At 35.2% G+C, this 57,671-nt stretch carries 37 protein-coding genes (2 of these 37 running past the window's edge); 33 read left to right on the forward strand and 4 right to left on the reverse strand.

Annotated elements, in window-relative coordinates; all coding sequences use genetic code 11:
* Together L0669_RS08445 and L0669_RS08450 are read right to left on the reverse strand one after the other, a co-directional pair.
* A protein-coding gene (locus L0669_RS08445) for an aldehyde dehydrogenase family protein (protein WP_263762744.1) crosses the window boundary here: on the reverse strand, nucleotides 1–936 show its 5' portion. Its footprint begins 480 nt before the window's first position; 936 of the gene's 1,416 nt are visible here — the first part of the coding sequence; it begins with the start codon at nucleotides 934–936; its stop codon lies beyond the left edge, outside the window.
* A 188-nt stretch (nucleotides 937–1,124) separates the two neighbouring features.
* A complete protein-coding gene (locus tag L0669_RS08450) occupies nucleotides 1,125–1,949 on the reverse strand; it encodes a universal stress protein (RefSeq protein WP_263762746.1) in 825 nt (274 codons plus the stop codon).
* Nucleotides 1,950–2,123: 174 nt separating this feature from the next.
* On the opposite strand from L0669_RS08450, the gene rimP reads away from it, so the two are divergent.
* The 4 genes from rimP to L0669_RS08470 all read left to right on the forward strand — a co-directional run bounded on the left by rimP (nucleotide 2,124) and on the right by L0669_RS08470 (nucleotide 7,437).
* On the forward strand, nucleotides 2,124–2,588 hold the full coding sequence (gene rimP / locus L0669_RS08455) for a ribosome assembly cofactor RimP (RefSeq protein WP_173969182.1): 465 nt from the start codon (nucleotides 2,124–2,126) through the stop codon (nucleotides 2,586–2,588).
* A 13-nt stretch (nucleotides 2,589–2,601) separates the two neighbouring features.
* Entirely contained in the window at nucleotides 2,602–3,849 is a 1,248-nt protein-coding gene (nusA, locus tag L0669_RS08460) for a transcription termination factor NusA (protein WP_041516381.1), read from the forward strand.
* A gap of 48 nt (nucleotides 3,850–3,897) precedes the next feature.
* The gene (gene infB, locus L0669_RS08465; protein WP_263762747.1) at nucleotides 3,898–6,774 is read left to right on the forward strand and encodes a translation initiation factor IF-2; all 2,877 of its coding nucleotides are present in this window, start codon (nucleotides 3,898–3,900) and stop codon (nucleotides 6,772–6,774) included.
* Nucleotides 6,775–6,927: 153 nt separating this feature from the next.
* The gene (locus L0669_RS08470) at nucleotides 6,928–7,437 is read left to right on the forward strand and encodes a DUF4920 domain-containing protein (protein ID WP_263762749.1); all 510 of its coding nucleotides are present in this window, start codon (nucleotides 6,928–6,930) and stop codon (nucleotides 7,435–7,437) included.
* A gap of 362 nt (nucleotides 7,438–7,799) precedes the next feature.
* Here the strand turns inward: L0669_RS08470 and L0669_RS08475 are convergent, their stop codons facing one another.
* Complete coding sequence (locus L0669_RS08475) at nucleotides 7,800–8,189, reverse strand: SPOR domain-containing protein (protein ID WP_173969179.1); 390 nt, start codon at nucleotides 8,187–8,189, stop codon at nucleotides 7,800–7,802.
* Between the two features lie 219 nt (nucleotides 8,190–8,408).
* Between L0669_RS08475 and L0669_RS08480 the strand changes: the two genes are divergently transcribed.
* From L0669_RS08480 to L0669_RS08545, 14 genes are all read left to right on the forward strand, one after another.
* Nucleotides 8,409–9,740 carry a c-type cytochrome gene (locus L0669_RS08480; protein WP_263762751.1) on the forward strand — a complete coding sequence of 444 codons (1,332 nt, stop codon included), beginning with the start codon at nucleotides 8,409–8,411 and terminating at the stop codon, nucleotides 9,738–9,740.
* 32 nt (nucleotides 9,741–9,772) lie between these two features.
* Nucleotides 9,773–12,838, forward strand: a complete 3,066-nt coding sequence (locus tag L0669_RS08485) for a TAT-variant-translocated molybdopterin oxidoreductase (RefSeq protein ID WP_263762753.1) — start codon at nucleotides 9,773–9,775, stop codon at nucleotides 12,836–12,838.
* 34 nt (nucleotides 12,839–12,872) lie between these two features.
* Nucleotides 12,873–14,273: an NrfD/PsrC family molybdoenzyme membrane anchor subunit gene (nrfD, locus tag L0669_RS08490; protein WP_089048078.1), complete on the forward strand. Its 1,401-nt coding sequence runs from the start codon at nucleotides 12,873–12,875 to the stop codon at nucleotides 14,271–14,273.
* Nucleotides 14,266–14,790, forward strand: coding sequence for a DUF3341 domain-containing protein (locus L0669_RS08495; protein WP_127337706.1), 525 nt, complete (start codon nucleotides 14,266–14,268; stop codon nucleotides 14,788–14,790). The genes nrfD and L0669_RS08495 overlap by 8 nt, the downstream gene beginning before the upstream one ends.
* An 8-nt stretch (nucleotides 14,791–14,798) precedes the next feature.
* A complete protein-coding gene (locus tag L0669_RS08500; RefSeq protein ID WP_065448004.1) occupies nucleotides 14,799–15,344 on the forward strand; it encodes a c-type cytochrome in 546 nt (181 codons plus the stop codon).
* Between the two features lie 27 nt (nucleotides 15,345–15,371).
* A complete protein-coding gene (locus L0669_RS08505; RefSeq protein ID WP_263762755.1) occupies nucleotides 15,372–16,766 on the forward strand; it encodes a quinol:cytochrome C oxidoreductase in 1,395 nt (464 codons plus the stop codon).
* 19 nt (nucleotides 16,767–16,785) lie between these two features.
* Nucleotides 16,786–17,970: a cytochrome c oxidase subunit II gene (locus tag L0669_RS08510; protein ID WP_173969175.1), complete on the forward strand. Its 1,185-nt coding sequence runs from the start codon at nucleotides 16,786–16,788 to the stop codon at nucleotides 17,968–17,970.
* Nucleotides 17,971–18,001: 31 nt separating this feature from the next.
* Nucleotides 18,002–19,804, forward strand: coding sequence for a cytochrome c oxidase subunit I (locus tag L0669_RS08515; RefSeq protein WP_065448000.1), 1,803 nt, complete (start codon nucleotides 18,002–18,004; stop codon nucleotides 19,802–19,804).
* A gap of 261 nt (nucleotides 19,805–20,065) precedes the next feature.
* Nucleotides 20,066–21,088 carry a Holliday junction branch migration DNA helicase RuvB gene (ruvB, locus tag L0669_RS08520; protein WP_041516368.1) on the forward strand — a complete coding sequence of 341 codons (1,023 nt, stop codon included), beginning with the start codon at nucleotides 20,066–20,068 and terminating at the stop codon, nucleotides 21,086–21,088.
* Nucleotides 21,089–21,099: 11 nt separating this feature from the next.
* Nucleotides 21,100–22,446: a cytochrome P450 gene (locus L0669_RS08525; RefSeq protein WP_263762757.1), complete on the forward strand. Its 1,347-nt coding sequence runs from the start codon at nucleotides 21,100–21,102 to the stop codon at nucleotides 22,444–22,446.
* Nucleotides 22,443–23,369 carry a tRNA epoxyqueuosine(34) reductase QueG gene (gene queG / locus L0669_RS08530; RefSeq protein WP_263762760.1) on the forward strand — a complete coding sequence of 309 codons (927 nt, stop codon included), beginning with the start codon at nucleotides 22,443–22,445 and terminating at the stop codon, nucleotides 23,367–23,369. The genes L0669_RS08525 and queG overlap by 4 nt, the downstream gene beginning before the upstream one ends.
* 495 nt (nucleotides 23,370–23,864) lie before the next feature.
* Nucleotides 23,865–34,946 carry a T9SS type B sorting domain-containing protein gene (locus L0669_RS08535; protein WP_263762763.1) on the forward strand — a complete coding sequence of 3,694 codons (11,082 nt, stop codon included), beginning with the start codon at nucleotides 23,865–23,867 and terminating at the stop codon, nucleotides 34,944–34,946.
* Nucleotides 34,947–34,999: 53 nt separating this feature from the next.
* Nucleotides 35,000–35,911 (forward strand): PorP/SprF family type IX secretion system membrane protein, encoded by a 912-nt coding sequence (locus L0669_RS08540; RefSeq protein ID WP_263762765.1) that lies wholly within the window; start codon nucleotides 35,000–35,002, stop codon nucleotides 35,909–35,911.
* Nucleotides 35,912–35,924: 13 nt separating this feature from the next.
* On the forward strand, nucleotides 35,925–37,925 hold the full coding sequence (locus L0669_RS08545) for an OmpA family protein (RefSeq protein WP_263762768.1): 2,001 nt from the start codon (nucleotides 35,925–35,927) through the stop codon (nucleotides 37,923–37,925).
* 149 nt (nucleotides 37,926–38,074) lie between these two features.
* Here the strand turns inward: L0669_RS08545 and L0669_RS08550 are convergent, their stop codons facing one another.
* Complete coding sequence (locus tag L0669_RS08550; RefSeq protein ID WP_263762771.1) at nucleotides 38,075–38,398, reverse strand: hypothetical protein; 324 nt, start codon at nucleotides 38,396–38,398, stop codon at nucleotides 38,075–38,077.
* 115 nt (nucleotides 38,399–38,513) lie between these two features.
* Here L0669_RS08550 and L0669_RS08555 point away from each other — a divergent pair, with 115 nt between their 5' ends.
* From L0669_RS08555 to L0669_RS08625, 15 genes are all read left to right on the forward strand, one after another.
* Complete coding sequence (locus L0669_RS08555) at nucleotides 38,514–38,732, forward strand: helix-turn-helix transcriptional regulator (RefSeq protein WP_173971043.1); 219 nt, start codon at nucleotides 38,514–38,516, stop codon at nucleotides 38,730–38,732.
* Nucleotides 38,733–39,232: 500 nt separating this feature from the next.
* Nucleotides 39,233–39,658 (forward strand): CBS domain-containing protein, encoded by a 426-nt coding sequence (locus tag L0669_RS08560; RefSeq protein ID WP_173971042.1) that lies wholly within the window; start codon nucleotides 39,233–39,235, stop codon nucleotides 39,656–39,658.
* 157 nt (nucleotides 39,659–39,815) lie between these two features.
* Nucleotides 39,816–42,107: an NADP-dependent malic enzyme gene (locus L0669_RS08565; RefSeq protein ID WP_173971041.1), complete on the forward strand. Its 2,292-nt coding sequence runs from the start codon at nucleotides 39,816–39,818 to the stop codon at nucleotides 42,105–42,107.
* 77 nt (nucleotides 42,108–42,184) lie between these two features.
* Nucleotides 42,185–42,766, forward strand: a complete 582-nt coding sequence (gene ruvA, locus L0669_RS08570; protein ID WP_173971040.1) for a Holliday junction branch migration protein RuvA — start codon at nucleotides 42,185–42,187, stop codon at nucleotides 42,764–42,766.
* A 24-nt stretch (nucleotides 42,767–42,790) separates the two neighbouring features.
* The gene (gene sov / locus L0669_RS08575) at nucleotides 42,791–50,020 is read left to right on the forward strand and encodes a T9SS outer membrane translocon Sov/SprA (protein WP_263762773.1); all 7,230 of its coding nucleotides are present in this window, start codon (nucleotides 42,791–42,793) and stop codon (nucleotides 50,018–50,020) included.
* An 87-nt stretch (nucleotides 50,021–50,107) separates the two neighbouring features.
* Nucleotides 50,108–50,488, forward strand: a complete 381-nt coding sequence (gcvH, locus tag L0669_RS08580) for a glycine cleavage system protein GcvH (protein WP_263762775.1) — start codon at nucleotides 50,108–50,110, stop codon at nucleotides 50,486–50,488.
* 10 nt (nucleotides 50,489–50,498) lie between these two features.
* Nucleotides 50,499–50,864, forward strand: a complete 366-nt coding sequence (locus tag L0669_RS08585; RefSeq protein ID WP_263762776.1) for a VanZ family protein — start codon at nucleotides 50,499–50,501, stop codon at nucleotides 50,862–50,864.
* A 109-nt stretch (nucleotides 50,865–50,973) separates the two neighbouring features.
* The gene (gene deoC, locus L0669_RS08590) at nucleotides 50,974–51,717 is read left to right on the forward strand and encodes a deoxyribose-phosphate aldolase (protein ID WP_263762779.1); all 744 of its coding nucleotides are present in this window, start codon (nucleotides 50,974–50,976) and stop codon (nucleotides 51,715–51,717) included.
* Complete coding sequence (locus L0669_RS08595; RefSeq protein WP_263762781.1) at nucleotides 51,718–53,856, forward strand: energy transducer TonB; 2,139 nt, start codon at nucleotides 51,718–51,720, stop codon at nucleotides 53,854–53,856.
* A gap of 157 nt (nucleotides 53,857–54,013) precedes the next feature.
* Nucleotides 54,014–54,916 (forward strand): heme o synthase, encoded by a 903-nt coding sequence (gene cyoE, locus L0669_RS08600; RefSeq protein WP_173971037.1) that lies wholly within the window; start codon nucleotides 54,014–54,016, stop codon nucleotides 54,914–54,916.
* Between the two features lie 8 nt (nucleotides 54,917–54,924).
* On the forward strand, nucleotides 54,925–55,512 hold the full coding sequence (locus tag L0669_RS08605) for a cytochrome c oxidase subunit 3 (RefSeq protein ID WP_173971047.1): 588 nt from the start codon (nucleotides 54,925–54,927) through the stop codon (nucleotides 55,510–55,512).
* A 42-nt stretch (nucleotides 55,513–55,554) separates the two neighbouring features.
* Nucleotides 55,555–56,538, forward strand: coding sequence for a cytochrome c oxidase subunit 3 (locus tag L0669_RS08610; protein WP_173971036.1), 984 nt, complete (start codon nucleotides 55,555–55,557; stop codon nucleotides 56,536–56,538).
* A gap of 18 nt (nucleotides 56,539–56,556) precedes the next feature.
* Complete coding sequence (locus L0669_RS08615) at nucleotides 56,557–56,907, forward strand: cytochrome C oxidase subunit IV family protein (protein WP_173971035.1); 351 nt, start codon at nucleotides 56,557–56,559, stop codon at nucleotides 56,905–56,907.
* 78 nt (nucleotides 56,908–56,985) lie between these two features.
* On the forward strand, nucleotides 56,986–57,627 hold the full coding sequence (locus tag L0669_RS08620; RefSeq protein ID WP_263762783.1) for a hypothetical protein: 642 nt from the start codon (nucleotides 56,986–56,988) through the stop codon (nucleotides 57,625–57,627).
* 10 nt (nucleotides 57,628–57,637) lie between these two features.
* Nucleotides 57,638–57,671, forward strand: partial view of an SCO family protein gene (locus tag L0669_RS08625; RefSeq protein ID WP_263762786.1) — the 5' end (the start) only. The gene runs 656 nt beyond the window's last position; the window shows 34 of its 690 coding nt (coding positions 1–34); its start codon is at nucleotides 57,638–57,640; its stop codon lies off the right edge, out of view.

Consider the following 57,671-nt stretch of genomic DNA (forward strand, 5'->3'; position numbering starts at 1 on the left):
GTTTTTTGGGTCGCCAACAATAGTGTTCGAAATAACTTCTTTGATTAGTTCTTTGACTTCTTCAAGTCGGTTTTCAGGAACTAATAATCGTGTTCCGGCAATGCAGGCCTGTCCGCTATTCATATAGGCGGCGATTATGGCGAGCGGAATTGCTTCTGAAAAATTAGCATCGTCAAGAATAATGTTAGGAGATTTTCCGCCCAGTTCAAGAGTAACTCTTTTCATGGTTTCAACCGCTTCTTTTGCAATAATTTTCCCCACATTCGTAGATCCTGTAAAAGATATTTTTGCAATATCCGGATTTCGGCTTATTTCAGCTCCAACTATTTCTCCTAATCCGTTTACGATATTAAAAACACCTTTTGGTAATCCTGCTTCGTGAAGACATTCTGCGATTAATTGTGTTTGTTGTGCGCTCATTTCGCTTGGTTTTATTACGGTCGTGCATCCTGCTACAATTGCAGTCGATAATTTACTGCATATAAAACCATTGCTTGAGTTCCATGGAATGATAATCCCAACAACGCCAAGTGGTGTCATCTGAACTTCAGATTCTCCCATTGTTTTGGTGAAGTTGTAAGTGTTTAATAGGTTAATTGCAGACTCAAAACCTTTTAGCATGTAGTCGTAACTAATGGTTACAAATTGGCGTGTTCCTCCGTACTCTTCAATCATTACATCGATAAATTCTTCTTTTCTTTTTTCGATAGAAGCCTGAATGTTTTTTAAATATTGAATTCTTTCGGCTGTTGTGGTTTTAGAAAAAGTTTTAAAAGCTGCTTTGGCGGCTGCGATAGCATTTTGTGTGTCTTTTTGATTTCCTAAAAGCACTTTTCCAAGTTTTTCATTTGTAGTTGGGCTTATTAAATCAAAATATTCTGTTCCTTGTGGAGTGATAAATTCTCCGTTAACGTAAATCTTGTCTATTGTTTTCATGTTGTATTATTTATGATTTTTATTTGACAAAGATCTTGATTAACTACGCTGTTGACTTTGTTGGAAAGCTCAAAGTAACTTTGTTAAAAAGCTCATGAAAAAATATTTTTCTTTACAGGTAAGTTGGTGATGATTATAAAGAAAAAGCCTCTCGATTGAGAGGCTTTAGGATATATTATACTAAAACTTTAAATTTTAAATGTTATAACTGGTTTTACGGCATGATTTACTAATCCTTCGCTGATGCTTCCGTTAAAGAAGTGGGCGAATCCGGTTCTTCCGTGTGTGCACATTCCTATAATATCTGCATTTATACTGTTAGAAAAGTTGATAATTCCTTTTTCTATATTGGTATCGTTGTAAATATGTGTTTGATAATTGCTAAGGTTAAATTCAGTTATAAAATCATTCATGGCTTTTTCTGCTACATGAGTTGGTTTAAAACTGTTAGGAGTGCAAATTGTAACAAGGTGTATTTTTGCTTCAAAAAGTTTGCTCAGGTTTACAAATTTTTCAAACGGTTTTTTCGTTTCGTCAGAAAAATCCGAAGCAAAAACAATATTTGAGGCATTGAAATTTGTAATGCCTTTTTTGATGACTAAAACCGGGATTTCTGAGTTGCGAACTACTTTTTCAGTGTTAGAACCAATTAGTAATTCTTCGATTCCTGATGAGCCATGAGATCCCATTACAATCAAATCTACTTCATAATCTTTGCTAACTTGTGTGATGCCATGAATAGGCTTGTCCATCTTTACAATTTCGGTTATCGAAATTCCGTCCAGATACGGTCTTGATGAGACTTCGTCAAGCATTTCATTTGCTTTTTTCATAAAAAGCATCGTTTCAGGAATGCTTGCTCCTCCTAAAACAGCATCGTTCATTTGGCTTGGTAATTCAAGCATGTGTAAGATGATAATCTCAGAATTGTTTTTTTTGGCAATTTGTGCAGCAACTTTTAAGGCGTTTTCGGCATGTTCAGAAAAGTCGGTAGGTACTAGAATTCGTTTCATAGTTTTTGGGTTAAATAATGTGAAATTCTATTGTTTTAATGCTATTATAAAGATAAGAAATATTTTTAGAGCAATCTATTTATTTTGATTTATAAAAAAAACACTATATTTGCACCGTTATTTATTAAAATCTAAATAATGAGGGGACTAAGTGTCCCCTCTTTTTATAAAATTATGACATTTAAAGAAAAAGTAAACGGATTAATAGCAGAGGCTCTTTTAGAAAAGCCCTCAATCTTTTTGATTGATCTGGCTATCTCAGACTCTTTCAAGATTAGTGTAGGTTTAGACGGGGATAATGGAGTGGCGTTGCAGGATTGTATTGACATAAGTCGTGCAATCGAGAATAATCTGGATCGTGAAGAGCAGGATTTTTCGCTTGAAGTAGCATCGGTTGGAGTAGGATCACCATTGAAAATGACAAGGCAATACAAGAAAAATATTGGTAGAACATTGATTGTTACTACAAATAATGAAAAAATTGAAGCAGAATTAGTAGAAGCTAACGATGTTTTTATAATTTTGTCTTGGAAGGCAAGAGAACCGAAAAAAGTAGGAAAAGGAAAAGAAACAGTTCAAAAAGAGCAACAAATACCTTATACAGAAATTAAAGAGGCAATTGTTACAGTAACATTTTAATTAAAGAATTCGCATGGAAAATTTAGCATTAATCGATTCATTCTCAGAGTTTAAAGATAATAAACTTATTGATCGTGTAACGCTTATGGCAATTTTAGAGGACGTGTTTAGAAATGCATTAAAGAAAAAATACGGTTCTGATGATAACTTCGATATTATCATAAATCCTGATAAAGGAGATATGGAGATATGGAGAAGAAGAGTAATTGTTGCTGACGAAGATCTTGATTTTGAGAACGAAGAAATTACCTTGACTGAAGCAAGAATGATCGAAGCGGATTTTGAAATTGGTGAAGAAGTTTCTGAAGAAGTTAAATTGATCGATTTAGGAAGAAGAGCTATTTTAGCTTTACGCCAAAATCTTATATCTAAAATTCACGAACACGATAATACAAATCTTTATAAACAATTTAAAGATATTATTGGTGATATTTATACTGCAGAAGTGCACCATGTTCGCCCAAGAGTTGTAATTTTGGTCGATGATGAAGGAAATGAAATTGTGCTTCCAAAAGAAAAACAAATTCCGTCTGACTTTTTCCGTAAAGGAGATAACGTTCGTGGAATCATTGAAAGCGTTGAATTGAAAGGAAATAAACCTCAAATTATTATGTCTAGAACTTCTGAGAAGTTTTTAGAGAAATTGTTTGAACAAGAAATCCCTGAAGTATTCGACGGTTTGATTACTGTTAAAAATGTAGTGCGTATTCCAGGAGAAAAAGCAAAAGTAGCGGTAGATTCTTATGATGATAGAATTGATCCTGTTGGAGCTTGTGTGGGTATGAAAGGATCTCGTATTCACGGAATTGTTCGTGAGTTAGGAAACGAAAATATCGACGTAATCAACTATACAAGTAATATTCAATTGTTTATTACAAGAGCATTAAGCCCTGCAAAAGTTTCTTCAATCAAAATTGATGAAGAAAATAAAAGAGCTGAAGTTTTCTTGAAATTAGAAGAAGTTTCTAAGGCAATTGGTAGAGGTGGTCATAATATAAAATTAGCGGGTCAGCTAACAGGCTACGAGCTAGATGTTATCAGAGAAGGTGATGTTGCTAGTGGCGAAGATGATGACGTTGAATTAACTGAGTTTTCAGATGAAATTGAAGGCTGGGTTATCGAAGAATTTGCAAAAATTGGTTTGGATACAGCTAGAAGTATCTTGAAGCAAGAAGTAGAAGATTTAGTAAGAAGAACAGATTTAGAAGAGGAAACAATTCTTGATGTTATGAAAATACTAAAAGAAGAGTTTGATAGCTAGTTATCTGCTCTAACAACACAACGAAAAAGGTAATAATAAAAAGGTTATATGTCTGAAGAGAGAGTAATAAGAATAAACAAGGTTTTAAGGGAATTAAATATTTCGTTAGAAAGAGCTGTTGATTATCTAAAAGATAAGGGAATTGCTATTGATGCAAATCCAAATGCGAAAATTTCTGATAGCGAATTTAATATCCTACAAAGCCAATTTGCGGGCGATAAGGGGAACAAAGAAGCTTCTAAAGAAGTTGGTGAAGAGAAAAGAAAAGAAAAAGAAGCTTTGCGTGTAGAACGTGAAAAAGAAATTGAAGACAAACGCAGACAAGACGAAGAGCGCCAAAAGCAACAAGAGATTATAAAAGCGAGAGCTGTTGTAACCGGACCTGTTCAAGTTGGTAAAATTGATTTAAATCCAAAGAAACCTACTGTTGTTTCTCCTCCGGCTGAAGAACCAGCTAAGGTAGAAGAACCAAAAGTTGTTGTTGCTCCAGCTCAACCAGAAAAACCTGTTCAAAAAGAAGTTGTACAGCCTGAGCCAGTGGCTCCTGTAGTTTCTGAAGAGAAAAAGGTAGAAAAACCTATTATTACAGAGAAAAAAGAAGTTAAAGTAGAAACTCCAAAAGTTGCTCAGGAACCGGTTATTTCAACTGATCCTACAACTGCAGAAGAAACGATTACTACACAATATCAAAAATTATCTGGAACTACTCTTACAGGGCAAACAATTGACTTGTCTCAATTTAATAAGCCTAAGAAAAAGAAAGAAGATCCAAAGATAACTCCTAATAAACCAGGAGCTCCGGGAGCCGGAAATAACGCGAATAAAAATAAGCGTAAAAGAATTGCTCCTAAACCGGGAACTCCGGGTGCGCCAAAACCTGCTACAGGTAATGCACCGGGAACTCCAAACCCTAATAAAATTACACCAAATACTGGTGGTGGAGGTTTTAATGCTAACAGAAGCGCTAGGCCAGGTTTCGTAAAAGGAAACCGTCCTGCAATTGTTGCTAAAGTTGAGCCTACTGAAGAGGAAGTAAAAAACCAAATTAGAGAGACTCTTGAAAAACTTCAGGGTAAAGGTGGAAAATCAAAAGCTGCTAAATACAGAAGAGATAAAAGAGATACGCACCGTCAGAAATCTGATGAAGAGCAAAGAGCACTTGACGAAGGAAGTAAAACTATTAAAGTTACTGAGTTTGTTACTGTAGGTGAAATTGCAATCATGATGGATGTGCCGATTACTAAAGTAATTGGAACTTGTATGTCTCTTGGTATCATGGTAACCATGAACCAACGTTTAGATGCTGAAACATTAACTATTGTAGCTGACGAGTTTGGTTACGAAGTTGAGTTTATCACAGTTGATATCGAAGATGCTATTGAAGTAGTCGAAGATAAAGAAGAAGATTTAGTAGTTAGAGCACCGATTGTTACTGTAATGGGTCACGTCGATCACGGTAAAACATCTTTACTGGATTATATCCGTAAAGAAAATGTTATCGCTGGTGAGTCTGGAGGTATTACGCAACACATTGGAGCTTACGGAGTAACTTTAGATAATGGTCAGAAAATTGCATTCTTAGATACACCAGGTCACGAGGCGTTTACCGCGATGCGTGCACGTGGAGCTCAGGTTACCGATATCGCTATTATCGTTGTTGCGGCGGATGATGACATCATGCCACAAACAAAAGAAGCAATTTCTCACGCACAAGCTGCGGGGGTACCAATTATATTTGCAATCAATAAAATTGATAAACCAAATGCTAATGTTGAAAAAATTAAAGAGCGTTTGGCTAGTATGAATTTACTTGTTGAAGATTGGGGTGGAAAAATTCAGTCACATGATATTTCTGCAAAAGTTGGAACAGGAGTAAAAGAGTTATTAGAAAAAGTTTTATTAGAAGCTGAAATCTTAGACTTAAAAGCTAATCCAAATAAAGCGGCTCAGGGAACTGTAGTTGAGGCTTTCTTAGATAAAGGAAAAGGATATGTTTCTACAATTTTAGTTCAACAAGGAACATTGAAAATTGGAGATTATATGTTAGCGGGTAAACATCATGGTAAGATTAAAGCTATGCATGATGAAAGAGGGCATACTGTTCTTGAAGCAGGGCCGTCAACTCCGGTATCTGTATTAGGTTTAGATGGTGCTGCAACTGCAGGTGATAAATTCAATGTATTTGAAGATGAAAAAGAAGCAAAACAAATTGCCTCTAAACGTTCTCAATTAATGCGTGAGCAATCTGTACGTACACAACGTCATATTACACTTGATGAAATTGGTCGTCGTATTGCGCTTGGTCAGTTTAAAGAATTGAACGTGATCCTTAAAGGAGACGTGGATGGATCTGTTGAAGCATTATCAGATTCGTTCTCTAAACTTTCTACTGAAGAAGTTCAGATTAATATCATACATAAAGGTGTTGGAGCAATTACTGAAACTGACGTTATGTTGGCTTCTGCTTCTGATGCAATCATTATCGGATTTAATGTTCGTCCTGCTGGAAATGCAAGACAGTTGGCTGATAAAGAAGAAATCGATATCCGTTATTACTCTATTATCTACGCTGCTATCGATGACTTGAAAGATGCGATGGAAGGAATGTTAGCTCCTGAGATGAAAGAAGAAGTTTTGGGAACTGCTGAAATCCGTGAGATCTTCAAAATTTCTAAAGTTGGTTCGATTGCAGGTTGTATGGTGATGGATGGTAAAATCATGAGATCTTCTAAAATTAGAGTTATCAGAGAAGGAGTAGTAGTGCATACAGGGGAACTTGTTGCATTGAAACGTTTCAAAGATGATGTTAAAGAAGTTTCTAAAGGTTATGATTGTGGTATTCAAATTAAAGGTTACAACGACATCGAAGAAAGAGATGTTATTGAAGCATACCATGAAGTTGCAATTAAAAAGAAATTGAAATAATATTCAATAATTATATTTTAAAGTCCCAATGAAAATTGGGACTTTTTTTGTGGTTAATTTTTGATGAAAGGGATTTTTAAGATTGATTTTATAATTAAATAAGAATATAAATAGTTTTAATTTTAATGTTATTTTTGATAAAAATTATTTGATATGAAACGATTATTATACGCTGTTGTTATTTTTATAAGTTTTTCTGCTTCGTCTTTTTCTCAGGAAACTGTAGCAAAAAAAGGTCCGCCGGCAGGTAATGCTGCCGTTGGTGATTATTATGGAGCTGATGTGTCTAAAACATCTGAAGCTAAAGCAATTTCGGTTGAAGCATTAGAAGGGAAGCTAAAACAGAACAAAAAAGCGGAGAATGTTATTGTAAAAGGAGAGGTAACGGATGTGTGTCCTAAAAAAGGATGCTGGGTAACTCTTAAAACAGATGATGGTTCTTCATTTTTTGTAAAAATGAAAGATTACGGATTTTTTGTGCCTACTGCACTAAAGGGAAAAAATGTTGTTTTAGAAGGTGTTGCCGAAAAAGAAATAACATCTGTAGAGGAGCTTAAACATTATGCTAAAGATGCTAAAAAACCACAATCAGAGATTGATGCTATTACTTTGCCAAAAGAAGAAATAAGGTTTCTGGCGAAAGGTATAAAGGTAGTAAACTAGCTTTTTTAGGTTAGTATAGCAATTTTATAATTGTATTGTAAAGCTTCAATGTTCAATTGGAGCTTTTTTTTGTTTGTAAGGTTTTGTTTTAAGTGTATAATGAATTCCTTTTGCTGTTAGTGAATTGGCTTGGCAATTACATAAAGTAATATGATTTAATTTAATGTTATTGTTAGGGTTTTGGTATAAGGCGAGTGTTTGTTGAAGTAAATAAAGATGTATGCGCCTTGTTTGAAAATCGGGTTATTATCGAATAGGTGGGTTGTTTGTCTCTGTTAAAACGAGGGTTTTTTATATGTTTTAGATTTTGTCCATAAAAAAAGCGAGATATAATCTCGCTTTTGTGTGTTTAATGGATGTTTTTATTTGCTTGGCTTTATTAAAAAGACGCTTTTGTATCTCTTTTTTATCTCGGCAAGATTGCGTTCGGCTTCTATTCGGGTTTTAAAATTACCTACCATGACCTTGTAGTTTGGTGTATTGAAAATTATTGTTCCGTCTATGGTGTTAAATTCTCTTTTAAAATCCGATAACGTTTTCTTTGCTTCTTCGCTTTTGCCGCTAAATATTTGAATTTTGTAAGTATCGTTTGTATTTATTGACGTGTTAATTTTTCGTTTTTCACTCAATAATTGGTCAAATTTGGGATCTTGATTTACTATTAAATTTTGGTCTTGAGCATTAATATTATATGCTAATGTGAACATTGTTAGTGTTAAGAAAACTCTTTTTGAAGGGGTTAAAATTCTCATAATGTGATGGTTTTTACGCGAAATTACTATTTAAAGTTTGTATATAAAATTTTAATATTATTTAGAATTGATATAAATTGATATTTAAGAGTATTTTAAGGTTTTGAGAATAGTTCATAAGTCGTATTTTTGTGCAAGTTTTAAAAGAAGGTATTAGTTTTTCGTTGATTTATTACAGAAAAAATCATACCAAAAATTAGTAGATAATTATTATACTATATGAAAAAGGTGGGTAACCATAATTCGATCTCAAGAAAATTACTACTTAGCTTATCGCTAACGTTAATTTTCTCCCTAACTTCATTTGCTCAAGAAGCTGCTGCTCCGGCGGCGCCTGAAGCTGCTGCTCCGGCTGCTGCTGCAGGTGGTGATCCAGTAAAAGGGAAAGAACTTTTTAATGCAAATTGCGCTGCATGTCACAAATTAGATGCTAAGTCAACAGGTCCGGCCCTAAGAGGGGTTGCTGCCAAACATGAGATGGCATGGATTTACAAGTGGGTGCATAACAGCTCCGAAATGATTAAATCAGGAGATCCTGTTGCAGTTAAATTATTTGAAGAGCACAACAAGTCAGTAATGACTTCTTTTCCTCAATTATCAACAGGTGATATTGATAACATTATTGCTTATACTTCTGAAGTAAAAGCTGAGCCTGCTGCCGGTGCTCCTGGCGCAGCTACTCCTCCTGGAACTAACGTTGAAGGTGGGGGAATTTCAAATAACATTATTTTAGGAGCTCTTGCTCTTGTAATGGCTATCTTGGTAGTTATGTTGTTCATGGTGAACAAAGTATTAACGAAAGTAGCAAGTAATAATGGTATTGAAGTTGCTCCTAAAGAAGCTAGAACTCCAATCTGGAAAGCTTTTGCTAAAAACCAATTCCTGGTTTTAGTTACTTCTATATTCTTGCTTTTGGCAAGTGGTTATTTTGTGTATGCATACTTAATGCAGGTAGGTGTTGATCAAAATTATGAGCCAATTCAGCCAATTCACTATTCTCATAAAATTCACGCTGGTGATAACGAAATCAATTGTAAATATTGTCACTCTGCTGCTCGTGTGAGTAAAACAGCTGGTATTCCATCTTTGAATGTTTGTATGAACTGTCATAAAAATATTTCTGAAGTTGCTGAAACTACTGCTACTCCTGAGTACAGCAAAGCATTTTACGATGCTCAAATCCAAAAATTATACGATGCTGTTGGCTGGGATAAAGCTAAACAGGAGTATACTGGAAAAACGCAGCCTGTAAAATGGGTTCGTATTCATAATCTTCCTGATTTTGTTTACTTCAACCACTCTCAACACGTTAATGTTGCAGGAGTTGAATGTCAAACTTGTCACGGTCCAGTGCAGGAATTTGAGATCATGAAGCAATATTCTAAATTAACAATGGGATGGTGTATTGATTGCCATAGAAAAACTGATGTTAAGATGGAAGGTAATGCTTACTATGATAAAATTCATGCTGAACTTTCTAAAAAATACGGTGTAGAAAAATTGACTGCAGCGCAAATGGGAGGTTTAGAATGCGGTAAATGCCACTATTAATCGAATTATTAAGATTTTAATATTTATATACAATGTCATCAAACAAAAAATACTGGAAAAGTGTTGAAGAACTAGAGAATAGTTCTATTGTTGAGGCGCTTAGAAATAACGAATTTGTTGAAGAAATTCCTACTGAAGAATTCTTAGGAAATGCAGATGCTTTAGCTTCATCTGGAACTTCACGTCGTGACTTTTTAAAGTACGTAGGATTTAGTACTGCAGCGGTTACGCTTGCTGCCTGCGAAGGTCCTGTTCACAAGTCTATACCATATGTTTTACAACCAGAACAAATCATTCCTGGTGTTGCAGATTATTATGCAACTACTGTTTTTGATGGTTTTGATTTTGCTAACTTATTAGTAAAAACTCGTGAGGGTCGTCCAATTAAAATTGATAACAATACTATTTCTGGATCTAAGTTTTCAGCTAATGCTAGAATTCATGCATCTATCTTATCATTATATGATAGCATGCGTTTGAAAGAGCCTAAGCTGGACGGAAAAAATGGTAGCTGGTCTGCTGTTGATTTGAGAATAAAATCAAGTCTTGCTGAAGCAAAAGCAAAAGGCGGACAAGTGGTATTGTTGACAAATACTTTGGCGAGTCCATCTACTGAAAAATTAATAGCTGAATTCATTGCTAAAAATCCTAATGCAAAACATGTTGTTTATGATGCAGTTTCTTCATCAGAAGCATTAGATGCATTCGAAACAGTTTACGGAGAAAGAGCGCTTGTTGATTATGATTTTTCAAAAGCTTCTTTAATTGTTTCTGTTGGTGCTGATTTCTTAGGAGACTGGCAAGGTGGTGGATATGATTCAGGATATGCTCAGGGTAGAATTCCTTCCGGGCCTACCGGATCTAAGAAAATGTCTCGTCACTTTCAGTTAGAATCAAACATGACATTGTCTGGAGCTGCTGCTGATAAGCGTATTCCTATGAGTAGTGCTGATCAAAAACAAGCTTTAGTTCAAATTTATAATATAATTACAGGATCTTCTGTAGCTAATTCTTTAGATGCTAAGTTTAAACCAGAAGTAGTTAAAGCTGCTCAACAGTTAAAACTTGCTGGTGCTAAAGGAGTATTAGTTTCAGGTCTTGAAGATAAAAATGCTCAATTATTAGTTTTAGCGATCAATCAGGTATTGGCGAGTGAAGCTTTTAATACTGCAGGTACAAGACAAATTAGAAAAGGATCTAATGCGGTTGTGTCTCAATTGGTAAAAGATATGAATGCTGGAAGTGTTCATACTTTAATCATGAGCGGAATTAATCCGGTTTATACTTTAGCTGATTCAGATTCTTTTGTATCTGGATTGAAAAAAGTAAAAACGTCAGTTGCGTTTTCTTTAAAAGAAGATGAAACTGCATCGATAACTACAATTGCTGCTCCGGCTCCTCATTATTTAGAGGCTTGGGGAGATGTTGTAATTACAAAAGGAACTTATAGTCTGACTCAGCCAACTATTCGTCCTATCTTTAATACAAAACAATTTCAAGACGTTTTATTGTCATTAAACGGAACTCCTGGAAACTTCTATGATTATATTAAAGCTAATTCAGCTTCAATTATCGCAGGTTCTTCTTGGAACAAAGTTTTACATGATGGTGTTTTTGTTATTGGTTCATCTGCGTTATCTGCAGGATCTGTTGATTATAGTGCTGCTGCAAATGCTGTTGCTAAATCTAAATCTAGTGGAGAGTTTGAATTAGTATTATATACTAAAACAGGTATGGGTGACGGTCAACAAGCAAACAATCCTTGGTTGCAAGAGTTTCCTGATCCAATCACAAGAGTTTCTTGGGATAACTATGTTACAGTTTCGAATGCTGATGCTAAAAAATATAACTTATCAAATGAAATTGTTGCAAACGGAGGTTTAAACGGAAGTTATGCTACAATTACTACTGCTGATGGTTTAAAATTAGAAAACGTGCCAGTAATTGTTCAGCCAGGACAAGCTGTTGGTACAGTTGGTTTAGCATTAGGTTACGGTCGTAAGGCTGCTTTAAAAGAAGAAATGGTAGTAGGTTTAAACGCTTACTCATTATATAAAAACTTCAATAGTGTTCAATCTGTTACTATTGCGAAAGCAAATGGTGTTCACGAGTTTGCTTGTGTTCAGGGACAGAAAACATTAATGGGTAGAGGAGATATCATTAAAGAAACTACTCTTAAAATTTTTAATACTGAAGATGCTGAACATTGGAACGAACAACCAATGGTATCTTTAGATCACGAAGAAGTAAAAGCTACAACTGTCGATTTATGGGAATCATTTGATCGTACTACGGGACATCACTTTAACCTTTCTATTGACTTAAACGCTTGTACAGGTTGTGGGGCATGTGTTATTGCTTGTCACGCTGAAAACAACGTTCCTGTTGTAGGTAAAGCAGAGGTAAGAAGAAGTCGTGATATGCACTGGTTGCGTATTGACAGATACTACTCTTCTGAAAGTACTTTTGAAGGAGATAACGAAAGAAAAGATAATATAGCTGGTTTATCTAGTTCATTGTCTACATTTAACGAAATGGAAAAACCTGGAGATAATCCACAAGTTTCTTTCCAACCAGTAATGTGTCAACACTGTAATCACGCACCATGTGAGACAGTTTGTCCTGTTGCTGCTACATCTCACGGTCGTGAAGGTCAAAACCACATGGCATACAACAGATGTGTTGGTACTCGTTATTGTGCAAACAACTGTCCGTATAAAGTACGTCGTTTTAACTGGTTCTTGTACAACAAAAACAGTGAATTCGATTACCACATGAATGATGATTTAGGTCGTATGGTATTAAACCCAGACGTAAACGTTCGTTCTCGTGGAGTTATGGAAAAATGTTCTATGTGTATTCAAATGACACAGGCGACTAAATTGAAAGCAAAAAATGAAGGTCGTCCGGTTGCTGATGGAGAATTCCAAACAGCTTGTTCAAATGCTTGTTCTTCTGGAGCAATGATATTTGGTGATGTTAATGATGCTGAAAGTAAAGTTGCTAAATTAGCGGCTGATGATAGATCATACCACTTATTAGAGCATGTTGGAACAAAACCTAACGTGGTTTACCATGTTAAAGTTAGAAATACTTAGAATAAATTATTAATTAAGAAACATATAAAGGATTATGTCGTCTCACTACGAAGCACCCATTAGAAAACCTTTAGTTATAGGTGATAAATCTTATCACGATGTAACTGTAGATGTAGCTGCCCCTGTTGAAGGGCCAGCAAACAAACATTGGTGGATTGTATTTTCAATCGCATTAATAGCCTTCCTTTGGGGGTTAGGTTGTATTATTTACACCGTATCTACCGGTATTGGAACATGGGGATTAAATAAAACAGTTGGTTGGGCCTGGGATATCACGAACTTCGTTTGGTGGGTTGGTATTGGTCACGCCGGAACATTAATTTCTGCGGTATTATTACTTTTCCGTCAACGTTGGAGAATGGCGATTAACCGTTCTGCAGAAGCTATGACTATCTTCTCGGTAGTTCAGGCAGGTTTATTCCCAATTATTCACATGGGTCGTCCATGGTTAGCATACTGGGTTTTACCTATTCCAAATCAATTTGGATCATTATGGGTAAACTTTAACTCACCGCTACTTTGGGACGTATTCGCAATTTCTACGTATCTTTCAGTATCATTAGTTTTCTGGTGGACTGGTTTATTACCTGACTTTGCAATGCTACGTGATAGAGCAATAACACCTTTTAATAAAAGAGTATATTCTATCCTAAGTTTTGGATGGAGTGGTAGAGCAAAAGACTGGCAACGTTTTGAAGAAGTATCTTTAGTATTAGCTGGTTTAGCTACTCCTCTTGTACTTTCTGTACACACGATTGTATCTATGGACTTTGCTACTTCTGTAATTCCAGGATGGCATACAACAATCTTCCCTCCGTACTTCGTTGCCGGAGCGGTATTCTCAGGATTTGCAATGGTAAACACCTTGTTGATCGTTATGAGAAAAGTTTCTAACCTTGAAGCGTATATTACATTACAACATATCGAGTTAATGAACATTGTAATCATGATTACAGGTTCTATCGTAGGGGTAGCGTATATCACTGAGTTATTCGTAGCTTGGTATTCAGGTGTAGAATATGAGCAATATGCGTTCTTGAACAGAGCTACCGGACCTTACTGGTGGGCATATTGGTCGATGATGACTTGTAACGTTTTCTCTCCACAATTTATGTGGTTCAAGAAATTAAGAACAAGTATCATGTTTTCATTTATTATTTCGATCGTTGTAAACATCGGAATGTGGTTTGAAAGATTCGTAATTATTGTTACTTCTTTACATAGAGATTACCTTCCATCTTCTTGGACAATGTTTTCACCAACATTTGTTGATATTGGAATTTTCATCGGAACGATAGGTTTCTTCTTCGTATTGTTTTTATTATACTCTAGAACATTCCCTGTAATTGCTCAGGCAGAGGTAAAAACAATTTTGAAAGGAACAGGAGATAATTACATTAGAGAAAGAGCAAATAAAGATTCACATCATGAGTAATAAAGTAATATACGCCATTTATAATGACGATGATATTTTGATGGATGCAGTAAAGAAAACCAGAGCTGCTCATCATCATATTGAAGAGGTTTTTACTCCATTCCCAGTTCACGGATTGGATAAAGCTATGGGTTTAGCACCAACAAGATTAGCAATTTGTGCATTTTTATATGGATGTGTTGGTATTTCTGTTGCTACAACCATGATGAGTTATATCATGATTCATGATTGGCCACAAGATATTGGTGGAAAACCAAGTTTTAGTTTCATTCAGAATATGCCATCATTTGTGCCAATTATGTTTGAGATGACAGTATTTTTTGCTGCCCACTTAATGGTTATTACTTTTTATATGAGAAGTAGATTATGGCCATTCAAAGAAGCTGAAAATCCTGATGTAAGAACAACAGATGACCATTTTTTAATGGAAGTTGCCGTAAATGATAACGAAGCAGAACTAGTTTCTTTCTTTGAAGGTACAGGTGCTGTTGAAGTTAAAGTAATTGAAAAGAATTAATTGTAGCTATGAAAAGGATATATAAAATAACACTTTTAGTTGGTATAACTATTTTAGTTTCATCATGCCACAATACTTCGGCACCAAACTATCAGTATTTCCCTAATATGTATGAGTCTTTGGCATATGAGCCATATTCAGAGGCAAAAATATTTAAAGGAGGAAAAGAAGGACAACTTCCTGCAGAAGGAAGTATCAATAGAGGTTTTGAGCCTTATGAATATGAAAATTCAACTGCTGGTTATGAATTGGCTAAAGCTAATTTAAAATCGCCTTTGGATTCTATCGAAAGAAATTCCGGTAAAGGAAAAGAACTTTTCGAAATTTACTGTATCAGTTGTCATGGTGCAACTGGAAACGGTAAAGGTAAATTGGTTGAAAGAGAAAAATTTCTTGGAGTACCTAGCTATAAAGACAGAGAAATCACTGAAGGAAGTATCTTTCACGTTGAAACTTATGGTTTAAATGCAATGGGTTCACATGCAAATCAATTAAGTGCCCACGAACGTTGGTTAGTTGCTGACTATGTTCTAAAACTAAAAAGCCAATTATAATTGTTGAACAAACTGATCGTAATAGATATGTATACATTTTCAAGTAAATTAAAAACTTTTTCTATCATCCTAATGGCACTTGGTGTATTAGGAATTGGATATGGTTTTTTAACTGCTCCTAAAGATATTCAAGAAGTTGAAAAAATTCTAGCTGCAGATGCACATGGTTCTCATGGTGCTGCGCATGAAGCAACAGCAGAAACTTCTCATCAAGAAGCTGGACACCACGAAGCTGCTGAAGCTTCGCATGAATCGCACAAAGGTGGCGAGCATGAAACAGTAAATGCTGCTGATGAACACAAAGAACATTTAACGCATGTATTGCACCAATTGCAAAATAAGCCTTGGTCAGCTTTATACGTTGCTTGTATTTTTTTCTTACTACTTTCTATGGGAACTTTAGCATTTTATGCTATTCAACAAGTTGCTCAGGCAGGTTGGTCTCCGGTTTTGTTTAGAGTTATGCAAGGGATCACAGCTTATTTACCTGTAGGTTCAATAATTTTCTTCATTATCTTAATTCTTTGCGGATTACACTTTAATCACTTATTTGTATGGTTAGGTGAAGGGGTTACTGATCCTAATAGTCCAAACTATGATAAAATTATCGCTGGAAAAGCAGGTTACTTAAACTTTCCTTTCTGGATTATCAGAGCAGCTATATTTTTAATTGGATGGAATTTATATAATTTTTATGCAAGAAAAAATTGTTTAGCTCAGGATGAAGCAAATGATGATCTGTACTACAAAAAGAATTTCAAATTAACTGCTGGTTTCTTAGTATTCTTTATCGTATCTGAGTCTATTATGTCTTGGGATTGGATTATGTCAATCGATCCACACTGGTTCAGTACTTTATTTGGATGGTATGTTTTCGCATCTTTCTTCGTATGTGGTATTACTGCAATTGCATTAGTAACTGTTTACTTAAAATCTAAAGGATATTTAGAGTATGTAAATACAAGTCACATTCACGATTTAGCTAAATTTATGTTTGGTATTAGTGTTTTCTGGACTTATTTATGGTTCTCTCAATTCATGTTAATCTGGTATGCTAATATTCCTGAAGAGGTAACATACTTCGTAACAAGAATTCAATTATACAACTTACCATTCTTTGGTGCTGTAGTTATGAACTTCGTGTTCCCATTATTAATATTAATCAACACAGACTTTAAACGTCTTAGCTGGGTAATTGTAATGGCTGGTGTTGTTATCTTACTAGGTCACTACGTAGATTTCTTTAATATGATTATGCCTGGTACAGTTGGAGATAAATGGTTTATTGGAGTTTCTGAAATTGCATCTATACTTTTCTTCTTAGGTTTGTTTATTTTTGTAGTGTTCACTGCATTAACTAAAGCTCCTTTGTTAGCAAAAAGAAATCCTTTCATTGAAGAAAGTAAACATTTTCATTATTAATATTTAAAGAAGTAAACAGATGACAAGTTTGTTGGTAATTATAGTTTTAGTTTTATTAGCAGTTGCATTATGGCAATTGACCAAGATATTTGATCTTACTCAAGTGGGATCTTCTTCGGACGATTCTCAAGTTGCATCAGATAATGATAATAATGTTCAGGGATATGTTATGTTTGGCTTTTTAGCTTTCATATATATATTTACGATCTACGGTTTACTTAAATGGGGTAATTTAGCACTTCATACTCCTGCTTCAGAGCACGGACTTTTGGTAGACAACTTAATGAATATTACTTGGGTTTTAATTTTTGTAGTTCAATTTATTACACAAGGTTTATTGTACTGGTTTTCTTTTAAAAACAGAGGACACAAAGATAAAAAAGCATTATTCTTTGCTGATAGTAATAAATTAGAGGCAATTTGGAGTATTATCCCGTCTGTAGTTTTAGCTTGTTTAATTCTTTACGGATTGTATGCTTGGAACAACATTATGTTTGTTGATAAAGATGAAGACGTAATTGAAATCGAATTATACGCACAACAGTTCAAATGGACTGCGAGATATGCTGGTAATGATAATGTTTTAGGAAAAGCTAACGTTCGTTTGATTGAAGGTATTAATACTTTAGGTGTTGATATGTCTGATAAAAACTCAGCTGATGATATTGTAGTTTCTGAATTGCATATTCCAAAAGGTAAAAAAGTACATTTCAAAATGCGTTCTCAAGACGTATTACACTCAGCTTACATGCCTCACTTTAGAGCGCAAATGAACTGTGTTCCCGGAATGGTTACTGAATTTGCTTTTATTCCTACTTATACAACTGCAGAATACAGAGAGTTACCATTTATGGTAGAGAAAGTAGCAAATATCAACAAACTTAGAGCTGAAAAAAGCGTTGAGTTAGTTGCAAAAGGAGGTACAGCTTTAGATCCTTATACATTTGATTATTTATTATTATGTAATAAAATTTGTGGAGCTTCTCACTACAACATGCAAATGAAAGTGGTTGTTGATACTCCGGAAGATTATAAAAAATGGTTAAGCGAAAAAACTACTTTAGCTCAGGATATTAAAGCGGCAGCAGCTGCTAAAGCACCAGCTGAAGGAGCAAAAGCGACTACAGATAGTACAGCTAAAGATACTGTAAAAGCGGTAATTGATACTGTTAAAGCAGCTATAGCTAAAGTTGCTATGAAATAATATTTATTAAGAAAATTTAAAGTACACATATATGTCAGCAGAAGCGCACGGTCACGATCACGGACACGATCACGAGCACGAACATCATCATAAAGAAACGTTCATTACTAAATATATCTTTAGTATTGATCATAAAATGATTGCTAAGCAATACTTAATTACCGGTATTATTATGGGTATAATTGGTATTGCAATGTCCTTGCTTTTTAGAATGCAATTAGCATGGCCAGAAGAGTCTTTTAAAATCTTTAATGTTTTATTAGGAGATAAATTTGCACCTGATGGTGTAATGGCAAATGATATTTATTTGGCTTTAGTAACAATTCACGGTACCATCATGGTATTCTTTGTACTAACGGCTGGTTTAAGTGGTACTTTTAGTAACTTACTTATTCCACTTCAAATTGGAGCAAGAGATATGGCTTCTGGATTCATGAATATGATTTCATACTGGTTGTTCTTCTTATCTGCTGTAATCATGTTATCTTCTTTATTTGTTGAAGCTGGACCAGCTTCTGCAGGTTGGACAATTTACCCTCCATTAAGTGCTTTACCACAAGCGATCCCTGGATCTGGAACTGGTATGACTTTATGGTTAGTTTCGATGGCTATCTTTATTGCATCTTCATTAATGGGATCATTAAACTACATTGTAACTGTTATCAACTTAAGAACAAAAGGAATGTCTATGACTAGGCTTCCGCTTACAATCTGGACATTTTTCGTAACAGCTATCATTGGTGTTATTTCGTTCCCGGTATTATTATCAGCTGCTTTATTATTGATTTTTGATAGAAGTTTTGGTACTTCATTCTTCTTATCTGATATCTATATTGCAGGAGAGGTTTTACATTACCAAGGAGGTTCTCCGGTATTGTTTGAACACTTATTCTGGTTCTTAGGACACCCTGAGGTATATATCGTAATCTTACCAGCAATGGGTCTTGTTTCTGAAATTATGGCTACGAACTCTCGTAAACCAATTTTTGGATACAGAGCAATGATCATGTCAGTTCTTGCAATTGCATTTTTATCTACAATTGTTTGGGGTCACCACATGTTTATTTCAGGTATGAATCCTTTCTTAGGATCTGTATTTACCTTTACTACTTTATTGATTGCAATTCCTTCTGCTGTAAAAGCGTTCAACTGGATTACAACTTTATGGAAAGGTAACCTACAATTTAACCCTGCAATGTTATTCTCTATCGGAATGGTTTCTACTTTCATCACTGGAGGTTTAACAGGAATCATTTTAGGAGATAGTACTTTAGATATTAACGTTCACGATACATACTTCGTAATTGCTCACTTTCACTTAGTAATGGGTATCTCTGCACTTTACGGAATGTTTGCTGGTATTTACCACTGGTTCCCTAAAATGTACGGAAGAATGTTAAACAAAAACTTAGGTTATATTCACTTTTGGGTAACAGCAGTTTGTGCTTATGGAGTTTTCTTCCCAATGCACTTTATTGGATTAGCTGGTTTACCAAGACGTTATTATACAAATACAAACTTCCCATTATTTGATGATTTACAAAATGTGAATGTTTTAATTACAACATTTGCTCTTGTAGGGGGGGCGTTCCAATTAGTATTCTTGTATAACTTCTTTAGTAGTATTTTCTACGGTAAGAAAGCAGTACAAAATCCATGGAAATCGACAACATTAGAGTGGACAACTCCAGTAGAACATATCCACGGTAACTGGCCAGGAGAAATTCCTCATGTATACCGTTGGCCATATGACTACAGTAACCCAAATCACGATGTAGATTTTGTTCCTCAAAATGTACCGATGAAAGAAGGTGAAGAAGTTTTACACCACTAAAAATATTTAAAAAAGACCATCTGAAAAGATGGTCTTTTTTGTTTATGGTATATTGAGAGTAAATCCCAATTTTTAAATCTCAAATTCTAGCTTATTAAAGTTTGAAATTAGATTGTGATTAAAAGTTTCTTATTTGATTATTAAAAAAAAAGGGACATTATTTTTATTGGAATTTGGAATTTTTAAAATTGGAATTTTGGTTTCCTTGTTATTTAAAATTTATCTATTTTACAAACTGATTACTTTGTCTATCTTTGTAAAATGAATGAAAACCTAGATCCCACAACAAATGGGTACAATCCAGAAGAATTAGATCTTGAAAAAAGATTGCGTCCGCTGTCATTTGATGATTTTGCCGGACAAGATCAAGTTTTAGAGAATTTAAAAGTTTTTGTTGCTGCAGCCAATCAACGTGGCGAAGCACTTGATCATACACTTTTTCACGGACCTCCCGGATTAGGTAAAACTACTTTGGCTAATATTTTGGCCAATGAACTTGAAGTGGGTATCAAAATTACTTCAGGACCTGTTTTAGACAAACCTGGAGATTTAGCGGGTCTTTTGACTAATCTCGATGAAAGAGATGTTTTATTCATTGACGAAATTCATCGTTTAAGCCCAATTGTTGAAGAGTATCTATACTCGGCAATGGAGGATTTTAAAATTGATATTATGATCGAATCTGGACCAAATGCCAGAACGGTTCAAATTAACTTAAATCCTTTTACTTTAATAGGGGCTACAACGCGTTCAGGATTATTGACGGCGCCAATGCGTGCTCGTTTCGGAATTTCATCGCGATTGCAATATTATACTACGGAACTTTTAACGACTATTGTAGAAAGAAGTTCGTCAATTCTTAAAATGCCAATTTCATTAGATGCTGCTATCGAAATAGCCGGTAGAAGCCGTGGAACTCCTCGTATAGCAAATGCATTATTACGTAGAGTGCGAGATTTTGCACAAATAAAAGGAAACGGAACCATCGATCTTGAAATTGCACGTTATGCATTAAGAGCACTTAATGTAGATGCGCATGGACTGGATGAGATGGATAATAAAATCTTGTTGACTATCATCAATAAATTTAAAGGCGGACCTGTTGGACTTTCAACTTTGGCAACTGCAGTTTCTGAAAGCAGTGAAACGATCGAAGAAGTTTATGAACCATTTTTAATTCAGGAAGGTTTTATTATGCGTACGCCACGCGGACGTGAGGTAACGGATAAAGCATACAAGCACTTAGGAAAACTAAATACGAATATTCAGGGCGGATTGTTTTAATTGTAATCAAAATGTCTGAAAATAGAAAATATAATTACCCGAACAGGCTTTCAATAGTGAGATTCTTTCTGGATGCAGAAGAAGTGCGTAGAAACCCGATTCCTTTTCATAAAAGATATTTTGAGCAATTTGGAGACTCTTTTTCTCTCAAAATTGGAGTTTCTAAACATATAATCTTATCAAGAGATAATGAAATAGCCCAGTATATTTTACAAAAGAATCAAAAGAATTATCATAAATCTAAATTTCAATCCGTATACCTTTCTAAGTATTTAGGAAAGGGTCTTTTGACTGTTGATGGTGACTTTTGGTTAAAACAAAGAAGATTAATTCAACCTGCATTTCATAAACAAAAAATGAATCAGTTGGTCGAAAATATGAATTTGACTATTACTTCAGAATTAGATAATTTAGTAGAGGGAGAATCTATTGATGTTTTTCCTGTAATGAGCCAGCTAGCGTTTAATGTCGTGGCGAAGTCATTGTTTCAACTTTCAATCTCTGACGAAAAACTAAACCGAATTAAATTTATTATTGAAGAAGTTCAGAATTTTTTAATCAAAGAAATTAGACTTCCACATAAAGCATGGTGGTTTTCTTTAAGCGGACAAGTAAAAAAACATTTGGAACTTGCTGAAGAAAACAATAGCATTATTCAGGAAATTATTGAACAAAGAATGACTTCGAAAGAAGAAATTAATGACTTGCTCAATATGCTTTTGGAAACCCGATATGAAGATACGGGAGAAGGTATGTCGGTTAAGCAATTAGTAGATGAAATCAAAGTGCTCTTTATCGCAGGACATGAAACTACGGCAAATGCTTTGACTTTTACTTTACATCTTTTAGGAAGAAATCCCGATGTACAACAAAAAGTTTTGGATGAGATTTTAGAGATAGAATCTCAAACTGAGAATATTGTGGAGCAGCTTCAAAAAATGACTTATACTAATGCAGTATTAAATGAATCTATGCGTTTGTATCCGCCAGCGTGGATTACAGACAGACAAAATGTTACAGATGATACTCTTGCTGGTTTTCATATAAAAAAGGAAACTCTTATTGGGGTTTCTTTCTACGAATTACATCGAAATCCTAAATATTGGGAAAATCCGGATGAATTTGTTCCGGAACGATTTCTTGGCGAGCAGAAAAAAATGTCTATGCAATATTTTTACCCGTTTGGTGCGGGACCAAGAATGTGCATAGGAGCAGGATTTGCTATTTATGAAATGTGTTTGACCATTGCTCAAATTGTAAAAAAATATGAGATTAAATCCAATACTGATACAGTTCAGTTTAATCCTTTAATTACATTAAAACCGGTTGATGTAGAAGTTTCATTTTCGAAAAGATGAGCATTAACGCAAAAGAAACATATTCAGAATTTATAAAATCAGAAGCAAAACGCCTCGGTTTTCTTTCTTGCGGTATATCTAAAGCTGGATTTCTGGAAGAGGAAGCGCCACGTCTTGAAAAATGGCTTAATAACAACCATCATGGCCAAATGGCGTATATGGAGAATTATTTTGACAAACGTTTAGATCCTACCTTGTTAGTAGATGATGCCAAAAGTGTGGTGTCACTTTTATTAAATTATTATCCCGAAGAAACCCAAAGTCAGGACAGTTTTAAAATTTCTAAATATGCTTATGGTCAGGATTATCATTTTGTAATTAAAGAGAAACTAAAAGAATTTCTACACTCGATTCAGGAAAATATAGGAGATGTTTCCGGTCGTGCTTTTGTTGATTCGGCACCTGTTTTAGATCGTGCATGGGCAGCAAAAAGCGGTTTGGGATGGATTGGTAAAAGCGGAAATCTGCTGACTCAAAAAGTAGGTTCTTTTTATTTTATTGCAGAGCTTATTCTCGATTTAGACCTGGAATATGATCATGCGACTACAGACCATTGTGGTTCTTGTACAGCCTGTATTGATGCTTGTCCTACTCAGGCAATTGTTGCGCCTCATGTTGTTGACGGAAGCAAATGTATTTCTTATTATACAATTGAACTCAAAGAAAATATTCCTTATGAAATGAAAGGAAAATTTGATGAATGGATGTTTGGTTGTGATACTTGCCAGGATGTTTGCCCCTGGAATCGGTTCTCGAAACCTCATTCAGAGCCCTTATTTAATCCAAATCCGGAACTACTTTCTTTTTCTAAAAAAGACTGGATTGAGATCACGGAAGAGACTTTTCGTGTGGTTTTTAAAAATTCCCCAATTAAAAGAACCAAGTTTGAAGGTTTAAAAAGAAATGTAAGATTTTTAGAGTAATTTAAAAGTGTAAGAATGCTTTTTTCTTTCTTTTAAACACTATTTTTTCATTTCTTTTTCTTTTTAATTTGTAAGATTTTTATGTTTTTATCTTGAATTTCTTTAAAAACCGATAATACGTCAAAAAATTAAGAAATTTCTCCTCTTTTATTATCGAATAGTTAAGTTTTCTGCGATTCAAGGTTAATTTTTGTCGACTAAAAGTGTAATTCAACGTTTATCTGTGTAGTTTATCGACTAAAGTAGTTAGTAATTAGGTGTTTGCATATTTTCGCGGCTCCAAAACTACTAATTTAACCTAAAGACATTTTTTGTGTCTTGAACTACATACATTTATGGTGCAAAAACTACTTTATTTTTGTGAAAATCCTGAAACTCCTTTTTTAAGATTTTCAAAATCCATTTCCTTTATTTTATCGTATCTGCTTCAAATGCTGAAAGCCAAATTTGGTTCTTCTGCTTTCAATATTTCTATTCTTAAATTCACAGTTGTCTATGCGTAACTTTACTCTTAGTCAGTCTAAACTTCTTAGGCTAATTTCTCTTGTTTTATTATTATTTGTTACCAGTCAAACAAGGGCTCAATTTCCATATTCACAATCATTTAAAAATTCAACGGCTCCAGGTGTTTCGTTTGGCGGATCGCCATCAGCCTTTTTAACCGGAGGTTTTGGTTCAAAAGATGGTTATACTGATCCAGACGGTTCCGGATATTTAAGGCTGACAAACAGAGATGGTAGCCAAAAAGGAATTGTTTATTCAGATATATACTCGTTTCCATCTGCTTATGGTATGACTATTTCATTTGAATATTATACACATAGCGGAAATGGTGCCGATGGTATTGCCTTTATTTTATTTGATGCAACAGCTACGGCAACCGCTGGAGCTTTTGGAGGTTCATTGGGTTATGCCCAAAGAAATCAGGAAACTGGTTTTTCTAAAGGTTATTTAGGTATTGGAATTGACGAATATGGAAATTTTTCAGCTAATAATGAAGGAAAAAGTGGTGGCGCACCAGGTGGTGTTTTGCCTAGTAATATTACTTTAAGAGGAGCAGGATCTGACTTGAAGGGTTATGATCATCTGATTTCGGTACAAACGACTGCTTTAGCGAGTTCTTTTAATGTTGCAGGTAGTAACAGGAATGCAACAAATAGTTCGATAGCAGGTTTTAGAAAGATGGAGGTTGTTCTAAAACCTCGTACAGGTGGTGGTTTTTTTATTGATGTTTATTTAACCCATGGAAGTGCAAGAGATTTAATAATTAATAATTATGAATATAAAACTACAGCTCCGCCTAATTTAAAATTTGCCATTTCTTCTTCAACTGGTGGATCAAACAATTTTCATGAAATTCGTAATTTAAATATAACGGTTGACCCGGCTACATTGCTTACTCCAATTGCAAATGCAGATTCTTTTGAAGGATGTATTGGTTTAGCAGCAACTTCTGGAGATATAACAGCGAACGATAATGGAGCAGTTAATACAATGGGTACGATTAATAAATCTTCTGTAGATTTAGATCCTGCTACTTCTGGAATTCAAACAACTAAAACTGTCTCAGGTCAGGGAGTATTTACTTATGATTCTACAACTGGAAAAGTTACATTTACTCCAATAGATAACACCATTGTTGGGCCAGTTACAATAAACTATACTTTTGATGATTCCTATGGTAAAACTTCTAATAGTTCTACAATAACTTATAAAGCTTATGCGCCAATAACAAATAATTCAATTAGCCCTGGTACATCAAGTTTTTGTGATAATAATGCACGTTCTATTGTAATTACAGGTGCTGCCGCAACAGATGGCAAAGGTTCGAATATCACATATAGATGGGAAAGCAGTAGCAATAATATAACTTTTGGTCCAATTTCAGGGGCTACAAATCAAAATTACACAACTCCGTCAATTAATACAACTATGTATTATCGAAGAATAGCGTCTACTTCAACTTGTAGTAATGTAAGTAACGTAGCGGCAGTGATTTACGGAGGAGCAAGTGCACCAATAGCTACAGCTGCAACGGCAATAACTTGTAATAGTTTTACAGCAAATTGGAATACGGTTCCAAATGCAACATCTTATGGATTAGAAGTTTCTACAAATTCTGATTTTTCTAATCATTTACCTGGTTATGATGGCAGTAGTTTAACGACTTCTAATTCTTATAATGTTTCAGGTTTGATTTCTGGTCAGACTTATTACCTAAAAGTTTCGTCTCACAATGCTTGCGGAGCTGGAGTAACATCTTCTAATGTAATTACAGTAATTGTAGGTAATGGCTCAGTAGCGGGAACAATATCTAGTGCGCAAACTATTTGTTCAGGAACGTCTCCACAAGATTTGACTTTAACAGGTTATACAGGAACGATTCAATGGCAGTCATCAATAAATAATAGTGCATTTAATAATATTAACGGTGCTACAGCTGCTGTTTTAACAAGTGCTCAAATGGGAGCACTTACTACGAATACTTATTATAGAGCAGTTGTAAAAAGCGGTTCATGTACGGAAGCAAATTCAACATCAGTTTTAATTACAATAAGCCCAGTTCCAAGTTTGGCATCAGTGTCGCAACCTGCAGCAGCATGTGCCGGCTCTCCTGCAAGAATGAAGTTGACGGGATTATTGCCTGGCAGTACATCTACTATTACATATTCTATAGATGGAGTTGCACAAACTCCTATTACGGGTATTGCGGCAGATGTATCAGGTGAAGGTTTTTTTGAAACTGCAGTTTTAACGGCAGCAAATAATGGTAAAACATTAAGAGTAATCACTGTTACTACAACAAGTGCAACGCCAAACTGTACCAGTACAGTTAATAAAGATGTTACACTAAACGTAAACGCCTATTCAGTTGGAGGAACAGTGGCATCAGTACCTGCAATTTGCGCTGGAAGCTCTCCTGCAAATTTAGTATTGAGCGGTAATACAGGTTCTGTTTTAAGATGGCAAAAATCAACAGATGCTGGTTTTTCAACATTTACAGACATCAATGTTGCTTCAACAACATTAACAAGTGCTGCGGTAGGGAATTTAACAGCAAATACTTATTTTAGAGCTGTTGTTCAAAATGGAGTTTGTTCTGCTGTTTTTTCAGATGTGGTTCTAGTAACAGTAAATGCATTACCAATAGCTTATAATGTTACCGGTACAGGTTCATATTGTTCAGGTGGATCAGGACGAGCAGTTGGTTTAAGTAATTCTCAAACAGGAGTAAATTATCAATTAAGATTAAATGGTACGGACACTGGTTCTCCTGTTGCAGGAAATGGTAATGCTATAACATTTGGAACAAAAACAGCTGCAGGTACATATACTGTTAAAGCAGTTAATGCAACGACATCTTGTTCATCTACAATGACAGGTAGTGCGGAAATTACTATAGATACATTTCCAGGAAATGCAAACAATACGACTTCTACAGCAGCAATCTGCTCTACTGATACCAAGACTTTATCAGCTACGCCGGCAGGTGGAACATGGAGTATTGTATTAGGAGGCGGAAAAATCACGGGAACAACTTATACACCAGATGCTGTTACAACAAATACTAATGTAACAATTAAATATACCGTTGCAGCCAATGGAAGTTGCGCTTCTACAAATTCGGATGTTACTTTTACAGTAAATCCATTTGCGGGAACAGCAAACAATACGACTTCTACAGCAGCAATCTGCTCTACTGATACCAAGACTTTATCAGCTACACCGGCAGGAGGAACATGGAGTGTTGTATTAGGAGGAGGAACTATCTCAGGAACAACTTATACACCAGATGCTGTTACAACAAATACCAATGTAACTATAAAATATACTGTTGCAGCTAATGGAAGTTGCGCTTCTACAAATTCAGATGTTACTTTTACAGTAAATCCATTTGCAGGAACAGCAAACAATACGACTTCTACAGCAGCAATCTGCTCTACTGATACCAAGACTTTATCAGCTACACCGGCAGGAGGAACATGGAGTGTTGTATTAGGAGGAGGAACTATCTCAGGAACAACTTATACACCAGATGCTGTTACAACAAATACCAATGTAACTATAAAATATACTGTTGCAGCTAATGGAAGCTGTGCTTCTACAAATTCGGATGTTACTTTTACAGTAAATCCATTTGCAGGAACAGCAAACAATACGACTTCTACAGCAGCAATCTGCTCTACTGATACCAAGACTTTATCAGCTACACCGGCAGGAGGAACATGGAGTGTTGTATTAGGAGGAGGAACTATCTCAGGAACAACTTATACACCAGATGCTGTTACAACAAATACCAATGTAACTATAAAATATACTGTTGCAGCTAATGGAAGCTGTGCTTCTACAAATTCGGATGTTACTTTTACAGTAAATCCATTTGCAGGAACAGCAAACAATACGACTTCTACAGCAGCAATCTGCTCTACTGATACCAAGACTTTATCAGCTACACCGGCAGGAGGAACATGGAGTGTTGTATTAGGAGGAGGAACTATCTCAGGAACAACTTATACACCAGATGCTGTTACAACAAATACCAATGTAACTATAAAATATACTGTTGCAGCTAATGGAAGCTGTGCTTCTACAAATTCGGATGTTACTTTTACAGTAAATCCATTTGCAGGAACAGCAAACAATACGACTTCTACAGCAGCAATCTGCTCTACTGATACCAAGACTTTATCAGCTACACCGGCAGGAGGAACATGGAGTGTTGTATTAGGAGGAGGAACTATCTCAGGAACAACTTATACACCAGATGCTGTTACAACAAATACCAATGTAACTATAAAATATACTGTTGCAGCGAATGGCAGCTGTGCCTCTACCAATTCAGATGTTACCTTTACGGTTTTCGCTTTACCGGTTAAACCAACATTAAGTGCAGTAACACAACAGACATGTACAAATCCAAAAGGAAGTGTAACTATTACAGATTATGATCCAGCTTACACTTATACAATAACTCCATCATTAGGAGTTATTCAAAATAATGATACAGTTACAGCTCCTGTTGGAAGTTATAGTATTACTGCCTCAGTTAATGGATGTACTTCTGATATTTCAAATTTTACTATCAATTCTAAAATATGTGCTGAAGATGATAACACATATTTAGTACAAATTCCAAGCTATACAACCGCTACCACAGTGGGTAACGTAACAGCAAACGATAAACTAAACGGAGTAGACGTTACGGCTTTAAACACAACAGTTACAGCCATCACAACAGGACCGTTATCCATTGATGCGAGCGGAGTATTGACTTTAGATCCAAACACGGTATCAGGAACGTATACAATCACGTACCAAATCTGTGAAAAAGGAGCTAATCCGGTGAACTGCGATACAGCAGAAGCAACAGTGGTAGTAAAAGGAACTTTGGTAGCCAATGACGACAGTTATACCGCTACACCTGGAACAACAGTTGCCACTACAGTGGGTAATGTAACAGCAAACGATAAACTAAACGGAGTAGACGTTACAGCTTTAAACACAACAGTTACGGCCATTACAACAGGACCATTATCTATTGATGCGAGCGGAGTATTAACTTTAGATCCAAACACAGTATCAGGAACGTATACAATCACGTACCAAATCTGTGAAAAAGGAGCTAATCCGGTGAACTGTGATACAGCAGAAGCAACAGTGGTAGTAAAAGGAACTTTGGTAGCCAATGACGACAGTTATAGCGCTACACCTGGAACAACAGTTGCCACTACAGTAGGTAATGTAACAGCAAATGATAAACTAAACGGAGTAGACGTTACAGCTTTAAACACAACAGTTACGGCCATCACAACAGGACCGTTATCCATTGATGCGAGCGGAGTATTGACTTTAGATCCAAACACGGTATCAGGAACGTATACAATTACGTACCAAATCTGTGAAAAAGGAGCTAATCCGGTGAACTGCGATACAGCAGAAGCAACAGTGGTGGTAAAAGGAACTTTGGTAGCCAATGACGACAGTTATAGCGCTACACCTGGAACAACAGTTGCCACTACAGTGGGTAACGTAACAGCAAACGATAAACTAAACGGAGTAGACGTTACGGCTTTAAACACAACAGTTACAGCCATCACAACAGGACCGTTATCCATTGATGCGAGCGGAGTATTGACTTTAGATCCAAACACGGTATCAGGAACGTATACAATCACGTACCAAATCTGTGAAAAAGGAGCTAATCCGGTGAACTGCGATACAGCAGAAGCAACAGTGGTAGTAAAAGGAACTTTGGTAGCCAATGACGACAGTTATACCGCTACACCTGGAACAACAGTTGCCACTACAGTGGGTAATGTAACAGCAAACGATAAACTAAACGGAGTAGACGTTACAGCTTTAAACACAACAGTTACGGCCATTACAACAGGACCATTATCTATTGATGCGAGCGGAGTATTAACTTTAGATCCAAACACAGTATCAGGAACGTATACAATCACGTACCAAATCTGTGAAAAAGGAGCTAATCCGGTGAACTGTGATACAGCAGAAGCAACAGTGGTAGTAAAAGGAACTTTGGTAGCCAATGATGACAGTTATACCGCTACACCTGGAACAACAGTTGCCACTACAGTAGGTAATGTAACAGCAAATGATAAACTAAACGGAGTAGACGTTACAGCTTTAAACACAACAGTTACGGCCATCACAACAGGACCGTTATCCATTGATGCGAGCGGAGTATTGACTTTAGATCCAAACACGGTATCAGGAACGTATACAATTACGTACCAAATCTGTGAAAAAGGAGCTAATCCGGTGAACTGCGATACAGCAGAAGCAACAGTGGTGGTAAAAGGAACTTTGGTAGCCAATGACGACAGTTATAGCGCTACACCTGGAACAACAGTTGCCACTACAGTGGGTAACGTAACAGCAAACGATAAACTAAACGGAGTAGACGTTACGGCTTTAAACACAACAGTTACAGCCATCACAACAGGACCGTTATCCATTGATGCGAGCGGAGTATTGACTTTAGATCCAAACACGGTATCAGGAACGTATACAATCACGTACCAAATCTGTGAAAAAGGAGCTAATCCGGTGAACTGTGATACAGCAGAAGCAACAGTGGTAGTAAAAGGAACTTTGGTAGCCAATGACGACAGTTATACCGCTACACCTGGAACAACCGTTGCCACCATAGTGGGTAATGTAACAGCAAATGATAAACTAAACGGAGTAGATGTTACGGCTTTAAACACAACAGTTACGGCCATTACAACAGGACCATTATCTATTGATGCCAGCGGAGTATTGACTTTAGATCCAAACACAGTATCAGGAACGTATACAATCACGTACCAAATCTGTGAAAAAGGAGCTAACCCGGTGAACTGTGATACAACAGAAGCAACAGTGGTAGTAAAAGGAACTTTGGTAGCCAATGATGACAGTTATACCGCTACACCTGGAACAACAGTTGCCACTACAGTAGGTAATGTAACAGCAAATGATAAACTAAACGGAGTAGACGTTACAGCTTTAAACACAACAGTTACGGCCATCACAACAGGACCGTTATCCATTGATGCGAGCGGAGTATTGACTTTAGATCCAAACACGGTATCAGGAACGTATACAATTACGTACCAAATCTGTGAAAAAGGAGCTAATCCGGTGAACTGCGATACAGCAGAAGCAACAGTGGTGGTAAAAGGAACTTTGGTAGCCAATGACGACAGTTATAGCGCTACACCTGGAACAACAGTTGCCACTACAGTGGGTAATGTAACAGCAAATGATAAACTAAACGGAATAGATGTTACAGCTTTAAACACAACAGTTACGGCCATTACAACAGGACCGTTATCCATTGATGCGAGCGGAGTATTGACCTTAGATCCAAACACAGTATCAGGAACGTATACAATCACATACCAAATCTGTGAAAAAGGAGCTAACCCTGTAAACTGTGATACAGCAGAAGCAACAGTAGTAGTAAAAGGAACTTTGGTAGCTAATGACGACAGTTATACCGCTACACCTGGAACAACAGTTGCCACTACAGTAGGTAATGTAACAGCAAATGATAAATTAAACGGAGTAGATGTTACGGCTTTAAACACAACAGTTACAGCCATTACAACAGGACCATTATCTATTGATGCCAGCGGAGTATTGACTTTAGATCCAAACACGATATCAGGAACGTATACAATCACGTACCAAATCTGTGAAAAAGGAGCTAACCCGGTGAACTGTGATACAACAGAAGCAACAGTGGTAGTAAAAGGAACTTTGGTTGCTAATGACGACAGTTATAGCGCTACACCTGGAACAACAGTTGCCACTACAGTGGGTAACGTAACAGCAAACGATAAACTAAACGGAGTAGACGTTACGGCTTTAAACACAACAGTTACAGCCATCACAACAGGACCGTTATCCATTGATGCGAGCGGAGTATTGACTTTAGATCCAAACACGGTATCAGGAACGTATACAATCACGTACCAAATCTGTGAAAAAGGAGCTAATCCGGTGAACTGCGATACAGCAGAAGCAACAGTAGTAGTAAAAGGAACTTTGGTAGCCAATGACGACAGTTATACCGCTACACCTGGAACAACCGTTGCCACCACAGTGGGTAATGTAACAGCAAATGATAAACTAAACGGAGTAGATGTTACGGCTTTAAACACAACAGTTACGGCCATTACAACAGGACCATTATCTATTGATGCCAGCGGAGTATTGACTTTAGATCCAAACACAGTATCAGGAACGTATACAATCACGTACCAAATCTGTGAAAAAGGAGCTAACCCGGTGAACTGTGATACAACAGAAGCAACAGTGGTAGTAAAAGGAACTTTGGTAGCCAATGATGACAGTTATACCGCTACACCTGGAACAACAGTTGCCACTACAGTAGGTAATGTAACAGCAAATGATAAACTAAACGGAGTAGACGTTACAGCTTTAAACACAACAGTTACGGCCATCACAACAGGACCGTTATCCATTGATGCGAGCGGAGTATTGACTTTAGATCCAAACACGGTATCAGGAACGTATACAATTACGTACCAAATCTGTGAAAAAGGAGCTAATCCGGTGAACTGCGATACAGCAGAAGCAACAGTGGTGGTAAAAGGAACTTTGGTAGCCAATGACGACAGTTATAGCGCTACACCTGGAACAACAGTTGCCACTACAGTGGGTAATGTAACAGCAAATGATAAACTAAACGGAATAGATGTTACAGCTTTAAACACAACAGTTACGGCCATTACAACAGGACCGTTATCCATTGATGCGAGCGGAGTATTGACCTTAGATCCAAACACAGTATCAGGAACGTATACAATCACATACCAAATCTGTGAAAAAGGAGCTAACCCTGTAAACTGTGATACAGCAGAAGCAACAGTAGTAGTAAAAGGAACTTTGGTAGCTAATGACGACAGTTATACCGCTACACCTGGAACAACAGTTGCCACTACAGTGGGTAATGTAACAGCAAATGATAAATTAAACGGAGTAGATGTTACGGCTTTAAACACAACAGTTACAGCCATTACAACAGGACCATTATCTATTGATGCCAGCGGAGTATTGACTTTAGATCCAAACACGATATCAGGAACGTATACAATCACGTACCAAATCTGTGAAAAAGGAGCTAACCCGGTGAACTGTGATACAACAGAAGCAACAGTGGTAGTAAAAGGAACTTTGGTAGCTAATGACGACAGTTATACCGCTACACCTGGAACAACAGTTGCCACTACAGTGGGTAATGTAACAGCAAATGATAAATTAAACGGAGTAGACGTAACGGCTTTAAACACAACAGTTACAGCCATTACAACAGGACCATTATCTATTGATGCCAGCGGAGTATTGACTTTAGATCCAAACACAGTATCAGGCACGTATACAATCACGTACCAAATCTGTGAAAAAGGAGCTAACCCGGTAAACTGTGATACAGCAGAAGCGATAATTGTAGTAACAAAATCATCAATCATAGCATCAGGCGAAACGACACTTCCTATTAACGGAAGCATTGGAGGAACGACAACATCATTAATTAAAAATGTTACATTAAACGGAGATCCTGCTGTTATTAAAAATAGTAATGGAGGAGTAATCCTGACGCCTGTAAATGTACCAACGGGATTAACTTTAAATCCTGACGGAACAGTAACAGTAAAACCAGGAACTCCAATAGGAAATTATGAGATTGAATATAGTATTTGCGAATATCTAAACCCAACAACCAATTGTGTTACGGTAAAAAGTTATGTTCCTGTAATAGGAGGAGTTTTACAAGCAAATAATGATAATGCGGGAACTGTAGATACTAGTAAAGGACAAAATTCAACAACAAGTATATTTGATAATGATATCTTAAACGGATCAAAACTTAATCCTGCTGATGTTGTTCTAACTACTATTGTTTCGAATCCTAATTTGATTTTGCTTGCAAATGGTACAATCGAAATAAAACCAGGAACACCAACGGGTAATTATGAATTGACATATCAAATATGTGAAGCCTTAAACCCAACTATTAATTGTAGTCAGGCAGTTGCGAAAATTTCAGTAGTAAACAATCCGCCAATAACGCCATTAATACAACTTATTATTAATAATGATGGAGTAGTAAATGTTGACGGAATAAATGGTGCTCTTGAATTTATCAATGTTTTAGATAATGATTTAGTAAAAGGATTGCCAGTTAATCCTGCAGAAATCGTGCTTTCAAATACACCAAATCCATATTTTGAATTCAATTCAGACGGAACTGTAAACGTGAAACCAAATACACCTGGAGGAAGTTATTCACTAACATACCAGGTTTGTGAAAAAGCAAATCAAACGAATTGCGGAACGGCAACCTTAAGTGTTTTTGTAGAAGTTCCTTCTATTGCGATCATCAAAACAGCTGTGTTTAATGATGAAGACGGTAGCGGATTTGCTAATGCAGGAGAAACGATTACTTATAAATTTAAAGTAACCAATACCGGTAATGTTCCATTAACAGGAGTTACAGTTGCAGATCCATTGCCGGGAGTTGTAGTTTCAGGACAAGCAATTAGTTTAAATGTAAACGAATCTGACGAACATAATTTTACGGCGACTTACAAAATTACTCAAAGTGATATCAACAAAGGAAGTGTAAGCAATCAGGCAAGTGTTCAGGCACGAAGCGCAAAAGGAGTTGTTGTTGATGATTTATCAGATGATGAAAACGAAACGGGAGATAAACCTACAGTATTAGGATTAAACGGTTGCGAGATAAAAGTCTTTAATGCGTTTTCTCCAAACGGAGACAATCTAAACAGTAGATTTTATATTCGAGGTTTAGAATGTTATCCTGATAATACGGTAGAAATTTATAACCGTTGGGGAGTTTTAGTGTACGACATTAATAATTATAATAATGAAGATCGTGCTTTTAAAGGTTTCTCTGAAGGACGTACCACTGTAAAACAATCTGAAGGATTACCGGTAGGAACCTATTTCTATATTCTGAAATACAAAGACAGCGGCTCAAATCCGCACGAACTTTCAGGTTATTTATATATCAATAAGTAAAAAAATATAAGCGGCTTGATTATCAGTCAGGTCGCTTTTTAAAGCCTTTTTAAATGAAAAAGATAATTTTAATTTTCATGTTTTTCACAGTTGTGTGTTCGGCGCAGCAAGATTCTCAGTATACACAATATATGTACAATACCATTGCTATAAATCCCGCCTATGCAGGTTCCCGCGGAGCTTTAAGTGTTTTTGGATTGTATCGTACACAATGGGTTGGGCTTGATGGCGCACCAGAAACCAGTACTTTTTCTGTAAATACACCATTAAGTAATAGTAATTTAGGATTGGGAGTTTCATTAGTAAACGATAAAATTGGCCCAACTAACGAAAATACGTTATCGGCAGATTTGTCTTACACCGTTCCAACATCTGAAACTTTTAAACTTTCTTTTGGAATAAAAGCCACAGCGAATCTTTTTAATTTAGATATGAATAAATTAAATCCCGAAAATCAGGGCGATCCACAATTTCAGGATTTAAATAATAAAATTACACCTAATATAGGAGCAGGAGTTTATTGGCATTCAGATAAAGCATATGTAGGATTGTCTGTGCCTAATTTTATCGAGACCAAGAGATTCGATGACAATGACACCGCAATTTTCAAAGATAAAATAAACTACTATTTTATGGCAGGTTATGTCTTTAATTTAGACCATTTAGAATACATAAAATTCAAGCCTGCTCTATTAACAAAAATGGTAGAAGGAGCTCCTTTGCAAGTAGATGTTTCGGGTAACTTTATGTTCAATGATAAATTTGTAATTGGTCTTGCATACCGTTGGAGCGCATCAGTAAGTGCGATGGCAGGATTTCAGGTATCAGACGGTTTATATATAGGATATGGTTACGATCATGAAACCACAAATTTAAGAAAGTACAATTCGGGATCGCATGAAATTTTCCTTCGTTTTGAGTTTTTTAATAATTATAGTAGAATTACATCACCAAGATTCTTTTAAAAGTCAATAATACATGAAAGCCAAAAATCTAAATTATACCATTTTATTCCTACTGTTTTGTTTTAATGCAATTGCGCAAACTGCAAGTTTAAAGGATGCAGATGATAAATATGAAAAATACGCTTATGCTGATGCCATAACAGCATATGAAATGATTGCCAACAAAGGTTACAAAGACGAAAAAATGTTTCAGCGCCTTGGGAATTCCTATTATTTTAACGGAGAATTCGTAAACGCCTTAAAATGGTACGATGAATTGTTTGCTATGAATGAGCAGCAAGAACCGGAATATTTATACCGATATGCACAGTGTTTAAAATCGGCAGGAAATTATACCAAGTCAGATTCAATTTTAGACAAGTTCAATAAAAAAGTAAGCACTGATCAAAGAGGAATTTTGTTTGAAACGAACAAGAATTATTTAGAAGAAATAAAGTTTAATTCAGGAAGATATGAAATTGCAGATGCAGGAGTCAACTCTAATTTTTCAGATTACGGAAGCACTTTTTTAGATAATAAATTAGTTTTTAGTTCAGCAAGGGATACAGGATCAGTAATAAAGAAAAACTTTAAATGGACCAATAAATCTTTTACGAATTTATACACGGCCGAATTAATGTCGGATGGAAGTGTAGGAACCCCTAAACTTTTTCAGAAAAAAGTAAATACTAAATTCAACGAATCGACTCCTGTTTTTACAAAAGACGGACGAACAATATACTTTACCCGAAATAATTTTTTAAACGGCAAAAGAGGAGCCGATGAAAAGAAAATTACATTATTAAAATTATACAAAGCCAGTTTAGTTCAGGGTGAATGGATAAATATCGAAGAACTTCCTTTTAATAGTGATCAATATAGTGTGGCGCATCCTGCTTTAAGCACCGATGACAAAACATTATATTTTGCGTCAGATATGCCAGGAACTTTAGGACAATCTGATTTGTTTAAAGTAAGTATAAATGAGGACGGAACCTTTGGTAAGCCTGAAAATTTAGGAACTTCAATTAATACAGAAGGACGCGAAACTTTTCCTTTTATCTCTGGAGATAATGAACTTTATTTTGCCACTGATGGCCGACCAGGTTTAGGCGGACTTGATGTTTTTGTTTCAAAAATTAATAAAGACGGTTCTTATGATGAAGTACAAAATTTAGGAGAACCAATAAATAGTAAACAAGATGATTTTGCTTTTATAATTAATAGCAAAAACAGAAATGGTTTCTTTTCTTCTAATAGAGAAGGCGGTCACGGATTCGATGATATTTATCGTTTTACCGAAACCAGAAGACTTCTTTGCGAGCAGGAAATATCAGGCGTAATCACCGATGTAGAAACAAATGAAGTGCTTGCAAATGTAAACTTGATTTTGTTTGATGAAGCAGGTAAATCTGCCGTTGAAGCAAAATCTGATGCTAACGGAAATTATCTTTTTTCGAATGTTAAATGCGGAAAAAAATACTTCATCAAAACATCCAAAGAAGATTATTTATTTAAAGAAGTTTCCATAACCCTGAAAAAAGCAACAGGTTCAGTTTCTTTGCCAATAGCGTTAGAAAAGAAACCAAAACCAATAATTGCAATTCCGGTTGTAATAAAAGCAACTAATTCTATTAAACCAGTTAAGGTTAATATTACTGTTGGAACCGATTTAGGGAAATTATTAAAAATCCCGATGAACTTTTTTGATTTAGGAAAAGCAACAATCAAAAAAACATCTGAGCCTCAATTACAGAAAATTGTTGACATGCTAAAACAATATCCAACCATAAAATTAGATATTCGTTCGCATACAGACAGTCGCTCGTCGACCGAAAGTAATCAGATTTTATCAGATAAAAGAGCAGAATCTACAAAGAATTGGCTGGTACAAAAAGGAATTGACTCAAGCCGACTAACAGCAAAAGGATACGGAGAAACGCAATTAGTAAATAAATGTGCCGATGGTGTTAAGTGTACAGAACAACAACACCAACAAAACAGACGAAGCGAATTTATAATTGTAAGTCTGTAATTTAATTAGCAAAAGGCTTTCTGAAAATATATTTCAGAAAGCCTTTTTTAATATGTCGCTCCTACAGAGCTTTGAAAATTGTGATCTGTACCTGGCTATAAATATTTAGCTCCGCTGGAGCCCAAATTCTCATAAAAATGAAATATTTATTATTCAGCAATAACACTACAATCTGTAATAAGCATATCGCTGATTTCACTTAAAAATTCAAATTCATCTAGAGGAAACATTTCTAACACCTTTTCTAAAATTAGAGACACATTGATCGATTGGTTATTATGAGTTTCCTGATCTAATGTCAAAACGCACATTTTTAGCATGTTAGTAATGAAACAACCAAGTTCATAATAATTTACAAATTTAATTTGAGCTGCATTAGTTTCTAAAGTAGAATCAATAGGTTTTAGTGTGCGGAGATATCTGTCAGCTAATTTTTTTAGATATGCTAAATTTTTAATTTCATTGGTTTCCATGATAGTTTTTTATGTTTTTAGGTAAAAATCAAATGTACGAAAAAGTTTAATTAACATACTATAGTATGTTAAAAAGAATAAATAGAAAACGCAAATTGTCTGAAATTAAAAGAAAGTGGATAAGCCAGAAGATTTAAAGCGTTTAGGAGCTAGGATTAAAGAGCTTAGGATAGCCAAAGGATTATCACAAGCTAAGTTAGGATTATTGATACTTAAAGATCAGCAATCTATTCATAAAGTTGAAGCTGGCGAATTTAATCCTACTTATCTCTATTTACTTGCATTATCTAAAGGTTTGGACATATCAATAAGTGAACTTTTAGATTTTGAATAACTAAAATATTTCCGAAAAATTTATAAATTGTTATTAACCCGACAGGTTTTTAAAACCTGTCGGGTTTATAGCTATTGAGTCACAAAAGATTGAAACACATTGCTTCGCCAGTTCGCACTTTCAGGCTCGGGTGCGGGATTAGCTCCTGATTAAAATTATTCATTCAGATATTTGGGCATTATATTTTTTTTCAACCAATCCATAATTCCTGGCGGAGTTTCGAAATACCCCATTAAGGGTAAATCATCGGTATTGTCCTTTAGGGGCAATTGTAATCAAATAAAACTTCTTTTTTATTTAGAATAAATCTATAATCTCCAATAAATCTGCGTTTTATGCAAAAAAGTATTAAAATTCGTTCGTTTTTTTAAGGTAAAATTTCTTTAATATGAAATTTAACTTATTATGTTTAAAATGAATTGGTTAACTTTTAAAAAATCGATTTCGTTGTTGTGTGTGTTCATTTTTTTCTAACTTTATAGATCTAAAATTTTTCAGATATGACTGTAAATCAAATACTAAACGCAAAAGGAAAAAATGTTTATTCAGTTCTTTCAACAACTACGGTTTATGAAGCCTTAAAAGTGATGGGAGAGAAAAACATAGGTGCTATCCTTGTTATCGATAATAACGATTTAAAAGGAATATTGTCTGAAAGGGATTATGCTCGAAAAATTGTTTTAAAAGACAAATCGTCTAAAGAAACTTATGTTCATGAAATTATGGAGAGCAATGTTTTTTCGGTTAAACTTTCAGATAATTTAGAAAATTGTATGGAATTAATGAGTACTAAAAGAATCAGACATTTACCAGTTTTGGAAGATGGAACTGTAGTAGGAATTGTTTCTATTAGTGATGTTGTGAAAGCGATTATTGAAATTCAAAAAGACACCATAAATCACTTAAACTCTTATATTTCTCAGTAGCAGAAATTCAAAAAACAAGCTTTATCAAATAGTCCAAACAATTGTGGACTATTTTTTTGGTGGCTGTAAATGTTATTTTCAGAAAAGAATACTTTAAAAATACGCCATTTTAAACCAAGACTTATATCTTTGTAAGCTAGAATAAAAGCTAAAATAAATGAACAAAGAGAGTAAAAGAAGAGAAGCGTTACTGTATCACTCAGAACCAACTCCAGGAAAAATTCAGGTAGTTCCAACAAAAAAATACGCAACCCAAAGAGACTTGTCTTTGGCTTATTCGCCAGGAGTTGCAGAGCCATGTTTAGAAATTGCAGCAAACGTAGACGATGTTTACAAATATACAGCAAAAGGAAATTTAGTTGCCGTGATCTCAAACGGTACAGCTGTTTTAGGACTTGGGGATATTGGCCCGGAAGCTTCTAAACCAGTAATGGAAGGAAAAGGATTGTTGTTTAAGATATTCTCTGATATTGATGTTTTTGATATTGAAATCGGAACGAAAGATATCGAAGAATTTATTCAGACGGTAAAAAATATTGCTCCAACTTTTGGAGGAATTAATCTTGAAGATATTAAAGCACCTGAATCTTTCGAAATCGAAAGAAGATTGGTAGAAGAATTAGATATTCCTGTAATGCACGATGATCAGCATGGTACAGCAATTATCTCTTCGGCAGCTTTGATCAATGCACTTGAATTAGCAGGTAAAAAAGCTGAAGATGTAAAAGTAGTAGTTTCCGGAGCAGGATCTGCTGCGATAGCTTGTACTGATTTATATGTTTTGTTAGGGGTACAGGTTAAGAACATTTTGATGTTTAATAGTAAAGGACTTTTAACAAAAGACAATCCTTCATTATCAGAATTACAATTAAAATATGCAGTTGACGGAGCTAAAATTGAATTAGCTGACGCCGTTAAAGGAGCAGATGTTTTCATCGGATTATCTTCAGGAGATATTTTGACACCAGAAATGTTGTTGTCTATGAAAGACAATCCAATTGTTTTTGCAATGGCAAATCCAAATCCTGAAATCGATTATAATTTAGCTACAGAAACTCGTAAAGATGTTATTATGGCTACAGGACGTTCAGACTTTCCTAATCAGGTCAATAACGTTTTAGGTTTTCCATATATTTTCAGAGGAGCACTAGATGTTAGAGCTACAAAAATTAACGAAGCTATGAAAATGGCTGCGGTTAAAGCATTGGCAATATTAGCAAAAGAACCAGTTCCTGAGCAGGTAAACGTAGCTTATGGTGCAACAAAACTAGGATTTGGTAACGATTATATTATTCCTAAACCATTTGATCCAAGATTAATTACAATCGTGGCGCCTGCAGTTGCAAAAGCAGCGATGGAATCTGGAGTAGCAAAAAATCCTATTACAGATTGGGCGGCTTACGAAGATCACCTTCGCGAACGTATGGGGAACGATAATAAAATGGTGCGTTTGATGACAAACCGTGCCAAAATGGATCCTAAACGTATTGTGTTTGCTGAAGCAGATCAATTAAACGTATTAAAAGCAGCACAGATTGTTCATGAAGATGGAATTGGTTTCCCAATTTTATTAGGAAACAAAGAAGTTATTTTAGAGCTTAAAGCTGAATTAGGTTTTGATGCTGAACTAGAAATCATTGATCCTAAAACAAACGAAGAAGAAGGAAGAAGAAACAGATTTGCAACTTCATACTGGGAAACAAGAGAAAGAAGAGGCGTTTCATTGCTTGATGCTCAGAAATTCATGCGCGAAAGAAACTATTTTGCAGCAATGATGGTAAATGCAGGTGAAGCTGATGCTTTGGTAACAGGTCATACAAGAAGTTATCCAAGTGTTGTAAAACCAATGTTACAGTTAATTGATAAAGCACCTGGAGCTTCGTTAGTAGCAACTGCCAATATGATGTTGACTTCTCGCGGACCAATGTTTTTATCAGATACAGCAATTAATATAGATCCGTCAGCTGAAGATTTAATTAATATTGCAATCATGACAGCAAAAACAGCTAAAATGTTTGGAGTTGAGCCAGTTATTGCAATGGTTTCATTCTCAAACTTTGGTTCATCTACAAGTCAGAGTGCTTCAAAAGTTAGAGAAGCAGTAGCATATTTACATAAAAATCATCCGGATTTAATTGTTGATGGAGAAATCCAGGCAGATTTTGCTTTAAATCAGGAAATGCTTTCGGAGAAATTCCCTTTCTCTAAACTAGCAGGTAAAAAAGTAAATACCTTGATTTTTCCTAATTTAGAATCGGCAAATATTACCTATAAATTGCTAAAAGAGTTGTACAAAGTAAACTCAATTGGTCCAATTATGATGGGAATGGGCAAACCGGTTCACATTTTTCAATTAGGAGCAAGTGTCGAAGAAATGGTGAACATGGCAGCAATTGCAGTCATTGACGCTCAGGAAAAAGAAAATAAAAAAAATAAATTAGCGAAATAGTATAAATAATAAGGATCGAATAATATTGTCGTATTTTTATTGCATTTTTATTATATTTGACCCTAAGAAATTATACTATGATAGCACATTTACAGGGGAAATTAGTAGAGAAAAATCCTACCGAGGTCGTGATTGATTGCGGAGGTGTTGGGTATCAGGTAAATATATCCTTACATACCTTTTCATTAATTCCTAATGTAGAAAATATAAAACTGTATACGCATCTTCAAATCAAAGAAGATGCGCATACTTTATTTGGTTTTGCAGAGAAATCAGAAAGAGAAATATTCAGGATGTTATTGTCTGTTTCAGGAATTGGAGCCAATATTGCAAGAACAATGTTATCTTCAATTGAGCCAAGGCAAATTATCAACGCAATCGCCTCTGGAGATGTTGGTACAATACAGTCAATAAAAGGAATTGGCAACAAAACAGCACAGAGAGTTATCCTTGATTTGAAGGAAAAAGTGTTAAAGTTGTACGATTTAGATGAAGTTTCGGTAGTTCAAAACAATACAAATCGAGATGAAGCGTTATCTGCTTTGGAAGTTTTAGGTTTTATTAGAAAAACTTCTGAAAAAGTAGTGGAGAAAATTGTAAAAGAAGATCCGGAAGCTACTGTAGAAACAATCATTAAGAAAGCATTAAAAAGCCTTTAAACTCAATTTATATAAACGAATTGTATGCGTAAAATTTGTATTTTTTTACTGTTTTTGTCTTGCGGTAATGTTTTGCGTGCGCAAGTAAATCCAGCGGTTAAAGATACAACGAAAACCCAATTCTCTGTTGGGAAACTAGAACTGCAAGATCCGCCAAGCGTAATTTCTGCCTATAAATATGATCCTATTACAGATCGTTATATTTATACCAACTCAGTTGATGGCTTTTCTATTAATTACCCTATTATATTAACTCCTAAAGAATACGAAGACTTAGTTCTTAAAGAATCCAGGAGAGATTACTTCAGAAAAAAAGCAGATGCAATTGATGGCAAAAAAGCCGGAAGCGAAGCTGCCAAAAAAGATTTATTACCCCGATATTATATTAATTCCAGTCTTTTTGAAAGCGTCTTTGGTAGCAATACAATCGATGTAAAGCCCACGGGATCAGTAGAAATGGACTTAGGGATTCGATATACCAAACAAGATAATCCTTCTTTTTCTCCAAGAAACAGATCAAGTCTTACTTTTGATTTTGATCAGAGGATCAGCATGAGTTTAATGGGGAAAGTAGGAACCAGATTAGAGGTAAATGCCAATTATGACACTCAGTCTACATTTGCTTTTCAGAACCTTTTTAAGTTGGCGTATACTCCTGATGAAGATGATATTATTCAGAAAGTAGAGGTAGGTAACGTTAGTATGCCATTAAATAGTACGCTGATTCGAGGTGCCCAAAGTTTGTTTGGGGTCAAGACTCAGTTGCAATTTGGTAAGACTACCATAACCGGAGTTTTCTCAGAACAGAAGTCACAAACCAAGAGTATAGTTGCAGAAGGTGGCGGAACAGTACAAAACTTTGATTTATATGCTTTAGATTACGATAATGACAGACACTTTTTCTTATCGCAATATTTTAGAAACAAATACGACGCCTCATTAGTTAAATATCCATTTATTGATAGCCGTGTTCAGATTACAAGAATAGAAGTCTGGGTGACCAATAAACAAAACAGAGTTAGCACCAACAATAACAACTTAAGAAATATTATAGCACTTCAGGATTTAGGTGAAGGGCAAATGACGGGTATTCCTGATAACGAGATTGTGGTAGTAACTCCTACAACGGGCTTTTTTAACAACCCTATAGATTCACCAACAGACAATAAAAACAACAAATATGATCCGGGTACAATTGGGCAGCCAGGAGCATTTTTAAATTCTAATATTAGAGAAATTGTAACCGCTAAATCAGGATTTAATAATCCAAATACAAGCGAAGCCACAGATTATTCTGTACTTGAAAACGCCAGAAAATTAACAGCAAACGAATTTACCTTTAATGCACAATTAGGATACATCTCGTTACAACAGCGTCTTGCAAATGATGAGATTCTTGCCGTAGCGTTTGAATATACAATAGGAGGTAAGGTATATCAGGTTGGAGAATTTGGTAGTGATGGAGTTGACGGAACTGTAGTAACAGGAAACAACAATGCAAATCAGGCGATTATCACACAAAGTTTGGTTTTAAAAATGCTGAAAAGTAATTTAACAAACGTTCAAAATCCAGTTTGGAATTTGATGATGAAGAACGTTTATCAAATTCCTCAGGCTTACCAAATCAAGCAAGATGATTTTAGGTTAAACATTCTTTACACAGATCCTTCACCAATAAATTATATAACACCAGTTCAGGGAAGTGCTTTCCCAAGTAACCCGACAGCGGATAATAAAGTCGATCAAACGCCATTATTAAATGTATTTAACTTAGACCGATTAAACTATAATAATGATCCGCAAACAGGAGGAGACGGCTTCTTTGATTATATACCGGGTGTAACCGTAGACGTGCAAAACGGACGAATTATTTTTACTACCAAAGAGCCATTTGGAGAGCTTATCTTTAAAAAATTACAAAATACAGGATCTGCTGAAAATTATAATAATCCTGACACATACAACGTCAATCAGCAAAAATACGTGTTTAGAAACATGTATAAAAATACACAGTCCGGAGCTTTGCAGGACAGTGATAAAAATAAATTCCTTTTAAGAGGAAAGTACAAATCATCAGGAAGTAATGGTATTCCAATTGGAGCCTTTAACGTTCCTCAGGGTTCTGTTGTAGTAATGGCAGCCGGAAGAAGATTGGTAGAGGGTATCGATTACAGTGTCGATTATCAATTAGGCCGTGTTCAGATATTAGATCCATCGCTTCAGGCTTCAAATACACCAATTGAAGTTTCATTAGAGAACAATTCAATTTTCGGACAACAAACCCGAAGATTTATGGGTTTTAATGTGGAGCATAAAATTTCTGATAATTTTGTTATTGGAGGAACCTTTTTAAAAATGACAGAAAAACCATTTACTCAAAAATCGAGTTATGGTCAGGAATCGGTAAACAATACCATATTTGGATTTAATGGAAATTATTCAACAGAAGTTCCTTTTTTAACCCGATTAGTAAATAAATTACCAAATATTGATACCGATGTTCCTTCGAATCTTTCGATACGAGGAGAGGTCGCTTTTTTAAGACCTGATGCACCAAAAGCAAGTGATTTTGAAGGCGAGGCAACAATATACGTAGATGATTTCGAAGGTTCGCAATCTACAATCGATATGCGTTCTGCTTATGCGTGGAGTTTGGCTTCTACGCCATTTATTACTGCAGCAGGAGATCCAACTTTCAATGCTAATTTTGATGACTTGAGATATGGGTATAAAAGAGCAAAATTATCTTGGTACACCATTGATCCTATTTTTTATTCCTCAAAACCATCCGGAATTTCAAATGACGATTTATCATTAAATACAACAAGACGAATCTATAGCAAAGAATTGTATCCAAATACAGATATTGCTCAGGGACAAATTCAGGTTATCAATACGCTTGATTTAACTTATTATCCATCAGACAGAGGACCTTATAATAATAATCCGTCTTTTGCTACAAGTCCTGCAAGTGGAAACTTTGGAGGTATTATGCGTGCGCTGAATTCGACCAATTTTGAGCAGGGAAATGTTGAATATATTCAGTTTTGGGTTTTAGATCCTTATGTAGGAAATTCAGAAGCACCAGCGGGTAATTCAGGTAAAATTTATTTTAACTTAGGTGAAATTTCTGAAGACGTATTAAAAGACGGAAGAAAACAATATGAGAATGGTTTAGGACCAGGCCAGATAATGGTAAATCCGCGACCACTTTGGGGAGATGTTCCGGCATCACAATCGTTAATTTATGCGTTTGATACCAATGCTGAAAATCGTAGAAATCAGGATATTGGTTTAGATGGTTTACCAAGTTCAAGAGAGGGCGAGGTTTATACTAATTATGCAGGAGAAGCCGATCCGGCCGCTGACGATTATACCTATTATTTAAATACTCAGGGAGGAGTTTTGGAACGTTATAAAAATTACAACGGAACCGAAGGTAACTCGGCAGTAAGCATAGATGATCCAAATAGAGGATCGACAACTTTACCGGATGTTGAGGATATTAATCGTGACAATACCATGAGTACGATCAATGCGTATTATGAGTATAGTATTGATATCAAGCCGGGAATGCAGGTGGGGCAAAATTATGTTACAGATATTCGTGAGCCGGGAGATATTGGACCTGTTGATTTACCAAACGGATCAACAACATCAGCAAGATGGATTCAGTTTAAAATTCCGGTTGCTCAGCCTCAAAAAACAATCGGAAATATCTCAGATTTCAGATCTATTCGATTCATGCGTATGTTTATGACTGGTTTTAGCAGTCAGATGACAGTTCGTTTTGGAGCCTTAGATTTAGTAAGAGGAGAGTGGAGAAGATATACAGGATCTTTGGATGCGAATGATCCTGACCCAACTAATGATGGTACCGAGTTTAATGTTTCGGCAGTTAATATTCAGGAAAACAGTACAAAATGTCCTGTAAATTATGTTGTTCCTCCGGGAGTTCAAAGAGAGCAATTATATAATAATAATACAATTATCAATCAAAACGAACAGGCATTAGCATTGCGTGTTGCTGGATCAGGTTTACAGTATCAGGATTCAAGAGCAGTTTTTAAAAATGTAAGTGTTGACATGCGTCAGTATAAAAAATTAAAAATGTTTTTACATGCTGAATCTTTACCGGACGAAAATACTTTGGAAGATGACGAAATGATTGGTTTTATTCGTTTTGGAAATGATTTTACCCAAAACTATTATCAGGTCGAGATTCCTTTGAAAGTAACGAAAACCGGAGGAGGCTGTTTGGTAAATCCGGATCCGAGTGCGGTTTGGTTAGAAGATAATAATATTGATTTAGCTCTTGAGCTCTTGACCAGAATGAAAATTAAAGCCATGTCTATTGATATCAATTCATCAAAGAGAGATATTAATGGTGTTTATTATCCGGATAATGACCCGGATGTTGCGGGCGGAGATGGAGATGGTAAGCTGATATTAGGTATAAAAGGAAATCCTAATTTTGGTTTAGTCCGAAATTTAATGGTGGGTGTAAAAAGTAGAACAGATCATAAAGGTTTAAAAGGAGAAGTTTGGTTTAATGAACTTCGTTTGGCGGATTTAGAGAATAAAGGCGGTATGGCGGCAATATTAAATATTGATACCAATATGGCCGATTTTGCAACAGTTTCTGCTACAGGTAAAAAGAGTACAATTGGTTTTGGATCTTTAGAACAAGGTGCAAACGAAAGAGATCGTGAAGATATCCAGCAGTATAATATTGTTACTAATATTAACCTGGGTAAATTATTACCTCCAAAATGGGGAATAAACCTGCCTTTTAATTATGCTATCGGAGAAGAAGTAATCACGCCAGAATACGATCCGTTTAATCAGGACATAAAGCTGGATCAGTTGCTAAGAGAAACTACTGATGCTGCACAAAGGGAGAATATCAGAACCCGTGCGATTGATTACACAAAACGAAGAAGCATTAACTTTATTGGAGTAAGAAAAGACAGAGCGCCGGAACAAAAACCACACGTTTATGATGTTGAGAATTTTACATTTTCGCAATCATACAATCAGGTAGAACGTCATGATTATGAAGTAGAAAGTTATCTTGATGAGCAATCGAATACTGCTGTAAATTATGCTTATACTTTTCAGCCTAAAGAAGTCGTGCCATTCAAGCAAACTAAATTCATGAAAAAAAGTGAATATTGGAAATTGCTAAGTGATTTTAATTTTAATTACCTGCCTTCTAATATTACTTTTAATACCAATATTTTAAGACAAAGTAACCGTCAGCAATATAGAGAAGTCGAAGTACAGGGAATTGGACTTGATCCGTTGTACAGAAGAAACTTTGCATTCAATTATCAATATGGTTTTGGTTATAATTTAACTAAATCATTAAAAGTAAATTATACAGCGGCGTCAAATAATATTGTTAGAAACTTTTTAAATGATGATAATACTCCAAAAGAAGATTTTAATATTTGGGATGATTATCTGGATATAGGAACTCCAAATCAGCACTTACAACAATTAGTCTTGAATTATGAAATTCCAATTAATAAAATTCCGGTTTTTGGTTTTGTAAAAGCATCGTATTCTTATACCGCAGATTACAACTGGCAGCGTTCTTCGACTGCGTTTTCTGAATATGAGGAACAAAATCCTGACGGATCATTCTCTACTTACAACTTAGGAAATACCATTCAAAATGCGAATTCAAATACGCTTACTACAACATTAAGCATGAATACGCTGTACAAATATTTAGGTTTAACACCGGGATCAAAATCGGCTGCAAAACCTAAGCCAACGGCGGCGCCAAAACCGGGAGAGAAAATTGTAAATACAGCAAAACCTGTAACAAGCAGCAGTCCGTTTTATGATGGTATGATTGGTATTTTGACAAGTATTAAAAATGTTCAGATTAACTACACTAAAAATAGCGGAACGGTTTTACCGGGTTATACGCCAGGTGTAGGTTTCTTCGGGACTTCAAGACCGACTTTAGGATTTATTTTTGGAAGCCAGGATGATGTACGTTATGAAGCTGCAAAAAGAGGATGGCTAACCGATTATCAGGATTTCAACCAAAGTTTTACGCAGGTTACTAATAAGATATTAAAAGTTACAGCAAATATTGATTTACTGCCGGATCTTAAAATAGATTTGGCTATGGATCGTGCTTATTCTGAAAACACCTCTGAACAGTATAGTGTTATTGATGGTAATTACACACCATTATCGCCTTATACTTATGGTATGTTCTCGATTTCGACTGTATTAATTAAAACAGCATTCTCGCCAAGTAGTGCAAGTGAATCTTCAGCATTTGATGATTTTAGAGATAACCGTTTAGTTATAGCGAACCGTTTGGCAGAAGATCGTTATGGTTCCGGGGCAGCCATTCCAAGATATGGAGATGTAAACAATCCTGTTCCGGCAGAAACAGATGCAAATTATAAGGTATATATGGCCAACCTTGGGTACCCGATAGGATATACAAAGAGCAATCAGGCCGTTTTACTACCGGCATTTTTGGCAGCTTATACAGGTGCTGATGCTTCAAATAGTTCAACCAGTATATTTAAAAATTTCCCTATTCCAAACTGGAGTATAAAGTATAATGGTTTAATGCGTTATAAATATTTTAAAGATAAGTTCAAGCGTTTTTCATTACAGCACAACTACCGTGCATCGTATACGATCAATCAGTTTAGGTCTAATTTTGATTTTACCGAAAAACCGGGCGGGCAAGATGTGAATACCAATTTCTTTAATAAAACCATTATGTCAAATGTCAATTTGGTAGAGCAGTTTAGTCCGCTTATCCGGGTAGATTTTGAGCTGAAAAGTTCTTTAAGAATACTTACTGAAATTAAAAAAGACAGAGCATTATCAATGAGTTTTGATAATAATTTGTTGACAGAAGTAAAAGGAATGGAATATATAATTGGTATGGGATATCGTTTTAAAGATGTTATTTTCTCATCAAGACTGGCGGATAGTCCAACCGGAATTATTAAAAGTGATATCAATATTAAAGCTGATTTTTCTCTTAGAAAAAATGAAACACTGGTACGTTATTTAGATTACGATAACAATCAATTAGCGGCAGGACAGAATATATGGGCGTTAAAACTTACTGCAGATTATTCGTTTAGTAAAAACCTTACTGCTATATTCTATTACGATCATTCGTTCTCGAAAGCTGTAATTTCGACATCATTTCCTCTAACGAACATTAGATCAGGGTTTACACTTCGATATAATTTCGGAAATTAATTTTTTTAGTTTCTAAACAGGATTTCATTAGAAGATTATTACATTTGTGGCTTAATTATTAAATTATCAATTTTCAAACATAGTATTATGAGCATACCAGCAAATTTAAAGTACACAAAAGATCACGAATGGGTTAGCATCGAAGGAGATGTTGCAACTGTAGGAATTACTCATTTTGCACAAAAAGAGTTAGGAGATATCGTGTATGTTGAAGTAGAAACTTTAGATCAGACACTTGATAAAGATGAGGTTTTTGGAACAGTTGAAGCTGTAAAAACAGTATCTGATTTATTTTTACCTTTAACAGGAGAAATTATTGCTTTTAATGATAGTTTAGAAAGCGCACCGGAAACAGTTAATTCTGATCCTTACGGAGCTGGATGGATGATTAAAATAAAAATTGCTGACGTATCAGAAATAGATTCATTATTATCTGACGAAGCTTATAAACAACTTATAGGTGCCTAAACAATTCCTGTTGCTCTGGGCAATAATATGCTCGGGTATTATTACTTATTTTTGTTTAACAGATTCAAGTAATATTCCTGCCGTAAATTTCCCGAGTATAGATAAAATTGTACATTTTTGTTTTCATTTTGGATTTACAATTTCATGGATTTTGTTCTTCAAAAAAGAACTTAAAGGGAAAGCTCCTGATGATTATAAAGCCTATCTGATTTCGTTTATATTTTCTGTTTTTTTTGGAATTACAATCGAAATCCTGCAAAGTATTTTTACAGTCACAAGAGCGTCTGACGTAACCGATGTTTTAGCCAATGCACTTGGAGCTTTATTTGGAGTATTTACTGCAATAGCTTTTAAAAAGCAAATCGATAAAATATAAGAATATAATTACCCACTTCGGTGGGTTTTTTGTTGCCAAAAAATCAAGCTTTAAAAAGTGTGTTTTTTTCTGAATTTTAAATGTATTTTTGTCGCAATTCTATATCATCATGAATGTTAAGCAATATTTAGACTCGACCTACTTAAAAACTGCCTCGCAAGCCGGACTTTCGGAAGCAGAAAATACTATCGTGGTTAAGAATGCAATTCAGGAAGCGATTGTTGAAGGTTTTAAATTGATAATGATCCGTCCCGAGCATGTAGTTTTGGCTAAGGAAATGATTGTAAAAGCCAATTCAACATTATTAGTGGGTACGGTAATCGATTTCCCGGAAGGAAAAGAAAATCTTGAAGCCAAAATTAAAGAAGCAAATAAAGCCATCGAAGATGGTGCAGACGATCTGGATTTTGTTTGTAATTATGAAGCTTTTAAAAACGGTGAAATTGATTTAGTAAAACAGGAAATCTTAATAGGAACACAAATTGGTTTAGCAAACAATAAAACAGTAAAATGGATTATTGAGGTTGCGGCTTTAACTGATAAAGAAATTATTCAGCTTTCGGCATTGATCAAAAATGTGGTAATGTCCCATTTTAAAGAAGATGATTATACTTCGGTTTTTGTGAAATCATCAACCGGTTTTTATAAAACTGAAAATGATTTGCCAAACGGAGCAACTGTTCCCACTATTATAATGATGTTAGAAAATGCATCGCCCTTGCCGGTAAAAGCTGCCGGAGGAGTTCGATCTTATGATGACGCGATAGAAATGATTCGTTTAGGAGTGAAACGCATCGGAACTTCGGCTGCAAAAGCAATTGCAAACGGAGAAAATACCACAAATCAATATTAAATGAAAACCTACATTTACGTGAATAAGATTCTTCTAATTTTTATTTTAACATTATCTGCCTTGCCGGCTTTTTCACAAGACAATAATTCTTCGGTTAAACAAGGTTTTACATCAGAGCAATTTCCTGTTTTTTCAGGTTGCGAAAATTTACAATCAAAAAAATTAGAGAATTGTTTTTATAAAGAAGTTCAGGATTTTGTTTTTCAAAATTTTCAAGTTCCTGAAAACTTAAAACAATCCAATTATAAAGGCGAAGTAAAAGTGCTTTTTGAAGTAGATGAAAAAGGAGAGTTTAAAGTAATTTATGTAAATGCTGGAAATGATGCATTATCAGAAGAAGCAAAACGTGTTTTTAGAAAATTTCCTAAAATACAACCTTCAACCTACAACGGGAAACCAACCTATTCAAAATATACCATTTCAATAGATGTGCCATTAAAAAGTGCAGATCAAATTGCGGCAGAAGCTTTGGCGGCAGCCCAAATTTTAAAACCAGTAGAAAAACCAATGACAGAACTGGATAGTATTGTATACAAAAAATACAATAATCCAGAGTTCGAAAGTCATTTGAATATACCATTCTCACATAGTTATTATGCGCAATTTGATGGCGCAATGAATCAGGTGGGAAGTAATAATCACACCGCTTCTAAACCTTACACATATGCTGAGGTTTCTAAATATTACAATTTAAAAGCAGTAAACGAATCATTGCAGAAAAATGTTTCAACCTGGTTGGGTAGAAAATTCTGGAACGAAAATCTGGTTCAGATTCAGGGCGAAGATTATTGGCTGGCCTTAAATCCTATTCTTGATTTGCAATTGGGTAAAGCCTCAGATCTTAATGCTTCGTATACGTATGTAAATACACGTGCTTTAAATTTTAGAGGAGGTTTGGGTAAGAACCTTAATTTTACCACAACAGTTTTTGAAAGTCAGGGACGATTTGCAGGATATTATAATGATTATGCTGAAACCTTAAAACCTTCAGGAGGAAATCCGGCAATTATTCCGGGAATGGGAATTGCAAAACGATTTAAAACCGATGCCTACGATTTTCCTTTGGCGGAAGCCAATATTACATTCGCTCCAAGTAAGTTTTTTGATTTTCAGTTAGGATATGGAAGAAATTTTATTGGAGACGGATACCGTTCATTGTTTGAAAGCGACGGTGCAAGTCCTTATCCTTATTTTAAAATCAATACTAATTTCTGGAAAATAAAATATACTAATACTTATATGTGGCTAAAGGATGTTCGTCCCGATGTTACATTAGAGAAAACCTATGCCACAAAATTCATGGCCAATCATTATTTGAGCTGGAATGTGTCGAATAAACTGAATTTAGGATTTTTTGAATCTGTAGTCTGGACAGATACGAACAATAGAGGTTTTGATATTAATTTCGTGAACCCGATTATTTTTTATCGTTCGGTTGAGTTTTCATCATCTTCAAGAAGTGGAAATGCACTTTTGGGAATGTCCGGAAAATACAAATGGAACAACAATGTTAACTTTTATGCGCAGTTTCTATTAGATGAATTTTCAGTATCAGATATGGGAGCTGGAGAAAATAGCTGGAAAAATAAATTCGGATATCAGTTAGGAGCAAAATACTTCAATGCTTTTAAAGTAAAAGATTTATTGTTGCAATTGGAGTACAATCATGTACGTCCTTACGTGTATTCGCACAGTGCTGTAATTACCAATTACGGACATAACAATCAAAGTATCGGACATCAATGGGGTGGTAATTTTGAAGAATTTGTTGCAATTGGCCGTTATCATAAAGGGCGTTATTATGCTGATGCTAAATTTACGATTGGTAAACGAGGTTTAGATTTTGATACAGCAGAAGACAGTTATAATTACGGAGGAAATATTTATAAAAGTTACGACGTAGACAGGCCGTATGATAAAGGCGTAAAAGTAGGGCAGGGAAATAAAACAAATGTTTTTATTGCAGACATTCAGGGAGGTTATGTGGTAAACCCAATGACGAATCTGAAATTTTTCGGAAGCTTTTTATATAGAAATTTTGATCCAACTCAGGAAACTGCAACTACTTTTAAGCAAAGTACAACCTGGTTTACTATCGGATTGCGTTCTGATATCTTTAATTGGTATTTTGATTACTAGTTTTTAATAAGATTTTTCGAAATAATTGTGTTAAAGATTTGCAAGTCCTTATTTTGTAAAGGTTTTATTGAAAAAAATCTAATTTTATAGGTCAGTATTCTACAATCTAATTTGTACATTTGCACCACTCAAAAAAAACAGACAAAATAATTCCGTATTGAACGCTACTAAAAATACATTTTCAATAAAATCAATATTTAACGATTTCAAAGAAATTACCAAGGCTGGTTTAGCGATCAGTGTATTGTTTTCTTCGATTGCAGGATATTTGCTAGGTGTTAATGATGAGCACCCTTTTAAATGGAGTGTTTTGTTGGTTTTGATGATTGGAGGGTATTGCATGGTTGGAGCTTCTAATGCTTTTAATCAGGTAATCGAAAAAGATATCGATTCGTTAATGGATCGAACTAAAAATCGTCCGGTTCCTTCAGGACGCATGTCGCCAAAAATGGCCTTGTTTGTGGCAAGTTTGCTTACCATTATTGGTATTTCATTGTTGTATACCATCAATGCTAAGTCGGCAATGTTTGCTGCGATTTCAATATTTTTATACACAAGCGTTTATACGCCTTTAAAAACAGTAACTTCGTTATCGGTTTTTGTTGGTGCTTTTCCGGGTGCAATTCCTTTTATGTTAGGTTGGGTTGCAGCAACAGGAGAATTTGGTATCGAGGCAGGAACACTTTTTCTAATTCAGTTTTTCTGGCAGTTTCCTCATTTTTGGGCAATTGGCTGGTTTTTGTATGAAGATTATGAAAAGGCCGGAATATTTATGCTGCCAACCGGTAGAAAAGACAGAAAGACTGCTTTGCAGATTATTTTATATACAGTTTGGCTTATTATAGCATCATTGCTGCCGTCTTTAGGGTTTACAGGACAATTATTTATTACGCCAATTGCAGCAATATTAGTGTTTTTATTAGGTTTATGGATGTTGTTTTACGCAGTACGTTTGTATCAGTTACGAACTGCAAAAGCGGCAAGAACATTAATGCTGGTAAGCGTTTCGTATATTTCGTTACTGCAAATAGTATTTATAGTAGATAAATTTTTAAGATAGTTATGGAAATGACAATGACAATGACAAAAGGTGAAGAGCAATTAAGAAAAGCGAAATCAGCAAAACTGATTTTGTTATTTGCAATGGTAAGCATGACAATGATGTTTGCCGGACTTACAAGTGCATTTGTGGTAAGTAAATCCAGAGCCGACTGGTTGAAGAATTTTGAATTGCCAACGGCATTTTATTATAGTACAGCGGTAATTATTGGTTGTAGCTTGACTTTTTACTTGGCAAAAAAAGCCATTCAAAAAGACAACAGAAGCGCAACTACAGCATTACTTTTAGGCACACTGGCATTAGGCGTTTTATTTGTGGTTTTACAGTTTGTAGGTTTTGGACAAATCGTAAAAAGTGGTTATTATTTTACAGGAGAAGGTAGCTCAATTACTACAACTTTTCTTTACGTAGTTACCGTTACACACTTATTACACTTGGCTGGAGGTTTAATTTCACTTTTAATTATAATTTATAATCATTTTAAACAAAAATACAATTCGACTCAAACTCTTGGTATAGAACTAGGTGCGATGTATTGGCACTTTTTGGATTTATTATGGGTATATTTATTTTTATTTTTATATTTCTTTAAATAAGAAAAAAACGTAAATTTGGGAACTTTTTAACGAATATCTTTTATGGAAGCGACAGTTACTACTGCAAACAACGAAAAAACTTGGGGAGGCGGGCATGAGATCCAGCCATTAGGAGCAAGTTATGGTAAAATGATGATGTGGTTTTTTATCGTATCGGATGCCTTGACATTCTCTGGATTTCTAGCAGCTTATGGTTTTTCTAGATTTAAATTTATCGAAACATGGCCTTTGGCTGACGAAGTGTTTACTCACTTCCCATTTATGCACGGTGTTTCGGCTCCAATGTATTATGTAGCCTTAATGACTTTTATTTTGATTTTCTCATCTGTAACAATGGTTTTAGCTGTTGATGCAGGTCATCAATTGAAAAAAACAAAAGTTGCGATCTATATGTTCTTAACTATTATTGGAGGTATTATTTTCGTTGGTTCTCAAGCTTGGGAATGGAAAAACTTCATTAAAGGTGAGTACGGAGCAATTGAGACAGTAGGTGGAAGCTTATTGCAGTTCGTAGATAAAGATGGTAAAAGAGTTGCTCTTGAAGAGTTTGCTGTAAAATTACCGGAACAAAGAGAAGCATTAACAAGAAGCAAGACTACTTGGTTTATGGAAAGTGCTGAAACAGTACCAACATATTCAGTAGCTGAAATTCAGGCTGGTTTTAAAGCACACCCTGATTTATTAATAAGAACAGAGCATCTTACTGAGAAAAAGAAAAAAACTGTTTTGTCAAGAGCAGAATCTGAAGAGCGTTTAGCTACTGCAAAATATGTTGTAGAAGGAGCGAACTTAACAAGAAACGAATACGGAAGTAAATTGTTTGCTGATTTCTTTTTCTTTATTACAGGATTCCACGGTTTCCACGTAATTTCTGGAATTATCATTAACATCATTATTTTCTTTAATGTATTGTTAGGTACTTACGAGAAAAGAAGAAGCTACGAAATGGTAGAGAAAGTTGGTTTATACTGGCACTTTGTCGATTTAGTTTGGGTATTTGTATTTACAGTTTTCTACTTAGTTTAATTTTAGATTTTAATTATTATGTCACACGAACACGTATCAAATACAAAAAGAATCTGGTTTGTTTTTGGATTACTATCAGCAGTAACTACAGTAGAAGTTATACTTGGTATTATTAAACCAGGATCATTAGAGTTTACTCATTTTTTAGGTTTGAATTTGTTAAACTGGATATTTTATATCCTGACAATTTTCAAAGCATATTATATAGTATGGGCATTTATGCACATGGAAGGTGAAAAAAGCAGCCTTAGATGGTCAGTTGTTTCACCGGTTATTTTCCTAGTTTTATATTTATTGTTTATTCTGCTTACAGAAGGACATTATATTTATGGGGTTTTTAAAGATTCTACTATTAAATGGAATTTTTAACATGATATTAATTCGAAAAGAGTCCCGATAACATCGGGATTTTTTTATTTTTGTACCTCAATAACTTCCGGTAATAAAATGAAAAAAAATATAGTTCTCTTTGTACTTTTTGTTTTGCCAATTGTAGCCTATCTGTTTTTTGCTTCTGGTGTAAATAGCTTTACTAAACTTCCAACAATAACTCCTAAAATTGCCGACTTTGGTGATTGGAAATCCCTTAAAGGAGAAAAAGTAACCTTAAATAATAAAATTACAATTCTTGGTTTTTCAGGAACTGAGATTTTAAAAAACAGAGGAAACTTTTTTAATCTAAACGAAAAAATTTATCAGCGTTACAATGGTTTCAAAGATCTGCAGTTTGTAGTGGTTTGTCCGTTAGGTACAGAAAAAGATGCAGAGAAAATTGTAGAATCGCTGGGCGCTTTTACAGATGTTTCGGGCTGGCATTTTGTTTTTGCTTCTCCTGATGATATTAAAGCTTATTACGATCAATTACATCTAAAAGGAAAATTAGATCAAAACTTTGGTACTTCAAATGTTTATATCGTAGATAAAGAGCGAAATTTAAGAGGTCGAAAAGATAAAGACGAATATAAAGAAGGATATAATACTTTTCATCCTTCTGAGTTGAGCAACGAAATGCTTGACGATTTCAAAATTATTCTATACGAATATCGTGCTGCTCTAAAAAAGAACCACAACGCAACAAAAGAACTTTAATCTTTATATCATGTTTAAAAATAAATCATATATCGGAATTTCGT

Source organism: Flavobacterium bizetiae (assembly GCF_024271895.1).
Lineage (GTDB): Bacteria > Bacteroidota > Bacteroidia > Flavobacteriales > Flavobacteriaceae > Flavobacterium > Flavobacterium bizetiae.

What these genes read in the sequence shown, in the direction of transcription:
- L0669_RS08450 (WP_263762746.1), bottom strand. Translation starts at nt 1,949, where the DNA reads ATGAAACGAATTCTAGTACCTACCGACTTTTCTGAACATGCCGAAAAC.
- rimP (WP_173969182.1), top strand. Translation starts at nt 2,124, where the DNA reads ATGACATTTAAAGAAAAAGTAAACGGATTAATAGCAGAGGCTCTTTTA.
- nusA (WP_041516381.1), top strand. Translation starts at nt 2,602, where the DNA reads ATGGAAAATTTAGCATTAATCGATTCATTCTCAGAGTTTAAAGATAAT.
- infB (WP_263762747.1), top strand. Translation starts at nt 3,898, where the DNA reads ATGTCTGAAGAGAGAGTAATAAGAATAAACAAGGTTTTAAGGGAATTA.
- L0669_RS08470 (WP_263762749.1), top strand. Translation starts at nt 6,928, where the DNA reads ATGAAACGATTATTATACGCTGTTGTTATTTTTATAAGTTTTTCTGCT.
- L0669_RS08475 (WP_173969179.1), bottom strand. Translation starts at nt 8,189, where the DNA reads ATGAGAATTTTAACCCCTTCAAAAAGAGTTTTCTTAACACTAACAATG.
- L0669_RS08480 (WP_263762751.1), top strand. Translation starts at nt 8,409, where the DNA reads ATGAAAAAGGTGGGTAACCATAATTCGATCTCAAGAAAATTACTACTT.
- L0669_RS08485 (WP_263762753.1), top strand. Translation starts at nt 9,773, where the DNA reads ATGTCATCAAACAAAAAATACTGGAAAAGTGTTGAAGAACTAGAGAAT.
- nrfD (WP_089048078.1), top strand. Translation starts at nt 12,873, where the DNA reads ATGTCGTCTCACTACGAAGCACCCATTAGAAAACCTTTAGTTATAGGT.
- L0669_RS08495 (WP_127337706.1), top strand. Translation starts at nt 14,266, where the DNA reads ATGAGTAATAAAGTAATATACGCCATTTATAATGACGATGATATTTTG.
- L0669_RS08500 (WP_065448004.1), top strand. Translation starts at nt 14,799, where the DNA reads ATGAAAAGGATATATAAAATAACACTTTTAGTTGGTATAACTATTTTA.
- L0669_RS08505 (WP_263762755.1), top strand. Translation starts at nt 15,372, where the DNA reads ATGTATACATTTTCAAGTAAATTAAAAACTTTTTCTATCATCCTAATG.
- L0669_RS08510 (WP_173969175.1), top strand. Translation starts at nt 16,786, where the DNA reads ATGACAAGTTTGTTGGTAATTATAGTTTTAGTTTTATTAGCAGTTGCA.
- L0669_RS08515 (WP_065448000.1), top strand. Translation starts at nt 18,002, where the DNA reads ATGTCAGCAGAAGCGCACGGTCACGATCACGGACACGATCACGAGCAC.
- ruvB (WP_041516368.1), top strand. Translation starts at nt 20,066, where the DNA reads ATGAATGAAAACCTAGATCCCACAACAAATGGGTACAATCCAGAAGAA.
- L0669_RS08525 (WP_263762757.1), top strand. Translation starts at nt 21,100, where the DNA reads ATGTCTGAAAATAGAAAATATAATTACCCGAACAGGCTTTCAATAGTG.
- queG (WP_263762760.1), top strand. Translation starts at nt 22,443, where the DNA reads ATGAGCATTAACGCAAAAGAAACATATTCAGAATTTATAAAATCAGAA.
- L0669_RS08535 (WP_263762763.1), top strand. Translation starts at nt 23,865, where the DNA reads ATGCGTAACTTTACTCTTAGTCAGTCTAAACTTCTTAGGCTAATTTCT.
- L0669_RS08540 (WP_263762765.1), top strand. Translation starts at nt 35,000, where the DNA reads ATGAAAAAGATAATTTTAATTTTCATGTTTTTCACAGTTGTGTGTTCG.
- L0669_RS08545 (WP_263762768.1), top strand. Translation starts at nt 35,925, where the DNA reads ATGAAAGCCAAAAATCTAAATTATACCATTTTATTCCTACTGTTTTGT.
- L0669_RS08550 (WP_263762771.1), bottom strand. Translation starts at nt 38,398, where the DNA reads ATGGAAACCAATGAAATTAAAAATTTAGCATATCTAAAAAAATTAGCT.
- L0669_RS08560 (WP_173971042.1), top strand. Translation starts at nt 39,233, where the DNA reads ATGACTGTAAATCAAATACTAAACGCAAAAGGAAAAAATGTTTATTCA.
- L0669_RS08565 (WP_173971041.1), top strand. Translation starts at nt 39,816, where the DNA reads ATGAACAAAGAGAGTAAAAGAAGAGAAGCGTTACTGTATCACTCAGAA.
- ruvA (WP_173971040.1), top strand. Translation starts at nt 42,185, where the DNA reads ATGATAGCACATTTACAGGGGAAATTAGTAGAGAAAAATCCTACCGAG.
- sov (WP_263762773.1), top strand. Translation starts at nt 42,791, where the DNA reads ATGCGTAAAATTTGTATTTTTTTACTGTTTTTGTCTTGCGGTAATGTT.
- gcvH (WP_263762775.1), top strand. Translation starts at nt 50,108, where the DNA reads ATGAGCATACCAGCAAATTTAAAGTACACAAAAGATCACGAATGGGTT.
- deoC (WP_263762779.1), top strand. Translation starts at nt 50,974, where the DNA reads ATGAATGTTAAGCAATATTTAGACTCGACCTACTTAAAAACTGCCTCG.
- L0669_RS08595 (WP_263762781.1), top strand. Translation starts at nt 51,718, where the DNA reads ATGAAAACCTACATTTACGTGAATAAGATTCTTCTAATTTTTATTTTA.
- L0669_RS08605 (WP_173971047.1), top strand. Translation starts at nt 54,925, where the DNA reads ATGACAATGACAATGACAAAAGGTGAAGAGCAATTAAGAAAAGCGAAA.
- L0669_RS08610 (WP_173971036.1), top strand. Translation starts at nt 55,555, where the DNA reads ATGGAAGCGACAGTTACTACTGCAAACAACGAAAAAACTTGGGGAGGC.
- L0669_RS08615 (WP_173971035.1), top strand. Translation starts at nt 56,557, where the DNA reads ATGTCACACGAACACGTATCAAATACAAAAAGAATCTGGTTTGTTTTT.
- L0669_RS08620 (WP_263762783.1), top strand. Translation starts at nt 56,986, where the DNA reads ATGAAAAAAAATATAGTTCTCTTTGTACTTTTTGTTTTGCCAATTGTA.